Below are 57,671 nucleotides of genomic sequence, written 5' to 3'. Positions count from 1 at the left end.
TGAACGACGTGCGTCTGAATATGACATGTTTCTTCCAGCTGAGCGGCAAGCTGCACGGCTGCCTGTTCATTTTTGTGATAATGGAGCATCACGTGGCAGCCTTCATGGGCAAGCTTTTTGGCTGCAGCCTGCCCAATCCCGCCACTGGCACCTGTTATCAGCGCCCAACGACTCATCACATGGATTCCTACTTTCTATTTGAAATATCTATTCTTTTCGTTTAAATGGGAACCAGTTAGCTGATCCGAACAATTTCACCATCACAGGTACGAACAATGGTAGCACAACGAGTGCGTACAGCAAAAGTCCTGTTAGAACAAGTGTTGCAATCTGCAGGAGAGACAGCACTCCTGAAGGAAGCATTGCTGCAAAGGTTCCTGCCAAAATAACAGCAGCAGACATAATGACAGAGCCCATATTCTTCATTGATTCGGTCATAGCAAACTGAATGTCTTTTGTTTTGTATTCATTGAACCGCTCCATTAAGAAAATCGAATAATCAACTCCGAGCGCCATTAATATGACAAATCCAAAGAATGGAACAGCCCAGTTAATGCCCGGGTATCCGAAGAAATGGGTGAAAATAAATTCTGTCATCCCGATAGCTGTAAAGTAAGTCAAAATAAGTGAACCTACCAAGTACAGCGGCATAACAAGCGAACGGAACAGGATCACCAGGATGAGGAAAATACCGATCATCATGTAAAGAACCGTCTTATTGAAATCTTGGTCTGACAGCTGTTTTAAATCAGCGTTCATACTTGATACACCTGAAACGCCGAATGATGCATCTTTTAGGTTCGTTTCAGGAAGTGCCCGCTCGACAGAAGCTTCTACTTGTTTGATCGTCGACAAGGCTTCATTGCCATATGGATTTTTTTCTAAAATGACATCAATTTTTGTCATCTTGCGGTCATCCGACATGTATGAATCAAATACTTGCTTGAATGCTTTATTTTTCAGCACGTCTTTTGGGATAAACCAGCCGGCCATGTCTTGATCTGGTGCATTTTTCAGTTCGTCTAAGTAGTCACCTGCACCCATTAACCCGCTTGAAATTTTCTCCAGGCCACTTGCGCTCTTGTTCAGCCCATCTGTCAGCTTGGTCAGGTCATCACCAAAGCCGCCAATCTTTTCTTTCATTTGTTTTTGACCATCAATCACTTTGCCAGCTCCATTTGCAAGCTTCGGCATATTATCAGCTAACTGTCCTTGACCTTTAGACGTTTGATCAAGTCCAGTTTCAATTGCGTCTAAGCCAGCAATGAGCTCATCAATTTGACTCGTCAAGACTTTCTGCTGCTCTGAAGCTTTTGCGATAAAGGCATCCGCTGCTTCAAGCTGTTTTTTAGCTTCTTTTGCTTGTTTGGCATAGCTGTCTGCCTGTTTCGCTCCTTCTTGCAAGGTCGTAGAAAGTTCATTATATGAAGCTTTGATGGCTTGATACGATTGATTTTCTTTTACCTGCGGAATTTGTTTTTCGAGTGTACTAAATTGTTTATTTGCTTGTGTGATTAATGCTTTTACATCCGCTGCGGCAGAGGATGACGTATCAACTTGCGCTAATGCTGCCTTTAATTCTTTGGAAATGCTTTTATACAGCGACACTTGTTGATTCACTTGTGCGACTTGAGCCGTTAATTCCTTTTTCGCACCTTTGATTTCCTCTTTAATGGCTTCTACACCTTTTTTATTTTGGTCGATTCCATTTTGCAGTTTTCTTAACGATTTCTCGACGTTTTGAATGCCTGTTTGCACTGATTCAGTGCCAGAAATCAGCTGGTTAATGCCTTTTCCAGATGATTTGATCTGCGGCGTTTGATCTTCAATAGATTTACTCATTGTCGTCAGTGCATCTTGGATTTTTTTCAAGCCTTCATTACTTTTATCAAGTCCGGTATTCAACTCTTTGGCTTGTGATTTCACGTATAGATCACTCAGCCCTTTACCGACAGGACGTGTCGCACTTCTCACTTTACTTACGCCATCTGTTTGTTCAATTGCACGGCTGAGCTTTTCAACGGCAATCAGCCCTTTATTGTTGTCTAACAAATCAGCTGATTTGACGACAATCGTTGCCGGAAGTGCTTCTCCTGGCCCAAATTTGTCAGAAATGGTATTGAATGCATTGACTGATTCGTATTTATTACCGATTTCATCTAAGCTGTTATATGAAAGCGTTCCTTTATACATGAGAATGGGCGGAAGCGTAATGATTCCTACGATTAATAAACTAAAAAGTGGTTTCTTAAAGGAAAAGCGTCCTGCTGTTTCCCACATTTTTGACTGCGGATGAGCAATATCACCTTTAATCGGCCAAAATAACACTTTTCCTAAAACCGCCATAAAGAACGGAACAATCGTGAGAAGCGCCACAATCAGCACAGCGACACCAACTGCTACTGCAACAGCTGATTTATAGAGCTGGAATTGCGCCAGACCTATACAGGTAAAACCGATCAGCACCGCAATTCCGCTGAATAAGACGGTCTTTCCTGCTGTTTTATACGTAATCAGAATCGCCTCAATTTTATCTTTACCGTGTGCGATCTCTTCTTTAAAGCGGCTGAGAAGCAGAATGCAGTAGTCCGTTCCTATTCCAAACATGATCGCGACCATGAAGATTTGGGTAAAGGTCGAGAGCGGGAAGTCGAGATATTTGACTAAATAAGCCACGATGGATTGGCTCACCAAGTAAGACAGAGCTACTGCAACTAATGGAACGAAAGGCGCCACAGCTGATCTAAAGACAAGGACAAGGACGATGAGAATAAACCCAATCGTAATGAACTCTGTTTTCTTCAGACCTTCTTGCGAGCTTGTGATCACATCATCGTCAATTAATGGCTGCCCTGTCATTTCAAATGTCAGATTTAAGCTCTTCAGCTTTTCATTGACTTTTTCTTTAAAATCGGAAGCTTTGATTTTGTTTGAGTCATATGTAACTGGAACAAGAAGCGTTGTTTCATCTTTAGAGAGCATCTGTTTTTTGATATCTTTATTGGCTTCAAAATAAGAAGTGATGTCCTCTACATGAAGATCTTGATCTTTTTCTATAATCTCCATTGCCTTTTTTAAAGATGTTTCTCTTTCTTTTACGATGTTCTTTTCTTGAAAGACAATGACGATTGATTTTTCTGTATCGCCGTTTTCTGACATTTTCTTTAATAACTGATTCGCATATGAGGACGGATAGCCGTCTGGTACAGAAATTTGCCCTTTTTCTTTTGTTAATTGCGCCATATTAGGAGCGGTGATGAGTAACACTGCCGCTAATACGATCCATAGAATCGTAATCAGCCATCTACCCTTTATGATTGCTCTCATTAGTACTTTGTGCCTCCTCTTCGATGATCACTTGATAGATCTTTTCATATGTTTGAATAAATGATTCCATTTCTTTTTCTTCCAGCTTTTCAAAATAAGAGCGAACTAGAACCTGAAGCTGCTTTTCCATTCGGCTGACCACATCTTTGCCCTCTGGCGTGACGTATAGGTGAACATTTCTTCGATCGGCTTGATCGTGCTCACGGACAATATAGTTTTTCGTAAAAAGACGATTTGTCATGGAGGTTACAGCACTTTTGTTCACATTACATACATTTGCAAGGTCAGTTGATGTACATCCAGGATGTAAATTGATGTATCGAAGCGAGTAATACTGATCAAGCGTCAGCTCTTTATCAAGCTTTTCCGTGATCATACCCGATACCTTTTTTTCCATCATGAGATAGACGTCTGCATATCTCTGAATGAGCTGTGCAATTTTATTTTGTTCCATACGCTGCTCCTTTTTAGTTTAAGTGTTTAACTATTAAAGAGTTTAACTAACGAACAAATTGATTGTCAATGAAAATTCTCACAATTAACATGCTTTTATCAATTAGACATAAAAAAAGACAAACTCATTTGATTTGAGTTTGTCTTTTTTTATTTATTTTGTTTTCGGGACGACTTTGAAAACGGACATCCGTTCTTCATCAATTTCTTCCTCTAAAATTTGCTGAATGTCGGTTAATTGAATCTGTTCCAGCATGGTCACGACATCAAATAAGCTCATGTCTAAAAATGCATATCGGGTGAATTGGTTCGCAATGTATTCGGGAGAGTTCATGGCTTTTAAAAAGCTGCCGATTTTCTTCTTGCGAGCGAGCTCAATTTTCTCTTCTGACATCAAGTTCTTTGCTTGAAGAAGGGTTTCTTTTAATACTTTTGCCAGTTGATCAGGATCATTTGTATCTCCGCCAACGGACGTGAAGCCAAAACCGCCTTCTTCCGTATAATCGTAGCTGAAGGTTTCATCAATTAAGCCTTTTTCATACATTTGTTCATATTGTAAGGAGCTTTTACCAAACAGCGTCTCTAAAATGAGATTCATACCGAGCTCATGTTTTAGCAGCTGATTCCCTTTTTTATGAGGATTCTTTGTTTTCAACCCGAACATACATTTCGAGCCTTGTACGTTCATTGGAAGTTCGTATTCTTTTCGGTACACACCTTCAGGCTCATTGATGTCTTTTCGTTTGATCTCTGGCTGGTCTGTAAATGGCTTCTTCGCCTGATTCGCTCTGACTTGATCTAATATTTGCTTCGGATCAACGGGGCCGACAACAAATAGAAGCATATTGCTCGGGTGATAGAACGTTTCATAGCATTCATACAAATGATCTTTTGTAATCGGAGCAATACTTTCTACTGTTCCAGCAATATCAATTCTCACGGGATGCTCTTTATAAAGATTTTCAATCAGACCGAAGAATAAACGCCAGTCCGGATTGTCATCATACATGTTAATCTCTTGACCAATGATGCCTTTTTCTTTTTCGACTGTTTTTTCAGTAAAATAAGGCTCTTGAACAAAATCAATGAGTGTCTCAAGGTTTTGTTCGACATTTGAGGTGCTTGAGAATAAGTAAGCTGTTCTCGTAAACGTTGTAAAAGCGTTTGCGGATGCTCCTTGCTTACTAAATGTATGAAATACGTCTCCATCTTCTTTTTCAAACAGTTTATGCTCTAAGAAATGGGCAATTCCGTCAGGCACTCGAATCATCTCTTCTTTGCCAAGCGGCACAAATTCGTTATCGACAGAGCCATATTTGGTTGTAAAGGTCGCATAGGTTTTGTTAAACCCTTGCTTTGGCAGCACATAGACGTCAAGTCCGCTCTCCATTTTTTCGTGATAGACCGTTTCTTGCAGCTGGTCGAATTGAATTGTTTTCACTGTCATGAAGCACCCTCCGTTCCTTTAAGAAAATAGGTCGTATCCCATTCGATTTTCTGACCCACTTTGATGATATCCTCTTTTGTCACTCGATCTAATGCTTCTAAAAAGGAATCAAGGGTTTCCCCTGTTGGCACAACAGCATGCTGATACAAATATTCTGCTGTCCCATAAGATGTATCAATCGTTTCAAGCAGCTGATTTTTGACGACAGCCTTTGTTTGGTCAATCGCTTCATCTGAAAAATCACCCTTTTGCATCGCTTCAAATTGTTCTTTAATGATGTCTACTGCCTGCTGGTAGTTGCCGACTTCAATTCCTGACATGACCATCATCAAGCCTTTAAAGCTCTCAAGTCTAGACACAGCGTAGTACGCAAGACTTGCTTTTTCCCGAACATTGATGAATAGCTTCGAATGCGAGAAGCCGCCAAATATGCCATTAAACAAATGCAGCGCCGGATAATCTTCATCTGCAATCGTCGTATGCGTGCGAAAGCCGATATTCAGCTTGCCTTGCTTCACGTCCTCTTCATCAATGACTTCTTTTGCTTCTTTTTGCGTTCTTGTTGAGTCAGCGTGTTGTTTGACCGGTTCTCTATCACTTGTTTTGAAGTATTGAGAGACCATTCGGCTGATGTCTTGTTCGTCAACATCTCCCACAACATAAAGATCAAGCTGATTTGATTGAAGCGCATGCTCATAAGCTTCAAAAAGCGAGTGAGCTGTGATCGTTTCAATGTCTTCCATTTCTCCATTGACGTGCAGTGCATACGGTTCACCTTTGCACATTTCCTGCACAAGTCTTAAGTTCGAGTAACGCATTTTATCATCATACACTGCTTGAATTCGCTGTTTTAATGTGCGTTTTTCTTGATCTACATATAATTGACTAAACACCCCATCTTCAACATACGGATGGAATAGTAGGTCAGATAGTAAAGCAATCCCTTTTTCTAGTAAAGGGGTTTGATCCTTTAAATATTTTTCATTCGCCATTTCCAGGCGGAAGGTAATGATGTGATTTTCCCCTTTTTTCGCCATGTCTGCCGAAACAGTTGCACCATAAAGCTCATCAAAATAAGCACGCAATTCTCCCGTTTTCGGCATTTTCTCTGTTCCTCTTAACAGCACATGCGGGAAAAGTGAACGCATGGTGACATCATCTTTCGATAGAGGCGCAAGCATTTTAAAAAGGATTGTGACCGTTTTAAATTTTTCTGTTTTGACAATATGAGTATGAAGACCAGGTGTGTCTAGTGTCTTCTCTTGTAAGTACGTCATGAGAAACCTCCTTTGTTCATCCTATTTATTATGTATTAGAACATAGCTGATATATACGTGAAACAGCCATTTAATAGACATTATATCAATCAGAGGAAAGGATAGGAAATAAAAACGCCTCTGCTATAAGCAGAGACGCCGGTGTTATTTCATTCTAAAAGGCCACCAATTCCATTTACCGAAAATACGAACCATGACCGGGATAAAGAGCGGCAATACAACAAAAGCATATAATAAAAGTCCAATGAGTATGACCGTTGCAATCTCAATAAGTGATAATACACCAGACGGCAGCATGGCGGCGAAGGTCCCCGCTAATATCGCGACTGCTGAAATAATGACGGAACCCATATTTCTCATCGCTGATATCATTGATGCTTGCACATGCTCTCCCTTCCATTCATTAAAGCGATCCATCAGAAAGATCGAATAATCAATGCCAAGGGTGACAAGAATGACAAAGCTGAAAAATGGGACAGCCCAGCTGACACCGTCGTAGCCAAAAAAGGTTTTAAAGATCCATTCAGTTAAACCGATGGATGTAAAATACGTTAAAATAAGTGAAAGTGTTAAGTATATCGGCATGACGATTGACCGCAATAATATAATTAAAATGATAAAGATGCCAATTAACATGAAAATGACCGTTCGAATAAAGTCACCGTCAGATGTTTCTTTTAAATCTACATTTAAACTTGAGATACCAGACACACCGTAATTTGCATTCTTTAACCCGCTGACAGGTAAATATTGTTTAAGAGTGTCTTCAATTTTCGCAACGCCTTTCATCGCTTCATTGCTGTATGGATTCACATTTAAAATGACTTCAAAGGTTGTTAATTTACGATCTGGAGACATATACGTCTGAAAGATTTGTTTAAATTCATGACGTTTCAGCACCTCTTCTGGAATAAACCAGCCCGTTATTTCTTCATCTGGCGCTTGCTGAAGCTGCTTTAAGTAGCCGCCCGCCTCTGTGAAGCCGCTTTTGACCTGCTCGAGCCCTTCAATACTTTCATCTAAACCATCTGTTAACAATGTGAGTTTTGATGAAAGCTGGTTAAATCCTTTTTTGATGGATTTTTGGCCGTCTGTCAGCTGATCTGCTCCATCTTCAATTTTAGGCATTTCTTTGATCAATTGTTTTTGTCCTTCATTTGTTTGTTCAAGACCGTCATAAATTTGATCGAGCCCGTCCATGAGTGCTTGCACTTGGCGTTTTACGTCTTTTTGCTTGCTTGATAAGGTTTGAATTACTTGATCTGCTTTTTTGATCTTTTGTTTAAAGTGAGAGGCTTCCTCTTCATACACACTCATTTGGTCCCCTGCTTGATCAAGCATTCCTTTTGTGTCTTTGAATACTTTCTTGATTTCTTTATATTCATCCATATCTTTTACTTCTGGAAGCCGTTTTTCAAGTGCTTCAAACGATACATTTTCATAGGAATTTTTTACTTTTTTAATGGTGGTCATCAGCTGCTGATTCGATTTCGCATGACGTTCCAGCGTACTCACCATTCGCTTAAGCTCTTGAATCATCGCTTCACTGCTGCGATATTCTTGCTCTAATTCCTTTTTCGCTTCTTTGATTTTACTTCGGATGGTTCCGACGCCATCTTTACTGCGCCTTACCCCATCTTCTAAAGAGATCAAGGACTCCCTTACTTCTCCAATTCCGCTTTTGATCGCTTTTGTTCCATCAATCAGCTGGTCAATGCCTTTAGCGGATTCTTGAATTTTTGGTTTTTGTTTGAGAAGGGCAAGATTTGTTTCGGTCAGGCCATCTGAAATTTTCCCGATTCCTTCGTGGCCTTTGCCAAGTTCTCCTCCCAGCTCTTTTGCTTGAGAGGTGACGTAAAGCTGACTTAGCCCGTCTCCAACAGGCCTAGTGACACTGCGGACTGTTTTTACTTCGTCAATGTCATTTAATTTACGGGTCAGTTTTTCAATCATGACAATCTTTTCTTGGTTATCTAACTTATTGTCACTTTCAACAAGTACATTCAGGGGCAGCGCTTCCCCAAAGCCAAATTGCTCTGATATCGTATTAAATGCAGACACTGATTCATACTTTGTCCCAATCTCATTTAAGCTGTTATAAGAAAGAGTTCCGTCGTACATCAAAATAGGAGGCACAGTAATTAGTGCAACTAAACCTAAACTGATCAGCGGCCTTTTAAATGAAAAACGCCCAGCCCATTCCCACATTTTACTTTGCGGGTGGCGAATGTTTTCTCTTTTAGATGGCCAAAAAAGGGATTGTCCGAAAACAGACATAAAAAAGGGAACGATGGTGACTAGGGCAATCAGCAGTATGCCAACTCCAACAGCAACACTAACAGCTGATTGATACAATTGAAATTTGGCAAACCCAATGCTTGAGAAGCCGACTAACACGGCTAAGCCACTGAAAAAGACCGTTTTCCCTGCACATTTATATGTGATGATAATCGACTCTTTGACATCACGACCTTGACCGATCTCTTCTTTAAAACGGCTTAACAGCAAAATACAATAATCTGTTCCTATACCGAACATAATAGCTACCATAAAAATCTGAGTAAAATTAGATAGAGGAAATTGCATATATTCTACTAGAAAAGCCACAATACACCGGCTGACGGCATAAGAAATGCCGATCGTAATGAGCGGAACAACAGGTGCCAAAATCGATCTGAAAACAATGATTAAAATAAAGAAAATAAAAATCATCGTAATAAGTTCAGTTTTCTTCAGACCTTGTTGAGAGCTTTTAATGACATCTGAATCCACAAATTTTTGACCCGTCATTTCATATGAGACATGATAGGGCTTTAAAACTTCCTCAATTTGTTCTTTAATCTTCACAGCTTTTGTTTCGTAGTGGTCGAATTTGAATGGAACAAGAAGTGTACTTTTATCCTTTGATAAAAGTTGTTTTTGAATGTCCGGATCTACATGAAAATACGAAGTAATTCCGTCAATGTGGAGGTCTGGGGCATGAGTCATGAGTGCAGATAAAGCCTTTTTTAATTCCTGCTCTTTCTCAGGGAACAGATGTTGTTCGGAGAATACAATGACACCCGTATCTTTTTTCCCGTTATGATCTGATAGCTTATCCAATAAGTGAAGTGCCTCAGCTGTTGGTGTCCCCTCCGGAACCTTTAATTGCCCTTTTTCTCTTGTTAATTCCTCTAAATTAGGCGCAGTAATAAACAGAATCACAGCTGTTATCATCCACACCACTAATACAATCCATCTTGCTTTAATTATTTGCAACATAGCTGCTTCAAGCTCCTTCTAGTTCATCAATCAATTTGCTGTATTTGAGCGTGTCTGAAGTGCTGACTGCGTCTCCTTCAACGTGCTAATGGCAGGATGACCTATTCAATTGTCTTTTCGTGTTGAAGAAACACATATTCATCATCAGCACGCGAGCTCAATTTCTGCCTGAAGAAAGACAGAAAATGAATGTTTTTGAACACCTCCTATTTGGGATAATTTAAAAGATATTACTATACATTAGTTTAACTATCAAAATTTTACATGTCAATTTATAAAAAAGAAAAAAGATGGCAAAATACCGTCTTTTTTCTAGATTAAACCGTTTTTAATTGTTCACTTTCATCCTTTTCATCTGGCTGGATAAAGAAGAGGACCAAAAATAGTGAAATAAGACTGCAAATGGTCGAGAGAATAAAAACGATGGAGTCCCCTTTATCCATGAGATAGGCGTAAATCGGAGGTCCTAAAGCGACACCGATAAAACGCATACTGCTGTAAAATGACGTAATGGTTCCGCACTGCTCTTTTTCGATTCCTTCTGTGATCAGGGCATCAAGTGCAGGCAGTACAATACCGATGCCAACACCGCCAACGCTTAAACAGATAAACAATACGTAAAAGCTGTGATTCCACCATAAAAACATATAGGAAAGTGATAACAAGGCCATGCCTACGATTATAAAGATTCTCATTTTCCCTTTTTCTTTTCCAATCGTTTTCCCAGCAATGTATGAACTGATGGATAGAAAAAGGAGCGGGATACTAAGCAGGAGCCCTTTTTTGACACCCTTAATTTGATAAGCTGCCTCTAGGTTATCAGATAAGTAAAAAAGCACACCAAAAAGAAGAAACATAATAAAACCGCCAATTGCAAAAATGGCATAAAGCCAGCGTCCCTCATGCTTAAAAATGGTCTTTGTTGATTTTAAAAATTCTTTGAATGTAGGCGGGTCCTCCTCTTTTTTCGCGGACTCTACCATGAACAGTACCATGAGAAAGCTGATGATTGAAAAGAACGGAATAAACCAAAACGGCACAAACCAAAACCATGAAGCTAGAAGCGCCCCAATAATCGGGCTTAATACCTTTCCAGCTGTGTTAGAGGTTTCGATGGCGCCAAGTCCCGCACTTACTTCTTCATCATCATGAAACAAATCTCCTATAAACGGCATCACGACAGGTGCTGCTCCGGCTGAGCCAACGCCTTGAAGGACCCTTCCAAATAGAATCCACATGTAGGGTTCTTTCATGATCGTTGAGGCAACTGCTGCCACAGCCCCACCAAGACCTGCGATTAACAGACACGGCAGGAGTACCTTTTTACGCCCGATTCGGTCCGATAAATAGCCGGCGATTGGAATACATAAGATCGCTACAACAGAGTATACCGTAATAATGAGGGAGACTTGAAAGGAAGTGATGGAGAGTGTCTTTTCTATCTCTGGCAATACAGGTATTAACATCGAGTTCCCAAGTGTCATGATTAGAGGCACTGATGATAATGCAATAATATTCTTTTTACTGACTGTTTTCTCGCCCAACATCATTCACCCAATTCTATATACTGTTACGTATTAGTGTGGCAAGTTTTACGGGTATTATGTATGGGCAAACAAAAAGCAACCGCTTATGGAAGCGACTGCTTGTTAAAATCGTTTACGTATCACATGAAAGCTGAATTTATCCGCTCGAAAATAATTAAGCGAGTATAAGACCGGCTGATCATCCTGATCATAGTGCATTTGTTTCAGTAATAATAATGCTGTTTCAGGGTCACATTCGAGTATCGGTGAAACCTGATCGTGGTAGCCGATTGGTTCGATGTCAGCAACTGCATATTTAATCCCGCTGTGTGGTTCTCTTCCAAACAGCTCAAAAAGAGACTCTTCTTCATGTGTAAAAGAAGCGGGAAGATGCTTGACCGGAATTTTATCTAAACAATATACCACTGGCTGTCCATCTGCCGTTCGAACGCGTTCCATTGAAAAAATCTCATCAGATTCATCACACTGAAAACGAATCACATCATTCTCTGTCGGCTCCCCTTCTTGCGAGGATAAAAAGATGGTACCAGGCGTCATATTGACCTGCTCGATCATTTTCGTGACACTTGCCAGCTGTTCTATGCCTGTTGAAAAGAGTGGTCTTGAGTTGACGAACGTTCCCACACCATGCCTTCTAATTAAATACTTCTCTTCTTCTAATACACGAAGGGCTTCACGCAGTGTCGCTCTGCTCACGCCTAAAAGCTTTGAGAGCTCAAACTCAGAAGGCAGCTTTTCTTTTTCTGCATATACGCCTGTTTGTATATCTTCTTTAATACGGTCAATCACTTTCAAATATAAATGGCGATTGTCTGTTTTGGTCGACATGTTTTCCCTCCGTCTAATCAATGCAAATGATAAGATGAGAAATCTCTATTCCGAGATAAGTTGAACACAACTATATCATGTTTTTGCAAATAAATAAATAGTCTGACTTCCAGTTAACATAATCATACTATCGTTTACTTCTTTTTTAGGAAAGCTCTCTTCGATTTATGAAGAGAGCTCGTCATATTGTTCTTTTGAGAGCAGGACTTCTCTCGGTTTACTTCCTTCATAAGGGCCGACAACGCCTCGCTCTTCCATTGCGTCAATCAGGCGAGCCGCTCGGGTATAGCCGATGCGGAATCTTCTTTGAAGCATAGAGACAGAAGCCGTCTGCATGCCGATGATGAGTTCCACTGCTTCATCATATAAATCGTCATCCACAGCTGTAAGCTGATCCTGCGTTTCTTCAGTTGGAATCATTTCTTCTTGATATTGTGCTTTTTGCTGGGTGATCACATGATCAACGACATGCTCCACTTCTTCATCTGATAAAAAGGCGCCTTGCACACGAACCGGTTTGTTTGCACCTACCGGTAGAAACAGCATATCCCCTCTGCCCAGCAGTTTTTCTGCGCCACCCATATCAAGGATCGTCCTTGAATCTGTTTGCGAGGACACGCTAAAGGCGATGCGAGATGGGATGTTGGCTTTAATGACACCTGTAATGACATCGACAGAAGGTCTTTGTGTAGCAATAATTAAATGAATCCCGGCAGCACGAGCCATTTGCGAAAGTCTTGTAATGGAATCTTCTACATCAGAGGAAGCGACCATCATTAAATCTGCAAGCTCGTCTACAATGACAACAATATAAGGAAGTTCTGGCTGTTTGGCCTCTTCTGATTGATTCATTCGTTTAATGTAATCATTGTATCCTTCAATATTTCTTGTCCCCGTATGGGAAAACAATTCATAGCGGCGCTCCATTTCGCTGACTACTTTTTTAAGTGCCTGTGAGGCTTTCTTAGGGTCCGTTACAACCGGTGCGAGCAGATGCGGAATGCCATTATACACATTTAGTTCAACCATTTTCGGATCAATCATCATCATTTTCACCTCATGAGGTTTCGCTCTCATAAGAATACTTGTGATAATACCATTGATGCACACACTTTTTCCGCTTCCAGTCGAGCCTGCTACAAGTAAATGCGGCATTTTGTTCATTTCAGCCAGAACGGCTTCACCAGAAATATTTCGGCCCAGTCCAATCAGCAGCTTCGCATTAGGACGGTCATTTTGCTTCGATTCTAATACCTCTTTTAAAGAAACCATCGCGATTTCTGCATTAGGAACCTCAATACCGATGGCTGATTTACCAGGTATCGGCGCCTCAATCCGAATGTCTTTTGCTGCGAGAGCAAGGGCTAAGTCATCACTAAGATTGACGATCTTACTTACCTTCACGCCGACATCTGGATAGACTTCATATTTTGTGACCGCCGGTCCTAAGTGAACCTGTGTGACTTTTGCTTTTACACCAAAGCTTTGAAACGTTTTTTCAAGCTTTCTTGCATTTTCGTATATATTTTTCTTGTCTGTTTGCTGCCCTGAGTGCTGCGGCTCTGCCAAAATATCAAGTGACGGCAATTCGTAATCTTTGTTTTCAAGTTCAGTAAATGTCATCGGCGGCGCCTCTTTTGGTTCATCGGGTGTATCTGATGGAACTGGTGCACTTTGCACAGACTCTTGAAGAGGCTCTGTCTCTTTTGCCGTCTGCTCTTTTTGAACGAGCGGGGTGAGAATGTCATCTCTATCAGCAAAGCTTGAGATGATTGGCTGGCTATTGTCTGAAACCGGCGTTTCCTCTTCGATCAAGATCTGATCATCATCGTCCTCTTCCTGAATACGAGACCGTTTTTTCTTTTCACCTGTTTTTTGAGGGGGCGCGCTCTTTTTCGCCTGCCTGATTCCTTTCATATCTTCAACAAACGCTTTCCACTGCTTCACCATAAATTGTGAGACAGGCAGTGTCACTTTTTTCACCATTTCTTGAAGAGAACGATTTGTAATCAGCACAATTCCAATCAGCATCAGAACGATTGCCATAATTTGAGAGCCTGCTTGCGCAAATAAGAAATATGAAGCAGCAAATAATACGGCACCGATCATGCCGCCTCCTAAATCAGGTGACCCAGTCTCACCTTTCATATCCATTAAGAAAAGCTCAAATGTATTTCTTATCACACTTTGAGAGCCTATTGCGCCCGCAGATGAAAGGTGCTGAAAGAGCTTCACATGAGACAAAAGCAAGATACTCGCAATGATGCAGTATAGCCCTGCTTTTCTCCTTGTCAACATATCTGGGATTTGTTTTTTCCAGAAGATGGTCACGCCAAAAAGAAATAATCCGATAAGGCAGAGAATGAACCATTCACCTGCAAAAAATCGGAATAAATGTACGAAGGTTTGTCCAACGACGCCTAGCTGTAAAATGGCAATGATCGCTATGGCAATACAGACTAACCCATTTAATTCATATTTCAGTTTTAGCTGTTTATTTTGTTTTTTTCTCGTTTTCCGTTTTCTCTTTTTAGCCATACTCATCACCTTACTACGAAAGAAAATATAACCTACCGAAAAGATCAGAAAGAAAGCAGCCTGGTTTTGGCTGCATCTTGTTGTAAGTTTTCCCTTTATTATAGCATAGAATCATTCATATGAGTCGGTTTGATTGGTGCCTAATTGTAACTTCAATCGCTTGCCTGGTGCAAGCTCTTGATTCAGAAAGTCCATTGGATTGGTACTCATGACTTGAACGATTTCTGCTTCATCCTCTTTCATTTCAACCATAACTGGCACGCCTTGGATGTTTACCTGCTGAAGTTTGCGGTCTCCTTGTTCCTCCGCGTAAATGGCTTCATATGGCATAGGTGTATATAAAATCATTGGATCAGCCCCTCGTTTTGAGATGCCCTGTCTCCAATCAGTTCGTTCAACTTTTTAATCGCTTGTCCTACGCCGCCTACTTCATTCATGAGTCCGTATTCTGCTGCCTCATGACCAACAACATTTGTTCCAATGTCTCTTGTCAAATTGCCTTTTGAGAACATGAGCTCTTTAAACTTCTCTTCTGTAATATTGGAGTGGCTTGTTACAAAGTTAATGACTCTTTCCTGCATTTTATCTAAGTATTCAAAGGTTTGCGGGACACCAATCACTAGACCAGTTAAACGCACAGGATGAATGGTCATCGTGGCTGTTTCTGCAATATAGGAATAGTCACACGATACAGCAATCGGGACACCAATAGAGTGGCCGCCGCCAAGTACAATCGATACAGTCGGTTTCGATAAAGATGCAAGCATTTCTGCAATCGCTAGTCCCGCTTCAACATCGCCGCCTACTGTATTTAAGATGATCAAAAGACCTTCAATTTTCGGGTTTTGTTCAACTGCGACGATTTGCGGAATGACATGTTCGTATTTGGTTGTTTTATTTTGTGGCGGAAGCTGCATGTGGCCTTCAATTTGTCCAATAATGGTGAGGCAATGTATATTTGTATCTTGCGGCAGCTGTGGTATGGCTGTTTCACCAAGCTGCTGTATTTTGCTCATAATGCTGTCTTTTTCTTCTGGCTTTCGCTCAGGCTGCTGTTCATTCTTTTCGTCCATTTGTCTCCATCCTTTCCTCAAACTCTCCTTCTATTATGAACAAGAAGGCCGTATTCAATCCGCATTCCTAGTGCCACATCAAAAAAGCCCAAAGAGCTTATGCTCCTTGGGCTTTCACATCACACTTCCATAATAATTGGAATGATCATGGGCTTACGTTTTGTTTTTTCATATAGGAATTGATTGAGTACATCGCGCATGGATTGTTTCAATGTTGACCATTCAACAATTGAGTTTTCCGTTTGCTCTTTGACAATTCCTTTGACCATTTCTGTCGCTTTTACAATCAGCTCTTCGGATTCTCTGACATACACAAATCCTCTTGTGATGATTTCAGGTCCAGAAATTAATTGTTTCTTTTGTTTATCAAGCGTAATAACGACAATTAAGATACCATCTTGAGACAATAGGCGTCTATCGCGTAGCACAATGTTCCCGATATCACCAACGCCAAGACCATCGATCAAAATATTGCCTTGGTGAACTTTTTCACCGATTTTTACGTTCTGTCCTCTAAACTCTACAACATCCCCTTTATCAATCAAGAAAATGTCACTTCGTTTCATTCCCACTTCTTCAGCAATACGAGAATGTGCTTTTTGCATACGATATTCGCCATTCACCGGAATTAAATACTTTGGCTTTAGTAAGTTCAGCATCAGCTTTAACTCTTCTTGGCAGCCATGTCCAGAGACATGCACACGTTTTTGCGCAAAAATGACTTGTGCGCCGCTTCTTGTGAGGAAATCCACTGTTTTTGAATATGTGAGTTCTTGTCCTGGAAGAGGTGTAGATGCAATCACAACAGTGTCATCTTTTTCAATATGAAGCTGTTTGTGATTTTGTTTTGCCATTTTTGTTAAAGCAGCAAGAGGCTCTCCGTGGCTTCCAGCTGTCAGGATGACCACATCGTTTTTCGCCATTTTCTTCACTTCTTGAACTGGTACAAATAATTCTTCGTCGGCTGTGACATAACCAAGTTTGATCGCCAGCTGAAGAGTCGTCATCATATTCTTCCCTGCTACGGCAAGCTTACGGCCATTTTGATTCGCTGCATTAATGATCTGCTGCACGCGGTTAATGTTAGATGAAGATACAGCGACAATTACTCGATTTTCAGCATTGTACATCGCATTTGAGATTTCGTCTTGGACGAGCGCCTCAGAAGGTGTATAACCTGGTTTTTCAGCATTCGCACTGTCTGAAAGAAGTGCTAAAACGCCATTGTTTCCAATTTTCGCAATCTCTCCGATGTCACAGGCTTGATTAAGCGCTGGGGTTTGATCAAATTTAAAATCACCTGTGCATACGATTGAACCAAGAGAGGTTTTAAAGCTGATCCCAACTGAATCAGGGATGCTGTGATTCGTTCTAAAGAATGATACCTTTGTTGTTTCAAACGTAATGACTGATTTTGCATGTACCTCACGCAAGTCAGCTTTTTGATTGAAGCCATACTGCTTTAATTTTTCTCGAAGTAACGCAAGGGTCAGCTTCGTTCCGTAAACTGGTACAGACAATTTGCTTAAGCAATGGAATACGCCTCCGATTGCTTCATCATGTCCGTGGGTAAGAAAAATTGCTTTCACCCGATCAGCACGTTCTGTTAAATAAGAGATATCAGGAATAACGACGTCAATGCCTAGCATTTCGTTTTCTGGATGCATCAATCCTGCATCTACCACATATATGTCAGAATCAATTTCAATGACATATAGGTTTTTCCCGATTTCTCCAACGCCTCCCAGTGCAATAATTCTTACGTTCTCTGTATTTTTCTTTTTCAAAATTCTTATCCTCCTAGTCTCAAGCCCGTCCATCATCGCTTAATGCTATTATAACTGAATCTAATTTTAGAAAACAAGATGAAGTCACATTTTAAGAAAGTGTTTATGTATAAAAAACGGTCATACTCAGGGACATCTGAGAATGACCGCTTACGAAATTTTTTGTTTTGATCAGCTGTTTAAGACGCTGCTTAAATCCAGTCTCTCTTCTTCTGATAAAGGTAAAAGCGGAAGACGAACCGATCCGACATCTAGTCCTTTTAGCTGAAGAGCTGTTTTGACAGGCGTTGGATTTGGCGCTGTGAAAAGCTGTTTCATGATTGGGAGCAGCTTTTGATGGATCAATGCGGCATTGGCCGTTTGACCTGAAGCATAGCTTTTCAGCATTTGCTGCATATCAAGTCCTACGATATGAGACGCCACAGAGACCACTCCTTTTGCACCAACAGATACAGCTGGAAGTGTTAAGCTGTCGTCACCTGAATATACATCGAAATCTTCTGGTGTCTCTGCAATGATTTTTGTCATGGCATCAAGATCACCGCTTGCTTCTTTGATCGCGACAATGTTAGGTATTTGCGCAAGTTTAATGGTTGTTTCTGGGGCTAATGACGCAACCGTTCTCCCTGGTACATTGTAAAGCATGACAGGAAGAGATGTAGACTCGGCAATGGCTTTAAAGTGTGCATACATGCCTTCCTGTGATGGCTTGTTGTAGTAAGGTACGACAAGCATCACTGCATCAACGCCCGCTTCTTCTGCTTTTTTCGTTAGTTTGATAGACGCATTTGTATTATTACTGCCTGTTCCTGCAATGATTTTACAACGACCATTTGCTAATTTCACCGATTGCTGAAAAAGAGCGACTTTTTCTTCAGTCGATAAAGTTGGCGATTCGCCTGTTGTCCCTGCAACGACTAAAGAGTCACTGCCGTTTTTTAATAAGTAATCAATGAGAATTGATAGCTTTTGGAAATCAATGTTGCCCTTTTTATCAAAAGGTGTAATCATAGCTGTTGCGATATTTCCGAAATTCATTTTTTTCACCTCATCATGATTCAATCACATTTATCTTGAAAGTTCAAACACTTCGTGCAGGGCATTGACAGCCGCTCTCATGTTTTCTTCGTTCACTAGCACCCAAATGGTCGTATGGCTGTCAGCCGATTGTAAAATCGGAATGTTTTGCTCAGATAGAGCCGATACAATTTTAGATGTGACACCTGGTACACCCATGATGCCTGCGCCAACAGCTGATACTTTCGCACAATTTGTTGTCACAATTGGCGTATAGCCAAGATCTTTTAGGATCGATGTTGCCTTTTCAGTCATTGCACCTGTCACTGTATACACAATCTCACTCGGTGTAATGTTGAAGAAGTCGACACTGATTTGTGCGTTAGCCATAGCCTTGAAGACCTCTGTTTGGACGCTGTACTGCCCTTCTTTTGCCGGGACCTTGATTTGCGTCACATCATTGACATGTGCAATACCTGTAATGAGGCGGTCGTACACATCATGGCTCATTTTATCTGAGTAGTGTGACGTGACGAGTGTGCCCTCATCATCAGAGTATGTTGAACGGACCCTCATTGGTACTTTTGCTTGCATCGCAATTTCGACAGCTCTCGGGTGAATGACTTTCGCCCCTTGATATGCAAGGTTGCAAATTTCCGTATATGTCACGACTCTGAGCGGCTTTGCATTTTCAACAATGCGGGGATCTGCTGTCATGACGCCTTCTACATCTGTAAAAATATCAATAAAGTCTGCCTGTAATGCAGCACCTAAAGCAGCTGCGGACGTATCACTGCCGCCTCGTCCGATTGTGGTCACGTCCCCATTTTTCGCAGCTCCTTGGAACCCAGCAACAACGACAACATCATGTTCAGACAGTGCCGCCTCGAGACGTTCACACTTCATATCAATAATTTTCGCACTCGTATGCTCCTTATCTGTCACAAAGCCCGCCTGTGCGCCTGTCATTGCTACAGCCTTTAGCCCGTTTTCATTCAGCATACTTGAAAACACAACAGCTGAAATATTCTCTCCGCAGGAAACGAGCAAGTCTTTTTCTCGATTTGTCATATGCTGCGCGCTGCCGTAAAGCAGACCAAGCAGCGTATCTGTCGCATAAGGGTCGCCTTTTCGTCCCATTGCGGAAACGACGACAACCGACTTATAGCCTTTCTCTTTTGCCGATAAGATATGTGCAAGTGCCCTTTTTCTACCTTGATCATCTTTGACAGATGTACCGCCAAATTTTTGGACAATTATTTTCACTGTTTTCACTCCAAGTTCATTCTGACGTAACAGAAGAGAGCAGGCGAAAGATGCCTAACTCTCTTCTGTTCGTCCTCATCATCCATTGAATGTTAAACTAATTTTAATGCTTTTAAGCTTTCTGCAATTTGAACTGAGTTCCATGCAGCGCCTTTTAGCAGGTTATCAGATACAATCCACATATGGAACCCGTTTGGACGGTCCAAATCTTTCCGAATGCGGCCGACAAATACGTCGTTTTTTCCAACAGCATCTGCAGGCATTGGATAAATTTGCTGAGACGGATCATCTTGCAGTGTAATGCCTGGTGCATCTTTAAGAATTGACTTAATGTCGTCAACTGTTGCGTCATTTGATTCTAGTTCGACGTAGACAGATTCTGAATGTCCTGTTTCAATTGGAAGTCTCACACATGTTGCCGCTACTTCTAGCTCTGGCATATGCATAATTTTTTTCGTTTCGTTGATCATTTTCATTTCTTCAAATGTATAGCCATTGTCTTGGAATTTATCAATTTGCGGAATCGCATTAAATGCAATTTGATAAGGCATGACTTCCGGCTTTACATCTTCTTTATTTAAAATGGCTTGTGATTGGCAGTATAGTTCGTCAATGGCTTCATGTCCTGCACCTGATACGGCTTGGTAAGTGGACACGATGACTTTTTTCATGCCATACGCCTGACGAAGCGGTTCTAATGCCGCTACCATTTGAATCGTTGAACAGTTAGGGTTTGCAATGATTCCTTGATGGTCATGCAAGTCTTTTTCGTTTACCTCTGGTACGACAAGAGGGATGTTTTCGTCCATACGAAAAGCACTTGTGTTGTCTACAACAATCGCACCTCGTTTGACTGCTTCAGGAGCTAGCGCCTTGGAAACATTTCCTCCAGCACTGAATAATGCAATGTTCACTCTTTCAAAGCTTTCAGGTGTTGCTTCCTGAACGGTATACTCTTGACCTCTGAATGTCACTTTTGTTCCAGCAGAACGTTTTGAGGATAGTAGAGTCAGTGTATCCATTTCAAAATCTCTGTCAGCTAGTGTTTTTAACATTTGTTGACCGACAGCTCCAGTCGCTCCAACTACAGCTACATGCAATCCTCTTCCCATCAGTAAAACTCCTTCCGACCCATCCATGATTCTTTTCTTTCGGATGGCCATCCTATGACTTTTTACATTTTATTTTACCATAGAAAAGCAAGGCTTGAAGCATCTTTTTTGAATCTTTCATGATTTTCTAGTGAATCTATTATTCGTTTGCTCCAATTAAAATCGGCTGAATTTGTCTATGCTGGAGCGCCTCTTCTACTGTTTGAGAAAGCAAATCCATGTTTGCGACCATGGAGGTCGGTTTTTTAAATGGATCATCTTGGCCAAATGGAATAAAGAAAATATTCTTTGTCGACATCAACCTCATCAGATTTGTACCATTTAAGCCTAGCGCATCATTTGTTGAAATTCCTAAAACGACAGGACGATGATTTCGAATGGTTGCTTTTGCAGCCATTAAAACAGGGCTGTCTGTCATGGCATTTGCGAATTTCGCCATCGAGTTCCCTGTTAATGGAGCAATGACCATACAATCAAGTGGCAGCTTAGGTCCGAGCGGCTCTGCTTTAACGATTGAGTCAATCGCCTTAAAGCCAGTCAGCTTCTCAATCCGCTCAATCCAGTCAGCCCCATCTCCGAATCTTGTATTCGTACTCTGGACCGTATATGACACCACTGGACGAACTTCTGCTCCTTCTTTTACAAGTGCTTCGATTTGCGGATAAACAGCTTCGTACGTACAGTGGGAACCAGTTAAGCCAAAGCCGATTCTTTTCCCTTTTAATGTTGTCATGATTCCATCCCCCTTTTTTCCTCTGCAAGTTCACATAAGAGCCCAGAAAGCACTTTTGCAATGATTTGCCCTGCTGTCTTTGGTGCAACAATCCCCGGGAGTCCTGGTGCAAGAAGCGCCTTCACTCCGTGTTTTTGTGCAAAGTCAAAGTCTGTTCCTCCTGGGCGGGAGGCGATATCCAAAATGAGTGTCTTTGGTGTCATGCTGACGATGACAGATGAATCTAATACAAGGCTTGGAATGGTATTGATGATGATATCTACATCCGTTACTTCTTCTTTTAACTGGTCCATTGAAAATGGATCAATTCCCATTTCAAAGGCCCGCGCTAAATGAGCTGTATCTGCTGCCCCTACTTTTACGTCCGCACCGAGTGCCCGAAATGTGCGGGCAATGGTGAGTCCTGTTCTTCCGAGCCCGAGAACAGCAACACGTGATCCATGAATCGTATAATCCGTTTGCTGAATGGCCATCATGATAATCCCTTCAACTGTTGGAATAGAGTTATATATGGCAATATCATCTCGCTCAAACAGCTTCACAAGTTTTCGGTTCACCTGCTTTGCCAGATTGTCTAAGTACGTATTAGAAATACCTGAGTACAAGGTACAATGGGCAGGGGTTCTTTCTAAATATGTTGCTTCCAGCAAAACCTGCTCATTTGAGAAAACTGTCGCAACAACACCTTCATCCGTTGCCCCTGATACTGGCAGGATCATACTGTCTACCTGTTCGAATGGAAGTTCTGACATTTTCAGCTTTTCAGCACCGATAAATCCGTGATCCAGCTGATCAAATCCAACCAAAAACACTTTGGCATGCTGCTGTGACAGCTTGCGAATAATTTCAAGCTGCCTTGCATCTCCCCCGATCACCGCAACCGTTAAACCGCTCAACATACTGACCGTTCACCTTCTTTATTTAAAAAAGTCTGTAATATTTTCTGAATCTCCCTTCTAGCATATGAGGAGAGGATTCAGCCTGTGAACAAATCGGAGAGAGAAAAGAAAAAGAGCACCCATTTATGATGGATGCTCTTTTTCTCCGGGTGGCTGAAGTGCTTCAGGCACATCGAGAATGATCATATCTGATCCTATTTTTTGAATGTGATTCCACGGGACGCGGATGTCATTTCCTTGCTTTCGAAAGCCAAACCACTTCACCGAAGGTATGATGAGTGCTGTTATTTGACCGTCCTGTTCATTGATTTCAAGGTCGGTTTGCCCAAGCACGCCAAGCCGCTCCGCTCTTTTAATATCGACGATCTCTTTTCCTGACAGTTCACTCAGCCTCAAAATCGCATCACTTCCCTTCCGTATCATATATGCAGCAGGCAAAAGGAATAGACCAGATCTCTTTAATGACTAGTTTGGAGAGGAAGCCGCGTCCCTTTCATGTAGTGATCATGCCATAATTCCAAGTTGTAAAGCATCCAGACTTTTTGATCCGCTCCATTTTTGTTTTTCTGATTCGGATCATTTCGTAAAAATTGCTCTAGTGGCTTTCTTTGAAACAGTTCTGTTGCAAAGCTTTGTTGATCAAGAAGCTTCTCTTCGATTTCTTTCATCCTTTTGCTCATCCAATGATACACTGGAACCGGAAAACCCATTTTTCTTCTATATAATATACGCTTATCCACCGTTTGCTCCATTGTCTTTTTTAACATATATTTCGGAATGTCTTGTACCTCACTTGTTTTGAGACTCGACTGAAAAAATGCTTGCAGCCTGCTAGGCAGTCCCTTATAAGGAAGCTTATATTTGAAGGGCATGTCATTGACAAATTGGATGATGCGATGATCCAGAAATGGAACACGCGCTTCTAGTCCATGTGACATCGTCATAATATCCAGCCGGTCTAACAGATTTGGTAAATGAATCTGCTGAAATAAATAGAGCAGTTTATTTTCATACGACGCACCCTCCATCTTTTGAAAACAATGGGCGATAAACTTGTTCATGTGCGAGTTAGGAGGATCAATTGAATCAGCGTGACGACTTAAAAGCTGCTCTTTTTCGCCAGCAGTAAACCATGCATACCTTTTTTTGTAATGATCCATCTCACCTTCAAGGTGGATCAATTGATGCACCTGCTGCTGAAAGGATGGTTCAAATAATACCTTTGAAAGGATGGAGGACAGTTTTCGGTTTTTTTGAAGCCATAAAATTTTCCGCCAATCTGCTGGACTCCTAAAGACACGTCCATAACCTGCAAACAATTCATCCGCTCCTTCACCACATAAAACAACCGTCACGTGCTTTTTTGCTTCCCGTGACATATGGTAAAAAGCGACTTCATGAGGAATAGAAAGAGGATGATCTCTTCGCTTCACAACTTCAGGCAATAATTGAAAGTACTCTTCTTCACTCATTCGATGTGAGTGAAGCTTGACATTGTATTGATCTGCCGCGAGCTTGGCATAGCTTTCTTCAGAAAAGCCTTCCTCTTCAAAGCTGGTCGAAAAACAATGAATATTCTCGTTTGCATATTTGGACATCAAAGCGACAATCGAAGTCGAATCCACCCCCCCACTCAAAAAAGCTCCCACAGGCACATCAGACATCATCTGTTTTTGCACACTATCTTGAATTAATTCAAACAATTCCTTTTGATAATAACGTTCTCCCCGATCGATCCTATCAGCAGGGAGAGGATATTGCCAGTAGGCCTCTTTTGATATGCCTGTTTCATCTATTTTCAAGATGACACCTGGGGGTAATTTTTGAATTCCTTGAAAGAAAGTCTGCTCGCCGATCGAATAACGGAAGGATAAATAACTAATAACAGCCTCCGGCTGAATAGCAGTTTGTATATCGGGATGCTGAAAAAGAGCCTTCATTTCCGATCCAAAAATAAGACCTCCCCGACATTCTGAAACATACAGCGGTTTAATCCCAGACCGGTCTCTAAACAAATAAAGTGCTTTCTTCTTTTTATCCCATATCGCAGCTGCAAACATTCCGTTCAATTGCTCAACAAAGGAAATTCCGTATTCTTCATAGCCATGAACAAGCACTTCTGTATCTGTCTGCGTACGAAACAAATGGCCTTTATTCCATAAGTTCTCTCTTAATTCTTTGAAATTATAAATCTCTCCATTTAGAATCACACATATAGAATCATCTTCATTTGTTATTGGCTGCGGCCCAGATTGAATATCAATAATTGAAAGCCGCGTATGAACCAAACCAACTGAGTCATCTTGATATACACCACTATCATCAGGTCCACGCACAGCAAGTGCGTTTTTCATCTTCAGTAAGATGTGAGGATCAAGTGGTGCTTGGTTAAAATGACAATAGCCTGCAATGCCGCACATAGACATGGCTCCCTTCCATTAATGATCTGACTGCTGAATCGTCATTGCGAAAATATGCATAAATGGATTATCTTGAAAGCGAATTTCATCAAAAACTACTTTTTGCGAGAAGGTGAGCGAATCAAGCCATAGGTTTGATGTCAAATGATGATTAATGCCGGATACCGTATGAATATAATCAAATGCATATGCCGCTCGATCATGAAATGCAGGTTCACGTTCAATCACATCCGTTAATGAAAGCCGAGTCTCACAGACAACGTTCCCCTCTCGTAATAATGAAATCTCTTCGTAAAGATTGCCATTGGATGAACAGCCAACGACATGAAGCGCTTCTGCTTCAAGTGGCGGAAAATGAATAGACTGTCCCTCTAATTCAATATTGTCTCCTTGATCTTGATATATGAACTGAAAAGGAATCCCTTCGATAAAAAGATCTTGCACGTTCATGATTAACTCAGCCGGCAAAGAAGCTCCGCCAATTGTTAATTGGCCTTTTTCATATTCATTTTGATATGTGATGCCTCTGTTATTGACATAATCATGAAGAGAGAGAGTTTGATAGGTCTTCATTTTGAATCACCTCTTTTAGTTCTGTGAGAAGACTGGTCTCCACTTCTAATGTTTTTTGAAACCGATTCGCCGTCCTTTCTATCATACTGCGAGGTTTTTTACTGAGGCCTACTCTAGCCGTAAAATTGGCGAGCACTGTCCAGCTTTGATAAGCATCTTCAAAAGCTTGAATAAGGGAATGTAAAAGCTCATTTTCATAAGAAGATAAGAATGTCACCATATGTTTTCTGGAGTTGGCCACATCCTTTAGTCCTTCAAAATAAACATTGTCTAATAAATTTCCATTTTCATTGTCTTTGATACTATCAATATAATCCCTTTGAATCACTGAAATAGCGCCTAGCCCTGTGACAGCTCCAGGCAAATCAAAATGCGGCGGTGCTCCTTCTAAGATGGCGGCATGCTCCTTTAATATCATCAGCACATCTGGTTCTTTCTGAAGTTCCACATGTTTGATCCACTTATAACGATTTTCGGTTCGAGGTGTATGTTCATATACAGAGCGGGCAGCTTTCATCAAATGGCCTTTGCTCAATGTGCCATGATAGGAGTAAGCATGGTCACTGATCACTGCATGATCATCATTCACCTCAAGTACTTCCAATGTGTGATACCCATGTTCTCTTTCGTAAAATGGACAGTACGGTAAATCATATATATCTAAGGAAACAGACACAGTCCCTCTGCTTGGATGCTGTTTAAACACACGGTTGATATAAAGGTCTAATTCCTCTTCCGTGTAAAAAATTTCTTCTAAATGAATGCCATTATGATGTAGAATATCATCACGAAAATGTTTAAAGGAACCGATCAAAACAAACCCTTGGTCTTGAGATCTATAAACAAGGCCTGCCTGCCTCCAAATCCTATCAATTCCAATCCCTTTTCTAAGAAGCATGGCTGCAATCGTTAATTGAGAACAGTTTAAGTAATTGTTCCGGTAAATAGGTGCTGCAGTAGCCACATATGTCTCCTCCTTTTTCTTGCCATCATACCCAGCGATTTTTTAACGGGATAATGCCCAGCTCTTTTTTCGCAATCACTTCTTTTAATAAATCTTCAGAAGGCGGATGAAATTTTGCCGCTTTCACATCTCGGCTTAAACGCTCGAGCAAAGATCCTTGCTGTAATGAAGAAAAACCCTCTACCTGAGAAGCTAGCTGCACGATTTCTTCTGCTGCTTGCGTCACAAAATGTTTTGTAATCAGCGTCTTTGTATACAAATCACTTGAGTAATGATTTTGTTTCTTTTCTTGATCTGCTTGCTGGGCACAGGCCATAAGCTGAGAATGTGCAACATCTAATTTAATTTTCATATCTGCAATACGAAATTGTTGACCTGGTAAAAAGGCTGATTTTTTCTTGGAAATTCGATCATTTCTTTTATATGTCATACCGAGGGCATGTTCATATGCTGCTTTTGCAATGCCATAATAAACAGCTGTAACAGCTAGACGAAACCAATAGATTAAATTTTCAGTATCTTCTATTGCGTAGCCTTCCCGCCCGATGAGCTGATGATCGGGTATAAACACTTGATCAAAATGAATGTGATGACTCATCGATGCTCTCATGCCCGAATAATTCCACGATTCCTCAATCGCAGCACCTTCACTCGGTAATGTCATTAAGAGCGCAGTCATTCCATATTGAGATGTGCATGACGACGGAGCATACTGACAATAAATCGGTAAATATTTAATGCGCGGTGCACCAGTCACTGTAAATTTAGTTCCACTCACAAGATATCCGCCATCTGTTTTTTCTGCGGTAATGGTCGGAATTCCGTCCATTTGCTTACGCTGATAAATAAAAATCACATTCGGATCGCTAACAGAAGCGATTAGCTCTCCTGAACGCCGAATATCGTCAAAAACCATGGCCTGCTGCTCACTTGTAAGCACTTCAGAAAATGCGCCGAGCGAATAGTAATGCATCGCCATAATGAGTCCTGTCGACGCGCACCCTTTAGATATGTGTGACAAAAGAGTCACCGTTTCTTCAAATCCATACCCAAGACCCCCGTCTTGTTTCGGCATATTGGCGACATGTAATCCACAATCAATCAGCTCATCTAGATTCTGATGCGGGAACTGAAATTCGTCATCAAGCTGACTCGCTCTTTCTGAAAATTGGAAAATGAGACGATCAATCGTTTCTTGACGAAGCTCCGTCAGTGTCATATTCATCCCTCCTTTGTCTAAAGAATAATCTATTTTGTTTCAATAAAAGATCATCCGAGGTCCCTCTATCTCGAATGACATAATCGTTTCCTTCAAACAAAAGCAGCTCTAGCGGAGAAGGATGACCTAAAAATAAGGTAGGGCTGTAGCAAAGTCCATATGCCCCAGATTTCTCAATACAAAGAAGATCACCTACATCGCCTTGCGGAAGCTCCACCTGCCTGCCAATTAAGTCTTCCGGGGTACAAAGTGGACCAACAATCGATTGTTTCACTACAGCCGAGGGTTTGCTAGAAGGTTTAATGAGCCGCATCGGATAATTATTGCGGAGCAGCCTGCCTCTAAACGTCATCGCTTGATGATGATGCATTCCTCCATCTGCAATTAAAAACGTCTGCCCTTTTGATTCTTTTACATATTGTATAGTTGTTAAATAAACACCACATTCCGCTAAAAGGAATCTCCCCATCTCAATAATAAACCTCGGAAATTCCAGCTCAGTTTCATACGCTCTAATCAATTCCGCTACGTTTTGAAATAACCTTTCAGCATGAAGGGGTGTCTCATGCTGAAAATACGGAATTCCAAACCCACCGCCTAAATCAACCATCTGGCATGTTAGTCCAAATTCATTCTTGATTCGAACAGCTGTGTTGAGCGTGTATTCAAACGATGATAAAAGCGATGTTTCATCAAGAACTTGAGTCCCCAAATACATATGAATCCCTTTAAATAAGAGCGAATGATCATACTTCTGAAATAGGTCAAATACGTCTTTCAGTTTGGATTCATCTATCCCAAATGGACTTGGAACTCCGCCCATTTTGATTTTTGCTAGTGACTCAATGGATTCAGGATTAATCCGAATGCCTACTGATGCCTGTTTGTTTTGATGCTTTGCAGACTCAGCGATATAGATGAGCTCTTCCTTTGATTCGGCGATAATACAATAGATCTCATGCTGAATAGCGACATCGATCTCTTGCTTCTGTTTACCAGGGCCAGAAAAAATGATATGTGTCGGCGAATAACCTGCTTTTACAGCCATAAGGAGCTCTCCTGCAGAAGCCACTTCTATACCAGCCCCAAAAGACCGTAACAATGACGCAATCGAGACATTTCCATTGGACTTAAATGAAAAGAACACCTCAGCTGATTGATGGAGCCATGCTGTAATGTGATCATAGTGATCTTTCAATGCATCTCCATCGTATACATACATCGGCGTCCCATAACAATTCGCTTTCTCTAAGAGCGTAGAGTCATTTTTCGGCAAATTTTCTCCCCCTTTCTGCTGAAAATCCCATATCATCAAACATTGTCAGCATATGAATCTGCTTGTCCTTCTTCATATGGTAAAACAATATAAACAGTCGATAGTGCCACATATCATCCGCTCTCGTTTTACCGAAAGTATAAATAAAAAACCCACCATCTTCTCCCGGACCGAGTGCTTCTGTTACCTCCGTTAATACATCTTCAAATGGCAGGTCGGCACTGCATGAGAATCTTTTAAAGCGGCTTTCAATATATTCGTAGGTTGAAAAAAAACGGCAAATGATTGGGAGTAAATAAGTAACCTGCGTGAACCGGGCATTTATTTCAATGATCGGTATGAGCTGTTCATTTGTATCAATTATCGAATCAACGCCAACCACGCCTCGATACCCTTCTTCATATAGAAGCTCTATGATTCGATGCATGATTACTTCATATTCACGTTTTTTGTCCAGTTCATAAATAGGCGCAAAATCGGTCCCTAAGTAGATGCCGTCTTCATTGATTTTCTGTTCTGTAATTGAAAGTAAGTGTGATCCTTCCTCTTGAATGAGCAATTGGGCATTTAAAGATCGCTTAATCGGATGCCACCCCTCTAAGAGGAGGTCTGTTTGGATTTTTCTTCTTTCGATAAAGGTCACTAGCTGCATGAATTCTCTCTCGTTTTTTAAAATACGAAGTCCCTTCCCAGATGATCCATAAGGTATTTTCAGAACCATTTTTGAGAAATGATTCGCCCTTAATTCTTCATACGTCTGTTTTAACTCGTCAGCATTTTGACAAACAGCACCACACGTGACAGTAAACTGATGTTCTTCTGCCCATTTTCTAGTCGAAACCTTATGATTGAATCGCTTTACGAGTGTTGAATTTGAGCCATAAATCTTTCTTTTTTCAATTAATGATTCTTGTTCAACCGATTCATCTAAAAGATAGGGTACAATGAGTCCCTTTAATTTCAAGGCATCTTCTTTTTGAATCATATGCGGAAGCTTGACACCTTTCTTTTCCAAATAGGCTAAAAAAGCAGGTTCAGGCTGATGATGCATGATGACATGATGATCCTTAGAAGCAATCAAAAGCAGTTGTTGTTCTTGCTGAAGAACCAGTTCATTTTGAACATGGTCTGTCATGACAGGTAAAGCTCTTGTTTGTTCCCAGCTTTGTTCTTGATTCATATTCCCAAACCATATCACGTCGTTTCTTCCCTTAAAATCAAATAGCGCTGCCGGATCTTTCATCACACTACTCCTTATGAACAGAATGCTTTTGTATTTCTAAAGATCGATTAATGTGAAAGAATCGTTTACGTATGGGCTGATTCCAGGTATGAACGACATCATTTGCATCCAGCACTTCAGATAAATAAGCAAGCGATTCAGGCTGAAGTGCATCCATGACAAGATCAGGAATCGTATGAGGAAAGACTTCATTCACATAATGCAAAGCAAAATAGACCATCTTTTCAAAGCCATACGCTTTCGTTCGACGGACAAACAAATCCACATCCAATAGGTCTTCTCTCATAAACATGCCATATATATCAAGCAACTTATAAAGCAGTAAGTCTTTCATTGACTCCACTTCATTTAAATAAATCGCCTCTTTGTAAAAATGAATACATAAGAAAATCAGCATATCCTCTTCTTTTAATGACCATACAAGGTGTTGATCAACAGACGTTTGAATTCGTCTAGACAGCATTTCTTGGACAATTGAATCTGTCCGGTTTCCTGTCATGAGGTCAACTGAAAACTGAACATCAATTTTATGACAATCAATAAAGCGGCATTCTGGTGTAGGTTTCATATAGGTGTAGGTTTGATGTGAGTTCATGATGAGGTAAAGAATGTCTTTTCGTTTCGCAGGTGTGACTGTCTCCGTTTCATAGTTCCAAGAACCTTGAATATAGCCTAATTCTTTTAATACATGTCCAGTTTCTTGCAGCTGATCTTGTGAGATAAAGAGGTCGTTGTCCCCAAATAAGCGAAGCCCTACATCGTCGTATGCCCACTGGCCAATCACACTTCCTTTTACAATGGCATACTCAATTCCTTTTTGATCAAGTGCTTGGAATAACTGATCGTTTAATGTGATATTGTCTCGTGCCGTTTCTAATTGACCCTTATACATAATCTCTAATGACTTTAAAAAATAAGTTGCTTTAAAATCTTTTCTTAAATGAATGGCATGACGTTTAATATTCTTCCATGCAATACCTGCTGTCCGATGAACATGCAGCATTCCGAGAATGACATTCCAGTCTTGCTGCTGATACAGAAGCTCCTGCATCTCTTCTATCTGACTGTCTTCTAAAAAAGGAGTAGATAAAATGAGGGCTGTGTGCTCTTCTTGAGTCAGATTACTTTGCAGCATAGTGACCCTCCTTTATAAGAAGCATTTCATCCGGCCAATTCTTTCGATTTCGACCGTATGTTTGTAAAAATACTTGAACCCATCGATCGATACCAAATGCGGCACAACCCGAATAAAGCGGCATACCATCTTCTCCCTTGATCTGGAACCTTTCACAAAGCATTTCTCCACAGTCATTAAAAGAAGCGATCGAAACGTCTTTCTTTTCTGTCACAGCAACTAACTCATATTTGCTGTTCGCCATTAATTGATAATTCGCTTTATCCATATCATCATAAAAGAAAAAGGGGTCATTTGCGGTCGTGACCTTTCCACTAAGGCCAAGCTGATGAAAACATTGCCATGTGTGTTCAAGAAGTGTTTTTCTTGTTTCGTTGATGTATTCGTTATCACCGATAAAGACAATTTCACGCATACTAAATTCTAGTTTCCTTAGAGGGTCTACTTTCCAAGAAATTTCATGTCTAAAACACTGCCCCGCTGCTGTCATCATTTGATTGTCTGTATAGGTCTTCCCTTCCCATTCCTCATAGCAGTGATAACAAATACACGGCTGTAAAAAACGGCCTGCTTGCTGGAAGTGTTCAGGCAGAAAACCATGATGCTTTTCTCGAATGTCATCAATAATCTGGTAATCATGTGGTATTTCAAAAACAGAATAAATATTTTGCGGAAAATTCGTATGGTATTTACATTTTTCCATTAATTCTTTACTCATCGTAGAAGGGTATCTTCTTAATTTGGCTCCAAGTGAAATCCCCATATTTAAGAATAATTGATCAAAATAGTGTGAGAGTTCCATTTCAATTTCATCATAGAAGGTTCTCTTTTGGTCATCGTCGCTTAGTTTCGAATGAACAAGTTCACTGGATAAATGAATATTTGATTTCATTTCCTTTTCACGAAACCTCCGCAGTTGAGCTACATTTGACGATAACTTTAAAAACGCAGCTGATATCGCCTCTGCATCTCCCGTATGATCTACTGTTACTTCAATAACAGATTCCTCTTCAAGAAGATCAACGTGCACAATATGGGCAGATAGAAAAGAAACTCTTTCCACAAAATCCGGTATCATTGTATCTTCTAGTGCATCTGGTAAAGGCAGCTGAAGGGTTCTCAACTAAATACCTCCCTTTTCATTGATAACTTTTGGTGCTTCTAATGGTTGTAAAACTTTATCAAGATAGTCATAAATAGACTCTTGTAAATGAACATCACATAACTCAATCGCCGATGGATGGCTATCTTGAACTGCCAGCCCCCACTTGGCCTTCTTCAGCAGCAGTCTGTCATTATGACCATTTCCAAAAGCAATCACACGATTTAAATCACTTTCTCCAAAACAATCTAATAAATGGTGCCCAAGCATATCTGCCTTACAAATTCCTTTCGGGGATATCACTTGTGCATTTAAAAACTGGGCATCCGCAACATCACAATGACAATCTCTTAATAGATGAGCGATATCTATTTTTTCTTTCGGTAAAATAAATAGTTTTGTCACACGGTCAAATCTGAATTCTTTCTGATGACCAACCTCTATTTTTTCTCGTGGAAATGTGTAAAGCATACAATATTTCAACTTAGCGCTTTTACTTGATGCTACATGCTTCCCATGTGATTCCATGACAAATTCAGCTTGACCATCAAGTGACGAGATGACCTGCCGGCATAAAGCAGCATCTAGATATTGTTTAACGTCAAATGTTTTCTTTTGATGGTGGCAAATCACATTTCCATCATTCAGCAAAACATCATGATGAAATAAATCGAGTAAAGATGGATCTAAGTTCAGAGAGAAGAAAGAATCATAGGTTCTGCCTGTGACAATAATTGAAATAATGCCTCTTTGGCGCAGCATGTTCACTGCGCCATGGACATCACCAATAAGTTGACCTCGGTCATCAATTAATGTTCCATCCAAGTCAAAAGCGGCAAATTTCATCTCGCAAAAATTTAGTTCTGCTTCCACTGATCACACCTTTTTCAGCTCAGCATTTGCTACATATTCATTGAATAGACGCAATGATTCTGAATCTACTTGTCCAATTGGAGGGCTTTTGAATAAGAATGGGCAGACGTCATGTATGACACCGCTGTGATTCATGTCTTTAGCTGCTTTTGCTACACGCATTGCGTTAGCGATAACACCAGCTGAATTCGGAGAATCTTCTACTTGTAAACGGATTTCAAGCGAAATGTCTGAATCCAAAACAGAATTTCCTTCCAATCGCAGGAAGCAGACTTTATGATCCCCTAAGTAGCTGACATAGCCATTCGGACCTGCTGCCACTTCGCTGGCATCAATACCAGAGGCAAATAATGCTTTTCTCTTCGATTTTTGCTTACTCGTTGATCTCATTGGGTTGGCAAGGTTTAAAAAGTCTGTATTGCCTCCGACATTCAATTGGTACGTATTGGTAATATCAACCCCTCGGGATTTTAATAGTTCAATTAACGCTGTATGCAGTGTTGTGGCACCTAAATGACTTCTTAAGTCATCTCCAAGGAGCGGGGTATTCGACTCTTCAAACATTTTGACAAATTCAGGATCATTTGCCACCGGTTCAGGTGTCGCATTAATAAAGGCAGTTTGAGCGTGTGCACACGCCTCTGCGTATACTCGAACTGCTTCAAACGAACCTGTCGGTAAGAAGCAGACTAGTACATCTGCCTGAACGTCCTTTAATCTTTGCGTCACATCATGTGTGTTCATTTTTAATGAGTGTTCATGCGGCTGAATGCAGTTGGACAAATCTCCTTCAAGACCATCACATAAAGGACCTGCTTCAACGGGTACTTGGAAAAACGGAACATCTATATGTTTTACTGCAGCCGTTGGTTTAGTAAAAATAGCCTCTGATAAGTCTTTTCCTACTTTATTTTGATCTACTTCAAAAGCTGCAACAAATTCCACATCAGACAAGTGATAACCTCCAATGACATCATGCATAACACCGGAGAGGGTACCCATCTTTTCCTTTGCCAATTCTACAAATTGAACAATACTTGAAGCGCATGATCCTACTCCTGCAATTGCTACGCGAACTTTTGTCATTTTCATAACCCCTTTTTTTAGAATTTATAGAACCAATTTTCGCTTTTGACGAGATTGAAAGATATACCATTCTCGATAACCTAATTCCTTCAGTGTCTGTTTTACTTTCAGCCAATCATCTGCTACGCGAGCTGGCTGATGTGCATCTGAGCCAAACGTGACATCCACACCATAAAATTTGGCTCGCTCTAATAGATCCATTGATGGATACCAGCCGCCGCAGTCTTTTGTTTTGCCAGAGGTATTCACTTCAATGACAGAACCACTCTCCGCAATTGCTTGCAGTGCATCATCGACAGCTTCTGTTTTGAGATGAGCAATCTCTGGATAAAAACCTTTTAAGGCGTCAATATGGCCTAAAACGTCGAACATTTGACTCTCAGCAGACATTTTAATCAACTGGTAATATGTTTCTTTTTCAATGATTGCTTGTTGCTCTGTGATTCGTTCCCACCGTTTCCGGTTAAATAGGTCATATCCATTACTGACATGAACCGAGCCAATGATATAATCAAATGGATAATGTCGATACACGTCTCGGTAAAGGGCCTCGTGTTCTGGAAAATAGTCAGACTCGACACCTAACAGCACGTGAATTTTTCCGTCATATTCCTTTTTCAACTGCAGGACTTCCTCTATATATGATTGAAAATCACTTTTAGCCATCGCTACCCAGGGTTTAAAGTGGTCAGCCTCTTCACCAAAGAACGGGGAGTGATCCGATATTCCAATAAAATCAAGACCTAATTTGACAGCCTCATCGATATATTCTCTGATGTTCCCTTCCGCATGACCACAGCGTTGATGATGTGTGTGCAGATCAAATTTCATGCAATTTTTACTCCTCTACATGGCAGTATAGCCGCCGTCAACCATCAAATTTTCTCCTGTAATAAAACTCGCTTCATCTGAAAGAAGGAAGATGACAGCAGATGCGATCTCTTCTGGATCAGCTGTTCGTTTCAACATGTGCATCCCGCCAATATCAGGATGCTGATTTGCTTGCTCTCTTGTCAATCCAAGTTCTTCCAAATGGAACCGCTCGTTATTTTTGTTCCACACCGTACCTGGATTCACTGCATTTACACGAATACCTGCATCCGCCAAATCCATTGCCATGCACCGCGTCATATTGACAACGGCTGCTTTTGTCGCGTTATATGTTAAATATTTCGGCTGGGCAATGTGTCCTGAAATGGATGCAATATTTACAATCGACCCTTTTCCTATTTTCTCCATGTAAGGTGCGGTGTGTTTGACACAAAGAGCTTGTCCCATAATATTCAAATCCATGATGCGCCGCCATTCTTCAACGGTTGCTTCAAGACCCCGCATGATAAAAATGGCTGCACAATTCACCAGCATGTCTATTTTCCCAAAATGATTGACTGTTTTTTCTATCATTGAAACAATTGATGCTTCATCAGCAATATCAGCCTCTATAAACAAAACATCATATCCGTTTGCTTTGAGCTGTTTTTCTGCTGCAATTCCGTAATCTACATAGTGATCAGCAATGGCGACTTGTGCGCCTTCTTGTGCGGCTCGTTCTGCGACCGCATATCCAATCCCCTGAGCTCCGCCTGTCACAATAACCGTCTTTCCTTTCATACCTCGCATGTAGCTGCCTCCTCTTACCACTGAAGTCTTTGACCGTCTCTCAACAATTCTCCTGTTGGTCCATCTCGGGGCAGCTGTGCCGCCCACACTATTCCTGATGCACCTTCCTGTATGGTTTTAACAGCCTCTGAGGTCCCCATGTCCGTTTGTACCCAGCCAGGACACACAGCATTTGCAAGGATAGAATAGGGTGACCCCTCTAAAGCTGTGACTTTTGTGAGAACATGTAGTGCCGCTTTTGACATCCGGTAGTAAGGACCACTTTTACCGTCACGCCTGACATCACCTGAAGCGTAGATCGCGGATAGCCTTCCCATACCGCTAGATACATTGACAATCCGTCCATATCCAGCCTCTTTCATGTAAGGGAAAACCGCCTTGGTCATTCTGACTGCGCCATATACATTCACATTCATCGTTTCTTGGAGTGTCGATACAGGAAGATCTAGAAAAGATGGAAATGTGTGATCCTTTATGTTGTCATGAAAGACACCGGCATTATTAATGAGCACATCCACTCTCCCGAACGAATCTTTCATAAATGCCGAGAAACGTTCAACCGATTCTTCATTTGTTACATCCAGCTGAAATGGCACAACATGCTCTGTCATTTCAGACGCAGCTATTTTGGCACTTTCAAGCTGCCGTGCAGTTAAAATAACAAGCATTCCACACTGCGCAAGCTGTCTGCATACTTCTTTGCCTATGCCCCTATTTCCACCAGTGACAACAGCGACCTTCATATTCTCATCTCCTTTTGGAGATACCAATCTTCCTTCAGCTGGTTCGATGCAGATTCTAGTGCTTGAAAAGACCAATCAATATACCATTTCAGTAGGTGAGGTGTATAGGTATGCAGCAGTGTTAAATACCGCCCTGTTGGAATATATAAAAGTCTGATAAAAGCAGATATAGAACGCCATTCATATTCGGATAAGTCATCTGCATATGCCTTTAAAAATTGAATCGTTTTCACAATATCTAGTTGAAACGTTCCTCTCTTGATTCTCGTTAACAAAAAAGCAGATATGGCTGCATCATATATCCGCGGTCTAAAGCCTGCTGTATCAAAGTCAAGAACCATGGCAAGCTTTTTGTTACGAATTAACAGGTTGCCAGAATGAAAGTCACCATGTGTAACAGCATGAGGTAATGCTTCATATATACTAGGGTTTAGCAGCGTGATGATATTCATTAGTTCCCGTTCATACACTTTGAGCAAAGCAGCAGCCTTTTTAGAAGAAACAACCTTTTTTAGTGCGTAAGCCGTCTTGCCGAGCGTTTCGTCCGGAGAAGTAATCCAGTTCTTCAATTCGCAGTTTGGATTCACAGGCCCTTTCGGTAAGTTCTTCAATGAATGGAGCTGTTTTAATACCCGGATGGCTTCTTGTTCATCTGAACGATTTCCCATTTCATATGGTCTTCCTTCGAAATAGGGCCGCAGCTGCCAAAAGTGTTCTTTGAATAAAATGGTCTTACGACGGTCTTCTGCCTCCATCATAGGTTGAATCGGGAAGCCATGATCAAGCAGAGCATCTGTTAAATCCTCTAAATATTGAAGCCACTCCGCATCATGATTTCTTGCACATTTTTTTAAGACAAAGCGGTTTTTGATCGTTTCTACAAGCCATCCTTCATTAGGGCTTCTTCCGTTTAAAGGTGTTAAACGGATCGGCTGTTCCGAAAACCAATATTTCAGGACATTATAAGCATCATCTAATGTCGTCATGTCCTCACCCCTTTTTCTCAAGGTTTTTGATTTTCATAATCACCTGGTCTGCCTCGTCCCGCTTGTCTATGCGCAGGCATTTCACATGTGATTCTTCTTTTAATTTGTGAAAAAGCTTTTCGTTTTGATGAATCACCTCTGGATAGACTTGAAAGGCATATGAGAAAAATTGGAGCGCGTTACCCATTCTCTCCTTATTTCCATTCCAAAGTTTCTCCCTTGTGATGAGCCGTTTGAATGTCCTTTTCATGAGACGGGGGAATGTCTGTCTTCTCTTTACATCAAGCCAAATGATCGTATCAGCATATTCAGCCAATATGTGGTGAACAGATGAATATTGACCATCAACGACCCATTTCTTTTGTTTGACAATTTCATGGACGTTATCGATAAACACCGTCTTATCTGTTTTTTTCCAGTTCGCTTGCCAGAATAGGGCATCGAGCTCATAGTGAGGTAACGTTAACTCCTGCTTCAATTGATGTGCAAGGGTCGTTTTTCCAGATCCAGGTGGACCGACAATCCAAATTCGCTGGCTAGCTCCTTTATTGTTCAAGTTGTTCCCTCCGTTACAGAACACGTTCATGCTTTTGAATGTCGTTTCTCACTTTTACTAGCAGATCAAGTGCTTCATCCCAATTTAGGTTTTCTGTTAATTCAAATACGGGCGTTTCGCTTGAATGAATGGACACATCTTTACATAATAGATCTAATGCTTCCGCCGAAAAGCCATTTTCCTTTAACAGCTGGCCAAAAAGTGTATGCGCGGGAGTCATCCTTGTTTCAGGTGTACTAAAATAGTGAATCATTCCCGCCATTGCTTCTACAGGACCCGGTGACAGGTGAATGCCATTAAACCGAGTACACACGTTAGATAAACCAAACCGTTTTTGCTCCGACAGCAGCGTGTGTTTAAAAGAACCCGCTTTAGCCTCTTTAGGGTCCGTTGCACCGATGAAATCTTCTCTCAACATCCTCATTGGCTGCTTTGAAAAACATTCAATGACGATAATAGACTTTGCAGGTGAAGTGAACCACTCTATTTGACAAGGGTGGAATGAATTGAGCAGAAGCATTTTTTCTCCATCCACCTCGGCCTCTATGGCGTATGTGCCCGCACCCAGCTTGTCTACCTTGACGTTCCGGGTTAAAAGCTCTAAACCATACGGCGTGAGCTCTTTGTACTCTTGTAAAAATTGATGGCCTCCATATATGAAATGTTCCTTCTTTTTAAACTCTGGGTATTTCATGTCGAGCATCTTTTTTGCTGCATCTGACACTTCACTCAGGCCATTTTTAGAAATTTTATTTAGCATCCCATATTGATTCTCAATTATTTTCTTTTCTTTCAAATATAAGGATGATATAACACGCACGGCTCCTATTTCTACATCACGATCATCTAATCGTTGGAGAAGTTCATCTAGTATTAAATCCAACTGTACACCTTTATTGATGCTTGTTAATTCAGGCTTTAGCATCAACAGAAGATGATGTTGATTCAATTGTTGTTGTTTTTCAATTTCATATGGATGAATGGTCACTGCCATAGGTTCTTTTGTATGAATACATGCATGAACGGCATCAATGACTCTTTTTTTCATCCTTTTTACCACATTGTCACGCCTTTAAAAATTAAATCTGTTGTCACATCACCCATTGAATGAACCGCATTCATGATGAGGTCTTCAATTCTTTTTCTATCAACTTTATTTCCATCCCACTGCTGAATACGGACGGCAATTTCATCCGGGTTGTGGAGCGGTGCCTCTTTTGAAGTAAAGATATGCACTTCTGTTGGCTTTTGAATGGTCTCAAAAATTTGATCTGCCAACCGTTGTGCGAGCACCCCATATAATTTTCCTGTATGATCAAGCGGGTTTTTCCCAGCCGGCGCTTCAATACTCATAGACCGCATTGGGGTGATCAGTCCATTTAATCTATTTCCTCTTCCAACAACTCCTACATCGCCGGTATCTGCTACAGAACCTAGCGCTGTTAAGTACGGACGGCCATTACGATCTGTTGCATTCAGCATGAGATCAGGCGTGAGGCCTAACGTTTCATGAATATAGCGAGCGATTTGATCTTGGCATTCTTTTTTGCGGGCAAAATACTCCTCAAGACTATGAATATCTTTAGCTAGAAAAGGCATGTTCACAATGAGTTTAAAATCTTCATGACGTCTGCTTCCAAATATTTTTACATCCCAGCCGGTATCTGGATTGACCTTTTTAAATTCTGGGCCATTCACATAACGCTCTGTATAAAGAACCAGCTTCTCAAGACGGCTTAATGGGGCATGAGCATGCAGTAAGTTACAGTCGTTTGACACAAGCTTTGGATCACCGATTTCAATCATGTCCGTTTCAACCATCGGACGATATCGTGAATTTTTGCGGCCTGCCCCCTGATGATCAACGATTCGGCAGTCAATGACGAGATGTTCTTCAGGATCAAATCCTGTTGTCACCTCTGATAACACATCCTTTGCCGCATCAAAAAGAATCTTTTTAAGAGGAATGAGCTCATCGCCGTATGCGTATGCCCCTTTTCCAGCAAACACAACTTGATACGGTTTGACCATTGTCCCTTTCCCATACGTGACATCAGCATCTCCGCCAAGAAGCATGACTTTGTCAAACCAGTGGTGTGCCACTCTGCCGAAATGCTCCATGCAATATTGAGAATAGTATTGAGAAGCTCTTTCTGCTATGGCGTCACACATCGTATCTGGATGACCTACACCTTTACGTTCCACAAGCTCATATGGAATTTGTTCTATATCTTGGCCATCACCTTTTAAAATATCAAGAATGGTTTTTTGAATTGTTTTCATCATCTATCGCCCGCTCTCTTTTAAAATATAAAAATATTGATCGTTCATCTTAAAACAATATGAAACATTTGGTAATATATATATATTCTGTATGAAAGAGGTGTCTATTTTGATCAATGAATCGATCCTGCAGCGTCTGCAAGATACAACCACCGATATTAGGAAATTATTAGAACAACATCAAATTCCCGGCTGTTCCATTTGTATTTCACATGAAGATGAGCACATTTGGTCGTGGCATGAGGGCCTCGCTGATATTGAAAGCGGCACCCCTATTACAAAAGACACAACCTTTCGAATTGGTTCTGTGACTAAGCCTTTTACTGCAATGGTCATGATGAAAATGCGAGAGGATGGATTGATTCAACTCGATGAACCCATTCATACTTACGAACCATTACTTTCTTTCATAAGAAGTCACTTGTCTGAATCAATTCCACTCACTTTCCGAATGATTGCCTCTCATATCTCAGGCCTGCCCAAAGCACTCGACAAAGCAGCTCATTTACGAGATATGACTCTAGCTCAGTGTATTGAAATACTCACTATTTTCACACCGCCTTGGTCTATCATCAATTATTCCAGTCTTGGTTACTCTATATTAAGTAAAGTGCTAGAAAAGGTGAGTCATCAGCCATATAGAGAATTAGTGCATACCCACATACTAAAACCGCTCGATTTGAAGCAAACTGGATTTATTGAAACAGCATCCACAGCCAAAGGGTATACAGTTTCTTCCTCAGGCCTGTCTGACGTATCCTATCCAAGTGCTGAAACACCATCTTGGGAGGACGGTTCAAGCGGACTAATCTCCACAGCAGATGATCTGATTCAATTCATTCAAGCTCAATACGGTGGAAACAGCCTGCTTCCTCAGCATTCGCTAAAAGAAATGCAAAGCCCCGTTATGGTTGAAGAAGATTTCAGCAGAGGTGTTGGTCTTTCATGGTTTTTGAGACCTTTTAACGGCTTCACCTTAGCTGAACATAGCGGAGAAATTAAAGGGTTCACCTCCTATATTGGATTCATTCCAAAGCGAAAATTAGGTGTTTGCATTCTAATGAACTCTGACGAAAGGCTCGCACGGCCAATTGCCGAAATGCTCTTTCAAATTTTGCTGCCAGCAGATCACGAGCAAATGAAAAAACGTGAAGACCGGCTCAAACGAATGTTTAGACAATCGTCTCTTTAAATCGAACTGACTTTTTTGTTTAACAGATCTGGAATTGCTTCTTGCAGGTGACGCGGATCACCCTCTAAATAAAAGCATGGCATGTTAAACAAGTGATGGATAAGCTCAGATGCCTTTTGCTTGAGAAAGGTATCTGACACATGTCGAAGTCCGAGCCAGCCTTTTAAATAGTCGGGATCTTCTGGTTCTCTTATATTTGCTGCCATAATTTCTTTTGCTCTTTGATCATCCTTTTTTACCGGCACAAGCCTAATCTCACCTGAACCTATTTTAAGTGAGGGGAAAATCACCATATCTACTTTCGTAGAGCTTCTAATCGTTGTTCCTGTCATTTCAGCAGCTTCTTTTGGTGTAATTTCAAACTTACAGCCGCTGGCCCATTTTTCTTTTGCCTCTTCCTCTGTTGATATGGTTTCATCCCATATTCTTTTATCTTGAGACCGGCTGAATTTTTTGTTTTTCAGTTCCTGTATATTTGTTGTGGCTTGGACAGTTCCTACTCCAAGCGCCAAGCACATCGGCCATCCATACACAGTAAGTTCCTGATCTTCAAGCACTGAAATGGAACGATCGTTTGTGATAAAATCTGCTCCTCCATGATGCAAAAACTGCCACATAGTGGTTGACTTGCCCGCACCTTTATCGCCGATAATGAGCGCTCCTTTTTGGCCATCTTCAAAAGAGACAGCTGCTGCATGCGTAAAGCATCCACCTTGATTTTCTAATGTTCTAAGGGCAATTTCTCGAACGATTCGCAGTGGACAGCGTATCGCAGACTCATTTTTGTTTTTTCCAATCACAGCATAACGCCCTTTATTGACCGCCACACTGTGCGGCTCGTCACCTTCATGTGAGGCAAATAATACTTGATCGTCTAATTTTAATCGTTTATAAGTAAACTTCCTTTTTGCTGTAATGGTTTCACCCTTTTGAAAGCAAGCACTGCGAACAGACTGTTCGACCTCCGGATCAATGATAAATCGTATTTCAATCTGTGAAGGTATCCCCCCCTCGCGGCGATCCAATTCTTTTGGGATATAATGTTCAATATCTTCAATCGCCAGCGATTCCATTGAAAGAATATTAAAATGGATACCTGCAAACACAAATGATTTTTCATAAGGAAAATCGTTCTTTGGCTTTTCAAAAAGCGCTTTTATATCCATATAGAATCCTCCTCTTCAATTTGCTATTGCCTTTCAGGAAATAGCTGTATGGCTGGTTCCTCTTCAAGCTCATCGCGATTATCCAAGCTGAAAAAACGTTCAATAAAGGATTTTTTCCATATTTTCAAAGAACCGAAATCATTCTCTCCATAGGCTTCTAAGAATGATTGGTCACTCATGTCTAGCTGCTTCAATTGGTCAATATAGTTCGTTTGATACAATAAATCTAGAAACGTAAACGTGTAAAAAAGTGCTTTCTCGGCCCCTAATTCCTTCGCTCTTTCTTGCAAAGCATGCCAATCAAGCTGATTTTGCTCTTCAGCAAACATGACGTACTCCCTTACATCACAAAACTTGATCAAATTAAGATCTGCATGTAAGTAGACATACTGTACATTTGTTGCCTCCTTGTATAGATGGAAGGCAAGATGGATAAGAAAATCTAACGGCTTAAGCAAATAGACATCTGTTTGAAAAAAGGACTTTTCTTCAGCAGCATCCAGCAAGGCATTTGTTGCTTCGTAGTTTTTTTTCAGCTCAACATCATAAGAAAAATCGACTCGGTGTACCTTCAAAAAATCTTCTCCGCTCCGTTTAATATGTGAATAAAGATTCCCGGCATTCATTCTCCACATCATTTCTTCTTCTCTGGCAATCGGTATTTCCTGATCGGCAGCCCAGTCATATTTCCCGATGATAAACCCTTCCTTCTTGAGCAATGAAGAGGCACTCTTTCGATCATCTGGATGAATTAAGAAGTCAAGGTCTGACATCATTCGCAGTCCATAATCTTTGTACACAAGCGGGGTTAAAATGGCACCTTTTAGGGGAACCGCTTTCAGCTTTGCATTTCGGAATGTTTGTAAAAGACGCTTGAATTCTTTGAATCTCTCCATATTTTTTTGACGATTCCCTATATAGTGATAGTGAAGCAAAAATTTGTATGTTGTCGTAATGTTTTTTTCATCGTCAAGGCGAATCAAATGAGGCGTAATCAGTTGAAGCACCTTATGTCTTGATGCCAGTCCAATTAATTTAGGCATATCGATGCCATCTTTCAATAGAGCTCTAATAGACTCTTCTTCTTGTTCATTTAATTGAATACGTGAGCTAAGTAATAACAGCCTCTGCTCGTTTGAGAGAGTAGATTGATCCAAAACAGCCCGCATGTTTGACTACTCCTTCCCGTAAAACGATTGAAATCTAGTAATAAATCGAGAACGCTTCCCTTTTCGATTGACTGGCATGTCCAAATCATCAGTTAGTGTATGAAACAATTGATCTGCCTCATATGCTTTTTCACTGTCATATTCAATTTCCAGTTCATAATCTGTGATGCCAAGATAGCTGCTTTGGTCCAAATCCACTTTGATGCCTTTCTCAATGTAAAAGGTTGTTCGTTCAGTGACCAATAGCCCTAACAATTCTGGCTGTTGAGTGATTGTAATAGGTAAAGACGTCATGATGTTCTGTACATCTAGTTTTTGCGGTAACTCCTCAATAGGTAATGACGTTTCTTCTCTTACTCTTTTATAGCCAGACGTTTGACTGGGGCGTTTGATTTCAAGTGTTAGTTTGCCGCTGATTTGACGGATACGTACGGTATAACCAAATCGTTTCAATAAAAAATCTGGTGTGTCGTAATAGTAATTGAAATTAAGTACATAAGTAGGTGTATGACTTTGAATTAACATGTCGTATATGTACTGAAAATCTGTTTGTGACAACAAATATTTATACTCCTGCTCAACCATAACTCACCTCCAAAAAGTCTTACACGACAATGTCAGATTGTTCAAGAAGCTCTTGAATGAGGACAGTGCCTTTCTCTAAAGAAGTAAATGCCTGCTTTAATGAATAACAAGGCACCTTTTCCGCTAGTGCGTTAAGAAATGGTTCTAGCTCTTCAGGTGTCGGCAATGTGAAATACGGTAATAAGAATTCATTATGTCTTCCAGGATTAATGACTGCATGCTGCTTCAAACGTTCCGCTGCTTCCTGCGGAGTCATTTTCGAAAGTTCTGCACCAGTTTGCCCGTGAGGTAAAAATTCAGGAAACACAATCACATCGATTTTCCCCATTGTTTTGACTTCACGTGAAAACCATTTTTCTAACTCTTCTGGATATACAAAATGATAGTTTTTATCATCCTCGTTAAATGGATGACTCGATGTTTGGAGTCTGTATGGGGTACCAAGCTTTTCAATGGCTTCAAACGAATCTTTCCGAATACTCATAGATCTCGGCCAGCCAGTTCCTGTGTACTCGGTGTTCGTACATGAAACACCTATATCATCGTTTGTAATATAACGGGCCTCGGTTAATGATAACATGGATAAGATGGTGGACGTTTTCCCCGCCCTTGATCCCCCTACTAGGGCAATCCCCTTTTGATTCATCTCCATCATGCCCCCATGCAAATAGATGAGTCCATCCTGATAACACAAAAGGCGAAGCAAAACTCTTATTAACCGGAGTGCATGCTGGGCTGCCCATCTGACATCTTTTGGTTCATCTATCACAATCACTTTTTTCTCTCCGTGATACAGGTAGCGGCAGCGGGGTTCCATCTTCGTTTGGTAAAAGACTTCTTCAAGCGGTACTTCTTTTTGAATTTCTTGTGCATATTTACTGGTTAAAATCGTCCAAACGTCTCCTTCATGTCTTTCGGTTATTTTTCTGCAATCAATATAGGGATGCACTTTACTTATGACTAAATTCTGAATTGATTCATCTGCACCTAATACCACACGAACATCCTTTTTTTGATAGCTTACATATGACAATGAATGCCACCCCTTATGATAGATTTATAAAAACAATTGCATTTTTTTCCTTAATCAACCAAAATGTAACATATATCAATCTCTTAGAAAGGAGCCGCGACATGAATGAACTGACAATAACTGAAGTTGAAGAAAAAATTGTCCAACTTGTAATGAATAAGTTATCGCTCAATGAGCAGCCAAGTCGGGATGATAGTTTAAAAGCTTTAGGACTAAATTCTGTCCAAATCGTCTCTTTTGTTATTTCATTAGAGGACACCTTTCATATTGCCTTTGAAGACGAAGAATTACATCCGGACCACTTCCGCACCTTAGATCGACTCTTCACTTTGGTTAAAAACAAACTGACTAAGACGCTGTAATCACCTGCGCCATAAATAAAGAGCGGTAATGCGAGGAGGCTTCCATCAGCTCCTCATGTGTACCGCAGCTTTGAACAGCACCGCCTTCAAGTACATAGATCATATCTGCATTTTGTATGGTCGATAATCTGTGCGCAATAACAAGCAGGGTGCCGCCCCCTTTGGCATCGTCTATCCCTTTTTGAACCTTCCTTTCTGTCTGCCGATCAAGCGCGGAGGTCGCCTCATCTAATATAAGTAAATCAGCCTGTTTTAAAAGCGCTCTGGCGATAGCTAAGCGCTGTCTTTGTCCTCCTGATAGGGAAATTCCCCTCTCTCCAATGACTGTGTCAAAACCTTTTTCAAGCCCTTTGATGAAGGAAAGAATTTGTGCAACTTCACAAGCCTGTTCAAGTTGTTCTTCGGTAATATCATTTAATCCCATGATTAAATTCAGGCGTATAGTGTCTGGGAAAAAATAGGGCTCTTGCGGGACAACGGCTATTCGCTTTAATAAATGAGATGGCTTTATCTCTGATAGATCAACCCCATTCACTAAAATTCCCCCGCTATCCGGCCGGTAAAGTCCAAGTGTGAGCTTTGAGATCGTCGATTTCCCGCTGCCGCTCGCTCCAACAATAGCCACTTTCCTTCCCTTTGGAATATGAAGATTCAAGCAGTCTAAAGCCCCTTTAGATGTTTGTTCATAAGAAAAGCAAACATCTTCAAACACCACGTCTTCTACAGCATCTATTCGTTTTGTTCCTTTTTCTTCGTTTTCCATTTGTAGCACTTCTGCGATTCGATGAACGGATGCACGCTGTTGGAAAAATTCAAATACATACTGGAATAACTCCTGATAACTCTTCATTAATTGAGATGCATATTGGTAAATGACGACAAATAAACCGATTGACATGTTTCCTGCTGCTACTTGATATGTGCCAAACACTAGAACTGATAGTATTCCAAACCATTTCAATGGTTCTGTTAAAAAAAGAAGCTTATTTTGAAACTTACCTTCCTTCATGACACGATCCATCATTTTGTTAAATAGCTTTTCATACAAACCGATTTCCCACTTGCGTCGATCAAATGCGACAACTTCCCTTGTAGAAGAAATTCCTTCTTCTACATGCACGAATAGGTCTGATTTTCTCTCCTGCACATCTTTTGCTATGTTTGTTGCCGTTTTCGCCATTTTTTTACCGACAATGAAATAACAAGTGCTTGCAAAGAGAAGCAAGAAAAATAAGACAGAACTCACAGATAGTAAAATGATAGATAAAACAACGGCCATAAAAATCGTTTGTACAATTTTCGGTATATGTAAAGCAGCCGTGACAGCAACTGTCTTTACATCTTGATTAAGCTTGTGTAAATAAAAACTAACTGGGTGAGTTTTATATGATCTCATGGATACCTGCTGAAGCTGATCTAACATCTTTTTCTGCAATGAATGATGGATGATCAGATAGTTTTTATGCATCACATATGGGCTGGCAACAAACATTACAACATATACGAGAAATATAATGGCAAACAGCATCAAGATCTGGGAGAAATGTTGACTGTCACCACTATTCAAAAGAACATCGTCAATGAGCCACTTTTGCAGTCCTATCATGGCTAAATTAGCTGCTGCTTCAATCAAAACGAGTAAAAGAGCAAGGATGAGCATCCATTTTTGCCTTGTGATCAAAAGAAACAGCCAATTTTTTCTCATGTTACACCTGCCTCCTTTTCTGAGCGGTCAGACGCCAATTGATAAAAATGCCCCTTTTTCCTCATCAATTCATTAAATTGTCCAGCTTCTAACACACAACCATCTTCTATAAAGATAATTCTGTCAAAATGTCTTACCGTTGATAAACGATGAGCAACTGCAATGACAGTAGACTCCTTAAATGTTTGGTGTAATGCCTGCTGGACTTTTTGCTCACTGACATTGTCAAGAGATGCTGTGGCTTCGTCGAGTAATACAACACTTGGATTCTTAGCAAATAGCCTGGCAATAGCTATTTTTTGTTTTTGCCCGCCAGAAAGTTTTAATCCCCTTTCCCCGAGTATGGTGTCGTATCCATCTTCTAATTCTCTAATAAATGAATCACAATCTGCTTTTTTTGCGGCTTCAATGATCTGTTGATCTGAAAGACTTGTATCTCCAAAACGAATATTGTCCTTTACACTCATATTAAATAAGAACGTTTCTTGAAAAACAAACCCCATCGCATCTCTTATTTGACTAGTAGGTAAACGGCGCAAATCAACTCCATTCATTGTAATCATCCCGGATGAGGGATCATAAAAGCGTCCAATTAGCTTAAGAAGCGATGTTTTCCCTCCGCCGCTCGTACCGACCAGAGCTACTTTTTCACCCTGCCGAATATGTAGATTCATCCCTTTTAATAAAGGAGGATGCATTGGATAATGAAAATCGACGTCATGAAACACGATATCGCCTTCTACATGATCAAGGTGCACCGGCTGCTGAGGCTCTCTAATATCAGGTGTTTTTTTCATAAAATGATATAAAGGTTCAATTTGAAAGGTTAATATCCGTTGTTCTGTTAAAAGTGTGACAATGGAAGTAAGCATATGCATCGCTGAAAAATAATATAGTATATATGCCACAAAACCACCTGTCGTTAGCTGTCCAGTCTTTACAAGATGGATACCGATACCAAAAGTGGCAAGAGCGCCAATATAATAAGTCAGCCTGCGATTGCTTCCTCGTAAATAGGCGAAAAAAACATTTTTCTCATGATCTTGGCGCACTTTTTCATGCAGTGTTTGAATCCGTTCCATATCCCATTTCATATAGCCTAAAATTCTAAGCTCTTCCATCGAAGCAAGACTTTCATATAATTTTGTTTGTAGCGTGCGAAAACCTTCCGCACTTTGTCTACCGTAAATAGTTGCCTTTTTTTCAAGCCATGGTCCAAAGACATAGTAGAGAATAAAACTTGGAATGATGATGAATGTGAGTAAGATAGAAATGTTTATCATAAAGTAAAGTGAGATGGCGATAAATAATATCTGATTGATAAATTGTGGGAAGTATCGTCTGTAAATTTCTTGTACAGCTCGTGTCTGTGTGTTAACAAAGGAGAGTGTTTCACTAACAGAATGTTGTTCGTAGTATGAGAAACCAAGTTGACGGATTTGCTGGAAGGCAGCAAATTGTGAATCTCTTGAGGCTTGTTCAATTAATTTTCTTTGCCATAAATTTCTTGCGGCTGTCAGTATAATACCAAGTACAATTAAGCCAGTCAGTCCTAACAATAAACCATTCATTTTTGAAAAGTCTTTTGCTGGCAAAATGGTCTCAATAAAATATTGAATAAATTTAGGTATAATGAGCTCGCTCAAGGTAATAACGAAACCACTTATAATGACTAGAATCACTTTACCTGTATAAGGCTTTAAGAATGAAAGTGTCCATAAATAAACACGCCATAACTGCTTTGAATCCTTGTCGATTTGTTTCAATCCACCACCAGCCTTTTGCTCTTTTCCAACAAAAAACGGAATTTTTTTACATCTTTTTCGATCCTTGTTTGGATTATATAAAATGTTTTTAATCATGACAATGTGTAATTTGTATCATTATAACAAAAAAGACAGCGACTTCCATCACTGCCTAATCGTCCTATATTTCACTGTTATCTAGTGATACGCGCATACCACTGAGGCTCTATTTGATCAAAATAATCATGATCTTTTAGCACATTTTCTAGTCTTTCAATCATCTCATCCATTTGACCCGGATCGAATTTAATAACCCACATAATCGATGAAAAGATACTCATTGCGACATAAACAGAGTAAAGCAGCCAAAAATCATCTGGAATGTTCCCATCAAAATATCCATTGATTTGACCAGCCGAAAAGGCTTCACTTGTTTCTCTGCTGAAAAGAGCTACTTTATAAAAATCGTGAATGGGATCTCCCCAATCAAAATTGTTAAAATCAATGACACCTGCATATTTATTATTGTTTACTATAATGTTCCCTAAATGAAAATCATCGTGCTGAAATTGATTAGGTCTACCTTTCACAATATCTAAGTGCTTTGCTATAAACTGAGCCGCTTTTTCATCACCTTCAAGGGAGATGCCGCTTTCCCGATAAGCAGCTAAATATCGATGATGCTTTTTAATGACACGATCTTCCCAAGGTTCGATGTGTGAAGGTGCCGGATATCTATGCATATTTCGTAAATCCTGACCTGCACCTACCCCGATAGCATACTGCTTTTCTTCAGTTAACTGACTCATGATTTCTTTTGCTTCCTGGCCTTCTATAAACGATAAAATATAGTACACTTGCTGTTTTGCTTCTAGTACACCGAGGTTCACTGGATCAGCACACTGAACACCGTGACGTCTTAATTCATATAGCAGCTCAAACTGCGTCTTTATTTTGTCATACTGGTCTTGATCTGAGAATCGAAGGACATAATTTTCGCCTGATACGGTAGTCATGACCCATTTTTCATCCCGAGAATACCCTTTATTAATCTGGTCTATGCTGACCGCTTCTTTTAATAAGGGAATGTGCTGCATAAGGTCTGTTTTTTTCATGGATTGATTCATCCTTCCCAGTCTCTTTTCTTCTCACTCTACCAAATATTTCATTTGAATAGAATGATCAACAATTCCTATTTATGTCGAAACTGCTTTACAATGTTTTTCCATTCTAATATAGTTAATTTATGTAAATGATAGAAAATTTGTAAAAGGGAGCGTTGCAGATGAATGAAACGACGGATGTCCTTTCACTTTCAAGTCAAGTAAAAGATTTGGTTCTGCGTTCTTTGGAAGATAGCAGCAAGATTTCTATTGGTGCAGATGAAGAATTAACAAATCACGGTCTCGATTCAATTAAGGCAGTTTCACTCATTTTGGAATTAGAAGAGGTTTTTGATATCCAATTTGCAGATGAGGAGTTACTGACAGAGCACTTTTCGACAATCAACAAAATTGTTCATCAGCTGCAAAACAAGTTAGCTGATTAATCTTTTTTGCATGAAAAAAAGGCATCTCTTTAAAAGACATGCCTTTTTTGTTTAAGCAGAAGGTACATCACCCGTCGGACTAATAAGCGAGAGCGCATAATCTTCTGTGAAGATTCGTTTTGATAAGTTATTCACGCCGTCTAATGTGACGTGGTTGATTTCGTCAATAATTTCATCGAGTGTACGATGTTTGCCAAGGAGCAGTTCATTTTTACCGTTTCGGCTCATCTTGCTGTTTGTGCTTTCAAGGCTGAGCATGAGGTTCCCTTTCATTTGCTCCTTAGAGTTTTCAAGCTCTTTTTGCGTGATTCCCTCACGTTTTAAGACGTCTAATGTTTGTAAGATGGTTTCAGAGAGCAGGTTTAACTGCTTCGCTCCAGTCCCGCCATAAATCGTCAGCATGCCGTTATCTGCAAATGAACTGTGATAGCTGAAAACGGAATAAGCGAGTCCTTTGTCTTCTCTTACATCCTGGAACAAGCGGCTGCTCATGCTTCCGCCAAGAACATTGTTTAAGACGATTAAGTCGTAGATGCCTTTATCTCCAGCTGGGAGGCCATTAAAGCCCATGCATAGATGCGCTTGCTCTGTTTCCTTTTTGCGTGTGAGCTTGTCATAGTGAAATTGCGGCGCTTCTAAAGGCTGTTTTTTTCCTTTCGTTTCATACGAACCGAACAACTTTTCAACCTCTCGAATGAAGGTGTCATCCACATTCCCTGCAACAGAGATGACGACGCGGTCCGGCGTGTAGAATTCATCCATATAAGCTCTAAGAGAGTCACCGTTAAAAGTAGAAAGTGTTTCTTCTGTTCCTAAAATCGGGAACCCTAAAGAATGATCACCATAAATCGCTTTGCTCAACAGATCATGAACGATATCATCAGGTGTATCCTCATACATTTTGATTTCTTCATAGACTACATTTTTTTCTTTTTTCAGCTCTTCTTCATCAAAAGCGGAGTGGAAGAACATGTCGCTTAATACATCGAGGGCGTAGCCAGCATGTGAATCAAGCACCTTTGCATAGTAGCAAGTGTATTCTTTTGACGTAAAGGCATTCACTTGACCACCAATGCGGTCAAAGGATTCTGCGATATCACGTGCAGATCTCGTCTTTGTCCCTTTAAAGAACATATGCTCCAGAAAGTGTGAGATTCCATTAATTTCTGGTGTCTCATGTCTAGAACCAGTTCCAATCCAGACGCCAATTGCGACAGATCTTACAGTGGGATTGTTTTCAAGTACAATTCTTACTCCGTTTTGGCATGTATACGTTTTGACCAAGTTTTGCTCCTCCTATTCAACAAACAGATCGGATCACGGATGTCTTTTTTCACTTAGGAGGTCTGAAACCGTTCCTAATTCATATCCTCTTTCCTTGATTTGAGTGATAAGTGCGTCAAGACTTTTCGCCGTCGAATCTGTTGGATGCATTAATATCATCGCCCCATTGTGAATTTTCCCAAGCACCCGTTTTTGTAATATGTCTGGTGACGGTTTTTGCCAGTCAATGGTGTCTACCGTCCACATAATGGTTTCCATTCCTTCTTCAGCAGCGAGTTTCACTGTTTCTTCTTTAAAGCTGCCGCTAGGAGGGGCGAACCACTTCGGTTTTTTTCCAAGGGATTCTTCAATTTGACGATTCGTTTTGGTAATCTGCTCTAATGCTCGTTCTCTTGTCAGTGTGCGCATATCCGGGTGATTGTATGAATGGTTTCCAATTTCATGACCATCTGCCACGATTTTTTTAGCAAGATCCGTGCTTTTTTTCACCCATTTGCCCTCTAAGAAAAAGGTCGCCTTGACCCGATGCTTTTCCAGTGTCTTTAACATCTTGATTAAATGCTCGTCACCCCAAGCCACGTTGATGAGGAAAGCATTCATTTTTTTATCTGGATGTCCCTTGTAAATGGGCTCAGCACCAAGTTCGTGTAAATGAATAGAAGGTTTTGTTTCATTGAAAACAAGCAGCTTTTCATCAAATGACCCTTGTTTTTTCATTTTTTCATAAGAGGCATCGATATTGACTGTCTGTCCATTTAGACCAGGCATCTTTTTCCACACTTTATCAATCTTAGCATTTTGCGCCTTCACTTCATAGTCAGAAGACTTCGATTCAATCTCTTGATATAAAATATCTTTTGAAACAGATGCAACCTCAGCATGTTCTTTCATTGATTCAATATATGTAACAGCAGCCGGCTGCTTCATCGTTTGATATGACACGAGCAGTAAAAATACAAACACAATGAATGGTAACGTTTTTTTCAATGGCTGTCCCTCCCCTTTACCACAAATTATGATGGGGAGAAACAAGCTAGAACTATTGTTAACGCAAGAAAAGAAAGAAGCCTGGTACGGATACCTGGCTTCTAGCACATTTCATTAAGACTGTTTTTCTTCTTTTTCCTTTTCTTCACGTAAAACAGCTTTGCGAGAAAGGTTCACACGGCCTTGTTTATCGATTTCAGTGACTTTGACAAGTAATTCATCGCCAATCTTCACGACATCTTCTACTTTGCCTACACGGTCAAGCGCAAGCTCAGAAATATGAACAAGTCCATCTTTGCCGCTGAAGATTTCAAGGAAAGCACCGAATTTTTCAATGCGTTTTACTTTACCTAAGTAAAGTTGCCCCACTTCAACTTCTCTCACAAGATCTTCAATGACTTTCTTCGCTTTTTGGTTCATGTCTTCTTCTGTAGAAGAGATAAAGATTGTACCATCTTGTTCAATATCGATTTTCACACCGGTATCTTCAATGATTTTATTGATTTGTTTACCGCTTGGTCCAATGACATCACGAATTTTATCAGGATTGATCTTCATCGTTAAGATTTTTGGTGCATAACGAGACAATTCTCCTCTAGAAGCAGGAATCGTTGACAGCATGCTTTCTAAGATTTCCATTCTTCCTTTTTTCGCTTGTTGGAGAGCTTCTTCTAAGATGTCTTTTGATAGACCATCGATTTTGATATCCATTTGAAGCGCTGTTACACCTTTTGATGTACCTGCAACTTTAAAGTCCATATCGCCAAGTGCATCTTCCATTCCTTGAATGTCTGTCAGCACTGTGTAGTATTCACCAGATTTCACAAGCCCCATTGCAATCCCTGCAACTGGTGCTTTAATTGGAACACCCGCATCCATCATCGCAAGTGTGCTTGCGCAAATACTTGCTTGTGAAGTAGATCCGTTTGATTCCAATACCTCAGAGACAAGGCGAACCGTATAAGGGAAATCTTTTTCAGATGGGATCACTGGTTCTAATGCCCGTTCACCTAGCGCACCATGTCCGATTTCACGACGGCCTGGGCCACGCATTGGACCTGTCTCACCAACACTGAATTGCGGGAAGTTGTAATGGTGCATGAAGCGTTTCGATTCTTCAACGCCTAGACCGTCAAGAATTTGCACATCGCCAAGTGCACCTAATGTACAAATACTGAGCGCCTGTGTTTGTCCTCTTGTAAATAGACCTGAACCGTGCGTTCTTGGCAGAAGTCCTACTTCTGAAGAAAGTGGACGGATTTGATCTACACCGCGTCCATCTGGACGTACTTTCTCTTCAGTGATCAGACGACGAACTTCGTTTTTGACAAGCTTGTTTAATACATCCTTCGCTTGTTTAATCGTCGCTTCGTCGCGATCTTCTTCTTCAAATTTCTCAACCACAGCTTTTTTCACAGCACTGATTGCATCCTCACGTGCATGCTTCTCATGTACTTGAATCGCTTTCAGCAGGTCTGTTTCAGCAAGTGCTTTTACTTCGTCTGCTAACGTTTGGTCTACTTCATATAAAGGAATATCGATTTTTGCTTTACCGACTGCCTTGACAATTTCCTCTTGGAATTCGATTAAGCGTTTGATCTCTTGATGACCATACATGATGGCTTCAAGCATTGTTTCTTCTGGTACTTCATCAGCACCAGCTTCGACCATGTTGATCGCATCTTTTGTTCCAGCGACTACAAGGTTGATGTCACTTTGTTCAAGCTGCTCTACATTTGGATTGATGATCAGCTTTCCATCAACTCGTCCTACTGTAACGCCGGCGATTGGTCCCTCAAATGGAATGTCAGACACACATAATGCTAAAGATGAGCCAAACATTGCAGCCATTTCAGATGAACAATCTTGATCCACACTCATGACGATACTAATGACTTGTACTTCGTTTCTAAATCCATCTGCAAATAATGGACGGATTGGTCTGTCAATTAAGCGGCTCGCAAGGATCGCTTTTTCACTTGGACGGCCTTCTCTTTTAATGAAGCCTCCAGGAATTTTACCTACTGCGTATAATCTTTCTTCGTAGTTCACAGTGAGCGGGAAAAAATCAAGTGGTTTTGGTTCTTTAGAAGCTGTTGCTGAGCTAAGCACAGCTGTATCTCCGTAGCGTACGAGGACCGCTCCGTTTGCTTGCTTTGCAAGCTGGCCAGTTTCAACTGTCAGTTGACGTCCAGCCCAGTCTATGGTGAAGACATGTTTCTCTTGTCCCATTCTGAGAAAAACTCCTCTCTTATCTTGAAATTTTAGTTAATTCTTATTATGAACAAAATGATTTTCACATATCAATGTGAAAGGTGTATGTAGAAGGGTTTTTGCCATTCTTTCAACATTTTAACCATAAAATATTAGTGATTATACGATAAAAAAGCGGGAATCCTCCCGCTTTTTACGATTATCGACGTAAGCCTAGTTTGTTAATTAACTCACGGTAACGAGTTACGTCTTTATTACGTAGATACGTAAGAAGATTACGACGTCTACCTACCATTTTCAAAAGACCGCGACGTGAGTGGTGATCTTTCTTATGAGTACGTAAATGCTCGTTCAAGTTGTTAATTGATTCTGTTAGGACAGCGATCTGAACTTCTGGAGATCCAGTATCAGATTCGTGTGTTTTGAACTCATTAATTAATTGAGTTTTACGCTCTTGAGTAATAGCCATCCTGTTTCACCTCCAAATCATGTTAGCCCCATCTACCTCGCAACCGTCGGTGAAGTCGGCCTGCCAAGTAAGTGGTTTTAAAGCTACAGGAATAATCATACTAAAAATATGCTGAATTTGCAAATGGTAGAGCTGTTTTTCTAAGAATTTTTTGTTTGCCTTAGCTGATCTTGAAAAAACTGAATCGCTTCTTCTTTATCTTGACTGATTTGAGCCGTTAACTCCTGGATTCCGTTAAATTTTTGTTCACTGCGAATGCGTTTGAACCACTGTAATTTAATCGGTTCACCATATATTTCTTCGTTAAAATCAAAGAGGTTTACTTCAATGGCAGGCTGATCAGGGCGCTTTTCATAAAAGGTTGGTTTATAGCCAACGTTACAAACACCGTCATACACTTTGCCTTTGACTTCTGCTCTTACTGCATAAACCCCTGTTGGCGGAATAATGTATTCAGCAGATAAACCGACATTTGCAGTCGGAAAGCCGATCGTCCGTCCTCGCTTATCTCCATGAATGACAATACCGCGCAGCTGATAAGGTTTTCCTAAAAGCTCACTCACATATTCAACATCCCCATTTTTCAATGCGGAGCGTATGAGTGTTGAGCTGACTTTTCGGTCTTGATTGGACAACTTAGGAACGATGGTGGCCGTGATACGCCCTTTACCGTACTCATCGAATGTTTCCATTGTGCCTGCACCAAAACGGCCAAACGTAAAATCAAAACCGGCTACTGCGTGCTTCACATTCAGCTCATCCAAATATTGATCCACAAACTCTTGAGGAGACAGCGCTGCAAAGCTTTCGCTGAATTGCACAATGTATAAATAGTCAGCGCCCAGCTGTTCGATGAAATCAATTTTATCCTCAAGCGGTGTAATTAAGTCCTTTGGTTCACGTGCTTTTTGCAAAACATGTGATGGATGCGGATGAAAGGTCATGACTGCTAAAGCCAATCCTTCTTTTCTCGCAATGCTTTTCGCTGCGTCAATAACTTTTTGATGTCCGAGGTGAACACCGTCAAAATACCCTAAAGCCATAACAGAAGGGTCTTGATCCTTTTGATTCAATGTATGTGGGTGTGAAATATGTATAGTCTTCACGAGATGGTCACCTTTTCTTTAAGATTGCTTGTCCTGAGATAAGATCTTCGCCGGCTTCATCAGATTCTGTTTGGTCGGGTGCTTCATATATATCGCCATACAGCGACCTGAAGGAGCAAAGACAGCGACACGATCTTCCTCTGCGAAATGAGCGAATTCATCAGGCATTGGCAGGACTGCACCGTTTTCCACTTTACTTGCTAATGTATCATTTATCTCCCATTTCGGCAAATGATTGAGCGCGCGCTCGATCGGGACAAGGTGCTCATCTACTGCTCCTTCCTCGCTTATATTTCGGAGCTCATCAAGGGTGATGCATTCATCTAGTGTAAAATCCCCTGACCCTGTGCGAATGAGATGTGACATATGGGCTGGAAACCCTAGTTTCTTTCCAATATCAACCGCTAAGGTTCTGACATACGTTCCTTTTGAGCATAAAACGGTGAATCTAAATGATACCT

51 protein-coding genes (2 of these 51 cut by a window edge) are annotated in these 57,671 nt (G+C 40.7%); 3 read left to right on the top strand and 48 right to left on the bottom strand.

What is annotated here, in order from left to right; all coding sequences use genetic code 11:
* From ymfI to MHH26_RS05955, 35 genes are all read right to left on the bottom strand, one after another.
* Nucleotides 1-176: the beginning of an elongation factor P 5-aminopentanone reductase gene (ymfI, locus tag MHH26_RS06125; protein WP_307499635.1), read on the bottom strand. It extends 553 nt beyond the left edge of the window; the window shows 176 of its 729 coding nt (coding positions 1-176); it begins with the start codon at nt 174-176; the stop codon falls past the left edge of the window.
* Between the two features lie 31 nt (nt 177-207).
* Complete coding sequence (locus MHH26_RS06120; RefSeq protein ID WP_340972741.1) at nt 208-3,327, bottom strand: MMPL family transporter; 3,120 nt, start codon at nt 3,325-3,327, stop codon at nt 208-210.
* On the bottom strand, nt 3,305-3,781 hold the full coding sequence (locus MHH26_RS06115; protein ID WP_340972740.1) for a MarR family winged helix-turn-helix transcriptional regulator: 477 nt from the start codon (nt 3,779-3,781) through the stop codon (nt 3,305-3,307). The genes MHH26_RS06120 and MHH26_RS06115 overlap by 23 nt, the downstream gene beginning before the upstream one ends.
* 153 nt (nt 3,782-3,934) lie before the next feature.
* Nucleotides 3,935-5,227 carry an EF-P 5-aminopentanol modification-associated protein YfmH gene (gene yfmH, locus MHH26_RS06110; protein WP_340972739.1) on the bottom strand — a complete coding sequence of 431 codons (1,293 nt, stop codon included), beginning with the start codon at nt 5,225-5,227 and terminating at the stop codon, nt 3,935-3,937.
* Entirely contained in the window at nt 5,224-6,504 is a 1,281-nt protein-coding gene (gene yfmF / locus MHH26_RS06105) for an EF-P 5-aminopentanol modification-associated protein YfmF (protein WP_034662230.1), read from the bottom strand. The genes yfmH and yfmF overlap by 4 nt, the downstream gene beginning before the upstream one ends.
* Before the next feature lie 144 nt (nt 6,505-6,648).
* Entirely contained in the window at nt 6,649-9,765 is a 3,117-nt protein-coding gene (locus tag MHH26_RS06100) for an MMPL family transporter (protein ID WP_340972736.1), read from the bottom strand.
* Between the two features lie 317 nt (nt 9,766-10,082).
* The gene (locus tag MHH26_RS06095; protein WP_223250456.1) at nt 10,083-11,312 is read right to left on the bottom strand and encodes an MFS transporter; all 1,230 of its coding nucleotides are present in this window, start codon (nt 11,310-11,312) and stop codon (nt 10,083-10,085) included.
* Between the two features lie 102 nt (nt 11,313-11,414).
* Nucleotides 11,415-12,140, bottom strand: coding sequence for a GntR family transcriptional regulator (locus MHH26_RS06090; RefSeq protein WP_060596309.1), 726 nt, complete (start codon nt 12,138-12,140; stop codon nt 11,415-11,417).
* Nucleotides 12,141-12,305: 165 nt separating this feature from the next.
* Nucleotides 12,306-14,678, bottom strand: a complete 2,373-nt coding sequence (locus MHH26_RS06085; protein WP_334749168.1) for an FtsK/SpoIIIE family DNA translocase — start codon at nt 14,676-14,678, stop codon at nt 12,306-12,308.
* Nucleotides 14,679-14,789: 111 nt separating this feature from the next.
* Nucleotides 14,790-15,026, bottom strand: coding sequence for a YlzJ-like family protein (locus MHH26_RS06080; protein ID WP_060596305.1), 237 nt, complete (start codon nt 15,024-15,026; stop codon nt 14,790-14,792).
* Complete coding sequence (locus tag MHH26_RS06075; RefSeq protein WP_034662249.1) at nt 15,023-15,751, bottom strand: ClpP family protease; 729 nt, start codon at nt 15,749-15,751, stop codon at nt 15,023-15,025. The genes MHH26_RS06080 and MHH26_RS06075 overlap by 4 nt, the downstream gene beginning before the upstream one ends.
* Nucleotides 15,752-15,870: 119 nt before the next feature.
* On the bottom strand, nt 15,871-17,538 hold the full coding sequence (gene rnjB, locus MHH26_RS06070) for a ribonuclease J2 (protein ID WP_066030894.1): 1,668 nt from the start codon (nt 17,536-17,538) through the stop codon (nt 15,871-15,873).
* A gap of 171 nt (nt 17,539-17,709) precedes the next feature.
* Entirely contained in the window at nt 17,710-18,576 is an 867-nt protein-coding gene (gene dapA, locus MHH26_RS06065) for a 4-hydroxy-tetrahydrodipicolinate synthase (RefSeq protein WP_044142095.1), read from the bottom strand.
* 30 nt (nt 18,577-18,606) lie between these two features.
* On the bottom strand, nt 18,607-19,821 hold the full coding sequence (gene dapG, locus MHH26_RS06060) for an aspartate kinase (protein ID WP_034662253.1): 1,215 nt from the start codon (nt 19,819-19,821) through the stop codon (nt 18,607-18,609).
* 92 nt (nt 19,822-19,913) lie between these two features.
* On the bottom strand, nt 19,914-20,933 hold the full coding sequence (gene asd, locus MHH26_RS06055; RefSeq protein ID WP_340972732.1) for an aspartate-semialdehyde dehydrogenase: 1,020 nt from the start codon (nt 20,931-20,933) through the stop codon (nt 19,914-19,916).
* 139 nt (nt 20,934-21,072) lie between these two features.
* The gene (gene dpaB / locus MHH26_RS06050; RefSeq protein WP_060596299.1) at nt 21,073-21,666 is read right to left on the bottom strand and encodes a dipicolinate synthase subunit B; all 594 of its coding nucleotides are present in this window, start codon (nt 21,664-21,666) and stop codon (nt 21,073-21,075) included.
* Nucleotides 21,663-22,565 (bottom strand): dipicolinic acid synthetase subunit A, encoded by a 903-nt coding sequence (gene dpaA, locus MHH26_RS06045; RefSeq protein WP_334749159.1) that lies wholly within the window; start codon nt 22,563-22,565, stop codon nt 21,663-21,665. Before dpaA ends, dpaB begins: the two co-directional genes overlap by 4 nt.
* Before the next feature lie 123 nt (nt 22,566-22,688).
* Nucleotides 22,689-22,961 carry a YlmC/YmxH family sporulation protein gene (locus MHH26_RS06040; protein ID WP_012010001.1) on the bottom strand — a complete coding sequence of 91 codons (273 nt, stop codon included), beginning with the start codon at nt 22,959-22,961 and terminating at the stop codon, nt 22,689-22,691.
* Between the two features lie 62 nt (nt 22,962-23,023).
* Nucleotides 23,024-24,991, bottom strand: coding sequence for an asparagine synthase (glutamine-hydrolyzing) (gene asnB / locus MHH26_RS06035; protein WP_334749156.1), 1,968 nt, complete (start codon nt 24,989-24,991; stop codon nt 23,024-23,026).
* Between the two features lie 12 nt (nt 24,992-25,003).
* Nucleotides 25,004-25,558 (bottom strand): hypothetical protein, encoded by a 555-nt coding sequence (locus MHH26_RS06030; protein ID WP_106030890.1) that lies wholly within the window; start codon nt 25,556-25,558, stop codon nt 25,004-25,006.
* Nucleotides 25,527-26,522 (bottom strand): hypothetical protein, encoded by a 996-nt coding sequence (locus MHH26_RS06025; protein WP_334749155.1) that lies wholly within the window; start codon nt 26,520-26,522, stop codon nt 25,527-25,529. The genes MHH26_RS06030 and MHH26_RS06025 overlap by 32 nt, the downstream gene beginning before the upstream one ends.
* Nucleotides 26,523-26,547: 25 nt before the next feature.
* The gene (locus MHH26_RS06020) at nt 26,548-27,741 is read right to left on the bottom strand and encodes an acyl-CoA dehydrogenase family protein (RefSeq protein ID WP_189318239.1); all 1,194 of its coding nucleotides are present in this window, start codon (nt 27,739-27,741) and stop codon (nt 26,548-26,550) included.
* On the bottom strand, nt 27,707-29,017 hold the full coding sequence (locus MHH26_RS06015; RefSeq protein WP_189318238.1) for a hypothetical protein: 1,311 nt from the start codon (nt 29,015-29,017) through the stop codon (nt 27,707-27,709). The genes MHH26_RS06020 and MHH26_RS06015 overlap by 35 nt, the downstream gene beginning before the upstream one ends.
* Entirely contained in the window at nt 29,004-30,260 is a 1,257-nt protein-coding gene (locus tag MHH26_RS06010) for an ATP-grasp domain-containing protein (protein WP_334749151.1), read from the bottom strand. Before MHH26_RS06010 ends, MHH26_RS06015 begins: the two co-directional genes overlap by 14 nt.
* Nucleotides 30,261-30,264: 4 nt before the next feature.
* Nucleotides 30,265-31,395, bottom strand: a complete 1,131-nt coding sequence (locus MHH26_RS06005) for a nucleotidyltransferase family protein (protein ID WP_334749150.1) — start codon at nt 31,393-31,395, stop codon at nt 30,265-30,267.
* Nucleotides 31,382-32,518, bottom strand: coding sequence for an aminoacyl--tRNA ligase-related protein (locus MHH26_RS06000; protein WP_106030884.1), 1,137 nt, complete (start codon nt 32,516-32,518; stop codon nt 31,382-31,384). Before MHH26_RS06000 ends, MHH26_RS06005 begins: the two co-directional genes overlap by 14 nt.
* Nucleotides 32,519-33,370, bottom strand: coding sequence for an HAD hydrolase family protein (locus MHH26_RS05995; protein ID WP_106030883.1), 852 nt, complete (start codon nt 33,368-33,370; stop codon nt 32,519-32,521). It lies immediately after the preceding gene.
* Nucleotides 33,371-33,373: 3 nt separating this feature from the next.
* A complete protein-coding gene (locus MHH26_RS05990) occupies nt 33,374-34,456 on the bottom strand; it encodes an inositol-3-phosphate synthase (protein ID WP_334749149.1) in 1,083 nt (360 codons plus the stop codon).
* 24 nt (nt 34,457-34,480) lie between these two features.
* Nucleotides 34,481-35,287: a histidinol-phosphatase gene (locus MHH26_RS05985; protein ID WP_106030881.1), complete on the bottom strand. Its 807-nt coding sequence runs from the start codon at nt 35,285-35,287 to the stop codon at nt 34,481-34,483.
* 15 nt (nt 35,288-35,302) lie between these two features.
* On the bottom strand, nt 35,303-36,076 hold the full coding sequence (locus MHH26_RS05980) for an SDR family NAD(P)-dependent oxidoreductase (RefSeq protein ID WP_106030880.1): 774 nt from the start codon (nt 36,074-36,076) through the stop codon (nt 35,303-35,305).
* A 14-nt stretch (nt 36,077-36,090) separates the two neighbouring features.
* Nucleotides 36,091-36,819, bottom strand: coding sequence for an SDR family NAD(P)-dependent oxidoreductase (locus tag MHH26_RS05975; protein WP_106030879.1), 729 nt, complete (start codon nt 36,817-36,819; stop codon nt 36,091-36,093).
* Complete coding sequence (locus MHH26_RS05970; protein WP_334749145.1) at nt 36,816-37,805, bottom strand: phosphotransferase enzyme family protein; 990 nt, start codon at nt 37,803-37,805, stop codon at nt 36,816-36,818. The genes MHH26_RS05975 and MHH26_RS05970 overlap by 4 nt, the downstream gene beginning before the upstream one ends.
* Nucleotides 37,806-37,809: 4 nt before the next feature.
* Nucleotides 37,810-38,361 (bottom strand): AAA family ATPase, encoded by a 552-nt coding sequence (locus MHH26_RS05965; RefSeq protein ID WP_106030877.1) that lies wholly within the window; start codon nt 38,359-38,361, stop codon nt 37,810-37,812.
* A 13-nt stretch (nt 38,362-38,374) separates the two neighbouring features.
* On the bottom strand, nt 38,375-39,409 hold the full coding sequence (locus MHH26_RS05960; protein ID WP_340972727.1) for a hypothetical protein: 1,035 nt from the start codon (nt 39,407-39,409) through the stop codon (nt 38,375-38,377).
* 5 nt (nt 39,410-39,414) lie between these two features.
* A complete protein-coding gene (locus MHH26_RS05955) occupies nt 39,415-40,644 on the bottom strand; it encodes a methionine adenosyltransferase (RefSeq protein WP_340972726.1) in 1,230 nt (409 codons plus the stop codon).
* A gap of 109 nt (nt 40,645-40,753) precedes the next feature.
* Here MHH26_RS05955 and MHH26_RS05950 point away from each other — a divergent pair, with 109 nt between their 5' ends.
* Nucleotides 40,754-41,836: a serine hydrolase domain-containing protein gene (locus MHH26_RS05950; RefSeq protein ID WP_189318237.1), complete on the top strand. Its 1,083-nt coding sequence runs from the start codon at nt 40,754-40,756 to the stop codon at nt 41,834-41,836.
* On the opposite strand, the gene MHH26_RS05945 is transcribed toward MHH26_RS05950, so the two are convergent.
* Genes MHH26_RS05945 through MHH26_RS05930 form a run of 4 tightly spaced genes read right to left on the bottom strand, consistent with a single transcriptional unit; the run spans nt 41,833 to nt 45,789 of the window.
* Nucleotides 41,833-43,002, bottom strand: a complete 1,170-nt coding sequence (locus MHH26_RS05945) for a hypothetical protein (RefSeq protein ID WP_334749142.1) — start codon at nt 43,000-43,002, stop codon at nt 41,833-41,835. The genes MHH26_RS05950 and MHH26_RS05945 overlap by 4 nt on opposite strands.
* 23 nt (nt 43,003-43,025) lie before the next feature.
* Nucleotides 43,026-44,171: a nucleotidyltransferase domain-containing protein gene (locus tag MHH26_RS05940; RefSeq protein WP_106030873.1), complete on the bottom strand. Its 1,146-nt coding sequence runs from the start codon at nt 44,169-44,171 to the stop codon at nt 43,026-43,028.
* Nucleotides 44,172-44,177: 6 nt separating this feature from the next.
* Nucleotides 44,178-44,756 carry a CYTH domain-containing protein gene (locus MHH26_RS05935; protein ID WP_340972724.1) on the bottom strand — a complete coding sequence of 193 codons (579 nt, stop codon included), beginning with the start codon at nt 44,754-44,756 and terminating at the stop codon, nt 44,178-44,180.
* A 19-nt stretch (nt 44,757-44,775) separates the two neighbouring features.
* Nucleotides 44,776-45,789, bottom strand: coding sequence for a hypothetical protein (locus MHH26_RS05930; protein WP_340972723.1), 1,014 nt, complete (start codon nt 45,787-45,789; stop codon nt 44,776-44,778).
* A 101-nt stretch (nt 45,790-45,890) separates the two neighbouring features.
* Here MHH26_RS05930 and MHH26_RS05925 point away from each other — a divergent pair, with 101 nt between their 5' ends.
* On the top strand, nt 45,891-46,151 hold the full coding sequence (locus MHH26_RS05925) for an acyl carrier protein (protein ID WP_189318235.1): 261 nt from the start codon (nt 45,891-45,893) through the stop codon (nt 46,149-46,151).
* On the opposite strand, the gene MHH26_RS05920 is transcribed toward MHH26_RS05925, so the two are convergent.
* From MHH26_RS05920 to MHH26_RS05910, 3 genes are all read right to left on the bottom strand, one after another.
* The gene (locus MHH26_RS05920) at nt 46,138-47,856 is read right to left on the bottom strand and encodes an ABC transporter ATP-binding protein (RefSeq protein WP_340972720.1); all 1,719 of its coding nucleotides are present in this window, start codon (nt 47,854-47,856) and stop codon (nt 46,138-46,140) included. The genes MHH26_RS05925 and MHH26_RS05920 overlap by 14 nt on opposite strands.
* The gene (locus MHH26_RS05915) at nt 47,853-49,622 is read right to left on the bottom strand and encodes an ABC transporter ATP-binding protein (RefSeq protein WP_334749135.1); all 1,770 of its coding nucleotides are present in this window, start codon (nt 49,620-49,622) and stop codon (nt 47,853-47,855) included. The genes MHH26_RS05920 and MHH26_RS05915 overlap by 4 nt, the downstream gene beginning before the upstream one ends.
* Nucleotides 49,623-49,795: 173 nt before the next feature.
* Nucleotides 49,796-50,716 (bottom strand): aminoglycoside phosphotransferase family protein, encoded by a 921-nt coding sequence (locus tag MHH26_RS05910; protein ID WP_334749134.1) that lies wholly within the window; start codon nt 50,714-50,716, stop codon nt 49,796-49,798.
* Between the two features lie 170 nt (nt 50,717-50,886).
* On the opposite strand from MHH26_RS05910, the gene MHH26_RS05905 reads away from it, so the two are divergent.
* On the top strand, nt 50,887-51,150 hold the full coding sequence (locus MHH26_RS05905) for an acyl carrier protein (RefSeq protein ID WP_334749133.1): 264 nt from the start codon (nt 50,887-50,889) through the stop codon (nt 51,148-51,150).
* 51 nt (nt 51,151-51,201) lie between these two features.
* Here MHH26_RS05905 and MHH26_RS05900 read toward each other — a convergent pair whose 3' ends face one another.
* From MHH26_RS05900 to truB, 6 genes are all read right to left on the bottom strand, one after another.
* The gene (locus MHH26_RS05900) at nt 51,202-52,434 is read right to left on the bottom strand and encodes a M16 family metallopeptidase (protein ID WP_106030866.1); all 1,233 of its coding nucleotides are present in this window, start codon (nt 52,432-52,434) and stop codon (nt 51,202-51,204) included.
* 33 nt (nt 52,435-52,467) lie between these two features.
* Entirely contained in the window at nt 52,468-53,421 is a 954-nt protein-coding gene (locus MHH26_RS05895; protein ID WP_427847058.1) for a polysaccharide deacetylase family protein, read from the bottom strand.
* Nucleotides 53,422-53,535: 114 nt separating this feature from the next.
* On the bottom strand, nt 53,536-55,653 hold the full coding sequence (gene pnp / locus MHH26_RS05890) for a polyribonucleotide nucleotidyltransferase (protein WP_034662272.1): 2,118 nt from the start codon (nt 55,651-55,653) through the stop codon (nt 53,536-53,538).
* 181 nt (nt 55,654-55,834) lie between these two features.
* Nucleotides 55,835-56,104, bottom strand: coding sequence for a 30S ribosomal protein S15 (rpsO, locus tag MHH26_RS05885; protein ID WP_008354438.1), 270 nt, complete (start codon nt 56,102-56,104; stop codon nt 55,835-55,837).
* A 140-nt stretch (nt 56,105-56,244) separates the two neighbouring features.
* On the bottom strand, nt 56,245-57,210 hold the full coding sequence (gene ribF, locus MHH26_RS05880) for a bifunctional riboflavin kinase/FAD synthetase (RefSeq protein ID WP_034662277.1): 966 nt from the start codon (nt 57,208-57,210) through the stop codon (nt 56,245-56,247).
* Nucleotides 57,211-57,228: 18 nt separating this feature from the next.
* On the bottom strand, nt 57,229-57,671 hold the 3' end of the coding sequence (truB, locus tag MHH26_RS05875; protein WP_066030895.1) for a tRNA pseudouridine(55) synthase TruB. It continues 487 nt past the right edge of the window; 443 of the gene's 930 nt are visible here — the last part of the coding sequence; the start codon falls outside the window, past its right edge; its stop codon occupies nt 57,229-57,231.

The sequence above is a fragment of the Bacillus sp. FSL K6-2839 genome, assembly GCF_038003365.1.
Lineage (GTDB): Bacteria > Bacillota > Bacilli > Bacillales > Bacillaceae > Bacillus.
Note: the sequence above shows the minus strand (reverse complement) of the source record. Positions and strands in the feature narration are given on the sequence as shown.

Coding starts and splice junctions, on each gene's coding strand:
- MHH26_RS06100 (WP_340972736.1), bottom strand. CDS start 9,765: ATGTTGCAAATAATTAAAGCAAGATGGATTGTATTAGTGGTGTGGATG.
- MHH26_RS06095 (WP_223250456.1), bottom strand. CDS start 11,312: ATGTTGGGCGAGAAAACAGTCAGTAAAAAGAATATTATTGCATTATCA.
- MHH26_RS05920 (WP_340972720.1), bottom strand. CDS start 47,856: ATGAGAAAAAATTGGCTGTTTCTTTTGATCACAAGGCAAAAATGGATG.
- MHH26_RS05945 (WP_334749142.1), bottom strand. CDS start 43,002: ATGGATATAAAAGCGCTTTTTGAAAAGCCAAAGAACGATTTTCCTTAT.
- dapA (WP_044142095.1), bottom strand. CDS start 18,576: ATGAATTTCGGAAATATCGCAACAGCTATGATTACACCTTTTGATAAA.
- MHH26_RS06080 (WP_060596305.1), bottom strand. CDS start 15,026: ATGATTTTATATACACCTATGCCATATGAAGCCATTTACGCGGAGGAA.
- MHH26_RS06115 (WP_340972740.1), bottom strand. CDS start 3,781: ATGGAACAAAATAAAATTGCACAGCTCATTCAGAGATATGCAGACGTC.
- MHH26_RS06120 (WP_340972741.1), bottom strand. CDS start 3,327: ATGAGAGCAATCATAAAGGGTAGATGGCTGATTACGATTCTATGGATC.
- MHH26_RS05935 (WP_340972724.1), bottom strand. CDS start 44,756: ATGGTTGAGCAGGAGTATAAATATTTGTTGTCACAAACAGATTTTCAG.
- MHH26_RS05905 (WP_334749133.1), top strand. CDS start 50,887: ATGAATGAAACGACGGATGTCCTTTCACTTTCAAGTCAAGTAAAAGAT.
- dpaB (WP_060596299.1), bottom strand. CDS start 21,666: ATGACAACATTAAAAGGGAAAAGAATCGGCTTTGGCTTAACTGGTTCC.
- MHH26_RS05940 (WP_106030873.1), bottom strand. CDS start 44,171: ATGCGGGCTGTTTTGGATCAATCTACTCTCTCAAACGAGCAGAGGCTG.
- asd (WP_340972732.1), bottom strand. CDS start 20,933: ATGGGAAGAGGATTGCATGTAGCTGTAGTTGGAGCGACTGGAGCTGTC.
- MHH26_RS05975 (WP_106030879.1), bottom strand. CDS start 36,819: ATGAAGGTCGCTGTTGTCACTGGTGGAAATAGGGGCATAGGCAAAGAA.
- MHH26_RS06005 (WP_334749150.1), bottom strand. CDS start 31,395: ATGCTGCAAAGTAATCTGACTCAAGAAGAGCACACAGCCCTCATTTTA.
- MHH26_RS06085 (WP_334749168.1), bottom strand. CDS start 14,678: ATGGCTAAAAAGAGAAAACGGAAAACGAGAAAAAAACAAAATAAACAG.
- asnB (WP_334749156.1), bottom strand. CDS start 24,991: ATGTCTATGTGCGGCATTGCAGGCTATTGTCATTTTAACCAAGCACCA.
- MHH26_RS06020 (WP_189318239.1), bottom strand. CDS start 27,741: ATGACACTGACGGAGCTTCGTCAAGAAACGATTGATCGTCTCATTTTC.
- MHH26_RS05970 (WP_334749145.1), bottom strand. CDS start 37,805: ATGACGACATTAGATGATGCTTATAATGTCCTGAAATATTGGTTTTCG.
- yfmF (WP_034662230.1), bottom strand. CDS start 6,504: ATGACGTACTTACAAGAGAAGACACTAGACACACCTGGTCTTCATACT.
- yfmH (WP_340972739.1), bottom strand. CDS start 5,227: ATGACAGTGAAAACAATTCAATTCGACCAGCTGCAAGAAACGGTCTAT.
- rpsO (WP_008354438.1), bottom strand. CDS start 56,104: ATGGCTATTACTCAAGAGCGTAAAACTCAATTAATTAATGAGTTCAAA.
- MHH26_RS05960 (WP_340972727.1), bottom strand. CDS start 39,409: ATGAAAAAAAGAGTCATTGATGCCGTTCATGCATGTATTCATACAAAA.
- MHH26_RS05985 (WP_106030881.1), bottom strand. CDS start 35,287: ATGAAATTTGATCTGCACACACATCATCAACGCTGTGGTCATGCGGAA.
- MHH26_RS06010 (WP_334749151.1), bottom strand. CDS start 30,260: ATGAAAGATCCGGCAGCGCTATTTGATTTTAAGGGAAGAAACGACGTG.
- MHH26_RS05910 (WP_334749134.1), bottom strand. CDS start 50,716: ATGAAAAAAACAGACCTTATGCAGCACATTCCCTTATTAAAAGAAGCG.
- pnp (WP_034662272.1), bottom strand. CDS start 55,653: ATGGGACAAGAGAAACATGTCTTCACCATAGACTGGGCTGGACGTCAA.
- MHH26_RS05990 (WP_334749149.1), bottom strand. CDS start 34,456: ATGACAAAAGTTCGCGTAGCAATTGCAGGAGTAGGATCATGCGCTTCA.
- MHH26_RS06090 (WP_060596309.1), bottom strand. CDS start 12,140: ATGTCGACCAAAACAGACAATCGCCATTTATATTTGAAAGTGATTGAC.
- MHH26_RS05955 (WP_340972726.1), bottom strand. CDS start 40,644: ATGAAAACAATTCAAAAAACCATTCTTGATATTTTAAAAGGTGATGGC.
- MHH26_RS05980 (WP_106030880.1), bottom strand. CDS start 36,076: ATGCGAGGTATGAAAGGAAAGACGGTTATTGTGACAGGCGGAGCTCAG.
- MHH26_RS05925 (WP_189318235.1), top strand. CDS start 45,891: ATGAATGAACTGACAATAACTGAAGTTGAAGAAAAAATTGTCCAACTT.
- MHH26_RS06075 (WP_034662249.1), bottom strand. CDS start 15,751: ATGGACGAAAAGAATGAACAGCAGCCTGAGCGAAAGCCAGAAGAAAAA.
- dpaA (WP_334749159.1), bottom strand. CDS start 22,565: ATGTTGAGCGGTTTAACGGTTGCGGTGATCGGGGGAGATGCAAGGCAG.
- MHH26_RS06030 (WP_106030890.1), bottom strand. CDS start 25,558: ATGAAGACCTATCAAACTCTCTCTCTTCATGATTATGTCAATAACAGA.